The 56,295-nt window shown below is 66.8% G+C and carries 55 protein-coding genes and 1 pseudogene (2 of these 56 running past the window's edge); 34 read left to right on the forward strand and 22 right to left on the reverse strand.

What is annotated here, in order from left to right:
- Positions 1-610 carry the 3' portion of a homocysteine S-methyltransferase family protein gene (locus OVA13_RS05235; RefSeq protein WP_267792741.1) on the forward strand. Its footprint begins 485 nt before the window's first position, so only the last 610 of its 1,095 coding nucleotides appear in the window; the start codon falls outside the window, past its left edge; its stop codon occupies positions 608-610.
- Positions 607-3,294, forward strand: a complete 2,688-nt coding sequence (gene metH, locus OVA13_RS05240; protein ID WP_267792742.1) for a methionine synthase — start codon at positions 607-609, stop codon at positions 3,292-3,294. Before OVA13_RS05235 ends, metH begins: the two co-directional genes overlap by 4 nt.
- 102 nt (positions 3,295-3,396) lie before the next feature.
- On the opposite strand, the gene OVA13_RS05245 is transcribed toward metH, so the two are convergent.
- Positions 3,397-5,643 (reverse strand): TonB-dependent receptor, encoded by a 2,247-nt coding sequence (locus OVA13_RS05245; RefSeq protein WP_267792743.1) that lies wholly within the window; start codon positions 5,641-5,643, stop codon positions 3,397-3,399.
- Positions 5,644-5,829: 186 nt separating this feature from the next.
- A complete protein-coding gene (locus OVA13_RS05250; RefSeq protein ID WP_267792744.1) occupies positions 5,830-7,137 on the reverse strand; it encodes an alkaline phosphatase family protein in 1,308 nt (435 codons plus the stop codon).
- 197 nt (positions 7,138-7,334) lie between these two features.
- Here OVA13_RS05250 and OVA13_RS05255 point away from each other — a divergent pair, with 197 nt between their 5' ends.
- Positions 7,335-8,039, forward strand: coding sequence for a hypothetical protein (locus OVA13_RS05255; protein WP_267792745.1), 705 nt, complete (start codon positions 7,335-7,337; stop codon positions 8,037-8,039).
- A gap of 16 nt (positions 8,040-8,055) precedes the next feature.
- A complete protein-coding gene (locus OVA13_RS05260) occupies positions 8,056-9,255 on the forward strand; it encodes an MFS transporter (protein WP_267793451.1) in 1,200 nt (399 codons plus the stop codon).
- Between the two features lie 91 nt (positions 9,256-9,346).
- Here OVA13_RS05260 and OVA13_RS05265 read toward each other — a convergent pair whose 3' ends face one another.
- The 5 genes from OVA13_RS05265 to OVA13_RS05285 form a co-directional block, all read right to left on the reverse strand.
- Positions 9,347-10,015 (reverse strand): DUF2058 domain-containing protein, encoded by a 669-nt coding sequence (locus OVA13_RS05265; RefSeq protein WP_267792746.1) that lies wholly within the window; start codon positions 10,013-10,015, stop codon positions 9,347-9,349.
- A gap of 57 nt (positions 10,016-10,072) precedes the next feature.
- Entirely contained in the window at positions 10,073-10,315 is a 243-nt protein-coding gene (locus OVA13_RS05270) for a SlyX family protein (protein ID WP_267792747.1), read from the reverse strand.
- Positions 10,305-11,657 (reverse strand): UDP-glucose dehydrogenase family protein, encoded by a 1,353-nt coding sequence (locus OVA13_RS05275; protein WP_267792748.1) that lies wholly within the window; start codon positions 11,655-11,657, stop codon positions 10,305-10,307. The genes OVA13_RS05270 and OVA13_RS05275 overlap by 11 nt, the downstream gene beginning before the upstream one ends.
- A 43-nt stretch (positions 11,658-11,700) precedes the next feature.
- Positions 11,701-12,636, reverse strand: a complete 936-nt coding sequence (locus OVA13_RS05280) for an FKBP-type peptidyl-prolyl cis-trans isomerase (protein WP_267792749.1) — start codon at positions 12,634-12,636, stop codon at positions 11,701-11,703.
- Between the two features lie 79 nt (positions 12,637-12,715).
- Positions 12,716-13,246: a glutathione peroxidase gene (locus OVA13_RS05285; protein ID WP_267793452.1), complete on the reverse strand. Its 531-nt coding sequence runs from the start codon at positions 13,244-13,246 to the stop codon at positions 12,716-12,718.
- A gap of 166 nt (positions 13,247-13,412) precedes the next feature.
- Between OVA13_RS05285 and OVA13_RS05290 the strand changes: the two genes are divergently transcribed.
- From OVA13_RS05290 to OVA13_RS05325, 8 genes are all read left to right on the forward strand, one after another.
- Positions 13,413-13,670: a hypothetical protein gene (locus OVA13_RS05290; RefSeq protein WP_267792750.1), complete on the forward strand. Its 258-nt coding sequence runs from the start codon at positions 13,413-13,415 to the stop codon at positions 13,668-13,670.
- 3 nt (positions 13,671-13,673) lie between these two features.
- The gene (locus OVA13_RS05295; RefSeq protein ID WP_267792751.1) at positions 13,674-14,036 is read left to right on the forward strand and encodes a GntR family transcriptional regulator; all 363 of its coding nucleotides are present in this window, start codon (positions 13,674-13,676) and stop codon (positions 14,034-14,036) included.
- Positions 14,036-14,911 (forward strand): ABC transporter ATP-binding protein, encoded by an 876-nt coding sequence (locus OVA13_RS05300; protein WP_267792752.1) that lies wholly within the window; start codon positions 14,036-14,038, stop codon positions 14,909-14,911. The genes OVA13_RS05295 and OVA13_RS05300 overlap by 1 nt, the downstream gene beginning before the upstream one ends.
- Positions 14,908-15,900, forward strand: coding sequence for an ABC transporter permease (locus tag OVA13_RS05305; RefSeq protein ID WP_267792753.1), 993 nt, complete (start codon positions 14,908-14,910; stop codon positions 15,898-15,900). Before OVA13_RS05300 ends, OVA13_RS05305 begins: the two co-directional genes overlap by 4 nt.
- 62 nt (positions 15,901-15,962) lie before the next feature.
- Positions 15,963-16,622, forward strand: a complete 660-nt coding sequence (locus tag OVA13_RS05310) for a YggN family protein (protein WP_267792754.1) — start codon at positions 15,963-15,965, stop codon at positions 16,620-16,622.
- A 46-nt stretch (positions 16,623-16,668) separates the two neighbouring features.
- Complete coding sequence (locus OVA13_RS05315; protein WP_267792755.1) at positions 16,669-17,514, forward strand: DUF4097 family beta strand repeat-containing protein; 846 nt, start codon at positions 16,669-16,671, stop codon at positions 17,512-17,514.
- Positions 17,515-17,531: 17 nt separating this feature from the next.
- Positions 17,532-18,218: a DUF2884 family protein gene (locus OVA13_RS05320; RefSeq protein WP_267792756.1), complete on the forward strand. Its 687-nt coding sequence runs from the start codon at positions 17,532-17,534 to the stop codon at positions 18,216-18,218.
- Between the two features lie 66 nt (positions 18,219-18,284).
- Positions 18,285-18,707 (forward strand): hypothetical protein, encoded by a 423-nt coding sequence (locus OVA13_RS05325; protein WP_267792757.1) that lies wholly within the window; start codon positions 18,285-18,287, stop codon positions 18,705-18,707.
- An 18-nt stretch (positions 18,708-18,725) separates the two neighbouring features.
- Here OVA13_RS05325 and OVA13_RS05330 read toward each other — a convergent pair whose 3' ends face one another.
- Positions 18,726-20,159, reverse strand: coding sequence for a class II fumarate hydratase (locus OVA13_RS05330; RefSeq protein ID WP_267792758.1), 1,434 nt, complete (start codon positions 20,157-20,159; stop codon positions 18,726-18,728).
- Between the two features lie 137 nt (positions 20,160-20,296).
- On the opposite strand from OVA13_RS05330, the gene purB reads away from it, so the two are divergent.
- From purB to pilH, 13 genes are all read left to right on the forward strand, one after another.
- Complete coding sequence (gene purB / locus OVA13_RS05335) at positions 20,297-21,664, forward strand: adenylosuccinate lyase (protein WP_267792759.1); 1,368 nt, start codon at positions 20,297-20,299, stop codon at positions 21,662-21,664.
- Between the two features lie 24 nt (positions 21,665-21,688).
- The gene (locus OVA13_RS05340) at positions 21,689-22,087 is read left to right on the forward strand and encodes a VOC family protein (protein WP_267793453.1); all 399 of its coding nucleotides are present in this window, start codon (positions 21,689-21,691) and stop codon (positions 22,085-22,087) included.
- 10 nt (positions 22,088-22,097) lie between these two features.
- Positions 22,098-23,009, forward strand: coding sequence for a subclass B3 metallo-beta-lactamase (gene bla, locus OVA13_RS05345; RefSeq protein WP_267792760.1), 912 nt, complete (start codon positions 22,098-22,100; stop codon positions 23,007-23,009).
- Positions 23,006-24,187, forward strand: coding sequence for a cupin domain-containing protein (locus tag OVA13_RS05350; RefSeq protein ID WP_267792761.1), 1,182 nt, complete (start codon positions 23,006-23,008; stop codon positions 24,185-24,187). Before bla ends, OVA13_RS05350 begins: the two co-directional genes overlap by 4 nt.
- Positions 24,184-25,095, forward strand: a complete 912-nt coding sequence (locus OVA13_RS05355; RefSeq protein WP_267792762.1) for a GNAT family N-acetyltransferase — start codon at positions 24,184-24,186, stop codon at positions 25,093-25,095. Before OVA13_RS05350 ends, OVA13_RS05355 begins: the two co-directional genes overlap by 4 nt.
- A 204-nt stretch (positions 25,096-25,299) precedes the next feature.
- Entirely contained in the window at positions 25,300-28,134 is a 2,835-nt protein-coding gene (locus OVA13_RS05360) for a 2-oxoglutarate dehydrogenase E1 component (protein WP_267792763.1), read from the forward strand.
- A 49-nt stretch (positions 28,135-28,183) separates the two neighbouring features.
- Positions 28,184-29,413, forward strand: coding sequence for a dihydrolipoyllysine-residue succinyltransferase (gene sucB / locus OVA13_RS05365; RefSeq protein WP_267792764.1), 1,230 nt, complete (start codon positions 28,184-28,186; stop codon positions 29,411-29,413).
- Positions 29,414-29,516: 103 nt separating this feature from the next.
- Positions 29,517-30,953: a dihydrolipoyl dehydrogenase gene (gene lpdA / locus OVA13_RS05370; RefSeq protein WP_267792765.1), complete on the forward strand. Its 1,437-nt coding sequence runs from the start codon at positions 29,517-29,519 to the stop codon at positions 30,951-30,953.
- 122 nt (positions 30,954-31,075) lie between these two features.
- The gene (locus OVA13_RS05375) at positions 31,076-31,384 is read left to right on the forward strand and encodes a hypothetical protein (RefSeq protein ID WP_267792766.1); all 309 of its coding nucleotides are present in this window, start codon (positions 31,076-31,078) and stop codon (positions 31,382-31,384) included.
- 3 nt (positions 31,385-31,387) lie between these two features.
- Entirely contained in the window at positions 31,388-31,981 is a 594-nt protein-coding gene (locus OVA13_RS05380; protein WP_267792767.1) for an LOG family protein, read from the forward strand.
- Positions 31,982-32,230: 249 nt separating this feature from the next.
- The gene (locus OVA13_RS05385; RefSeq protein WP_267792768.1) at positions 32,231-32,524 is read left to right on the forward strand and encodes a GIY-YIG nuclease family protein; all 294 of its coding nucleotides are present in this window, start codon (positions 32,231-32,233) and stop codon (positions 32,522-32,524) included.
- 128 nt (positions 32,525-32,652) lie between these two features.
- On the forward strand, positions 32,653-33,648 hold the full coding sequence (locus OVA13_RS05390) for a YhdH/YhfP family quinone oxidoreductase (protein WP_267792769.1): 996 nt from the start codon (positions 32,653-32,655) through the stop codon (positions 33,646-33,648).
- Positions 33,649-33,752: 104 nt separating this feature from the next.
- Positions 33,753-34,145 (forward strand): twitching motility response regulator PilH, encoded by a 393-nt coding sequence (gene pilH, locus OVA13_RS05395; RefSeq protein ID WP_055942820.1) that lies wholly within the window; start codon positions 33,753-33,755, stop codon positions 34,143-34,145.
- A gap of 72 nt (positions 34,146-34,217) precedes the next feature.
- On the opposite strand, the gene cfa is transcribed toward pilH, so the two are convergent.
- The 3 genes from cfa to OVA13_RS05410 all read right to left on the reverse strand — a co-directional run bounded on the left by cfa (position 34,218) and on the right by OVA13_RS05410 (position 36,555).
- Positions 34,218-35,336 carry a cyclopropane fatty acyl phospholipid synthase gene (cfa, locus tag OVA13_RS05400; protein WP_267792770.1) on the reverse strand — a complete coding sequence of 373 codons (1,119 nt, stop codon included), beginning with the start codon at positions 35,334-35,336 and terminating at the stop codon, positions 34,218-34,220.
- Between the two features lie 4 nt (positions 35,337-35,340).
- On the reverse strand, positions 35,341-36,150 hold the full coding sequence (locus OVA13_RS05405) for a DUF3298 and DUF4163 domain-containing protein (protein ID WP_267793454.1): 810 nt from the start codon (positions 36,148-36,150) through the stop codon (positions 35,341-35,343).
- A gap of 114 nt (positions 36,151-36,264) precedes the next feature.
- On the reverse strand, positions 36,265-36,555 hold the full coding sequence (locus OVA13_RS05410) for a GNAT family N-acetyltransferase (protein WP_267792771.1): 291 nt from the start codon (positions 36,553-36,555) through the stop codon (positions 36,265-36,267).
- Positions 36,556-36,755: 200 nt separating this feature from the next.
- Between OVA13_RS05410 and OVA13_RS05415 the strand changes: the two genes are divergently transcribed.
- A complete protein-coding gene (locus OVA13_RS05415; RefSeq protein ID WP_267792772.1) occupies positions 36,756-36,959 on the forward strand; it encodes a hypothetical protein in 204 nt (67 codons plus the stop codon).
- A gap of 162 nt (positions 36,960-37,121) precedes the next feature.
- On the opposite strand, the gene OVA13_RS05420 is transcribed toward OVA13_RS05415, so the two are convergent.
- The 3 genes from OVA13_RS05420 to OVA13_RS05430 form a co-directional block, all read right to left on the reverse strand.
- Complete coding sequence (locus OVA13_RS05420) at positions 37,122-37,907, reverse strand: histone H1-like repetitive region-containing protein (protein ID WP_267792773.1); 786 nt, start codon at positions 37,905-37,907, stop codon at positions 37,122-37,124.
- Positions 37,908-37,987: 80 nt separating this feature from the next.
- A complete protein-coding gene (locus OVA13_RS05425) occupies positions 37,988-38,602 on the reverse strand; it encodes a rhomboid family intramembrane serine protease (protein WP_267792774.1) in 615 nt (204 codons plus the stop codon).
- 9 nt (positions 38,603-38,611) lie between these two features.
- The gene (locus OVA13_RS05430; protein WP_267792775.1) at positions 38,612-40,228 is read right to left on the reverse strand and encodes a POT-type proton-dependent oligopeptide transporter; all 1,617 of its coding nucleotides are present in this window, start codon (positions 40,226-40,228) and stop codon (positions 38,612-38,614) included.
- 153 nt (positions 40,229-40,381) lie between these two features.
- Here OVA13_RS05430 and OVA13_RS05435 point away from each other — a divergent pair, with 153 nt between their 5' ends.
- On the forward strand, positions 40,382-42,133 hold the full coding sequence (locus OVA13_RS05435) for a M14 family metallopeptidase (RefSeq protein WP_267792776.1): 1,752 nt from the start codon (positions 40,382-40,384) through the stop codon (positions 42,131-42,133).
- Positions 42,134-42,174: 41 nt separating this feature from the next.
- On the opposite strand, the gene OVA13_RS05440 is transcribed toward OVA13_RS05435, so the two are convergent.
- The 3 genes from OVA13_RS05440 to OVA13_RS05450 form a co-directional block, all read right to left on the reverse strand.
- The gene (locus OVA13_RS05440) at positions 42,175-42,927 is read right to left on the reverse strand and encodes a glutathione S-transferase family protein (RefSeq protein WP_267792777.1); all 753 of its coding nucleotides are present in this window, start codon (positions 42,925-42,927) and stop codon (positions 42,175-42,177) included.
- Positions 42,928-42,983: 56 nt separating this feature from the next.
- The gene (locus OVA13_RS05445) at positions 42,984-43,868 is read right to left on the reverse strand and encodes a ZIP family metal transporter (protein WP_267792778.1); all 885 of its coding nucleotides are present in this window, start codon (positions 43,866-43,868) and stop codon (positions 42,984-42,986) included.
- Positions 43,869-44,057: 189 nt separating this feature from the next.
- On the reverse strand, positions 44,058-44,660 hold the full coding sequence (locus OVA13_RS05450) for a YdeI/OmpD-associated family protein (RefSeq protein ID WP_267792779.1): 603 nt from the start codon (positions 44,658-44,660) through the stop codon (positions 44,058-44,060).
- Positions 44,661-44,800: 140 nt separating this feature from the next.
- Here OVA13_RS05450 and OVA13_RS05455 point away from each other — a divergent pair, with 140 nt between their 5' ends.
- From OVA13_RS05455 to dbpA, 4 genes and pseudogenes are all read left to right on the forward strand, one after another.
- Positions 44,801-45,805, forward strand: a complete 1,005-nt coding sequence (locus tag OVA13_RS05455) for an MliC family protein (RefSeq protein ID WP_267792780.1) — start codon at positions 44,801-44,803, stop codon at positions 45,803-45,805.
- A 262-nt stretch (positions 45,806-46,067) separates the two neighbouring features.
- Positions 46,068-46,361, forward strand: a pseudogene (locus OVA13_RS18005) (ribonuclease domain-containing protein); the annotation flags it as partial.
- Positions 46,358-46,792, forward strand: a complete 435-nt coding sequence (locus tag OVA13_RS05465) for a barstar family protein (protein WP_267792781.1) — start codon at positions 46,358-46,360, stop codon at positions 46,790-46,792. The pseudogene OVA13_RS18005 and the gene OVA13_RS05465, both read left to right, overlap by 4 nt.
- Positions 46,793-46,845: 53 nt before the next feature.
- Entirely contained in the window at positions 46,846-48,222 is a 1,377-nt protein-coding gene (dbpA, locus tag OVA13_RS05470; protein ID WP_267792782.1) for an ATP-dependent RNA helicase DbpA, read from the forward strand.
- Between the two features lie 75 nt (positions 48,223-48,297).
- Here dbpA and OVA13_RS05475 read toward each other — a convergent pair whose 3' ends face one another.
- Positions 48,298-48,507 (reverse strand): cold-shock protein, encoded by a 210-nt coding sequence (locus OVA13_RS05475; protein ID WP_267792783.1) that lies wholly within the window; start codon positions 48,505-48,507, stop codon positions 48,298-48,300.
- Between the two features lie 352 nt (positions 48,508-48,859).
- Here OVA13_RS05475 and OVA13_RS05480 point away from each other — a divergent pair, with 352 nt between their 5' ends.
- The 3 genes from OVA13_RS05480 (at position 48,860) to OVA13_RS05490 (ending at position 52,290) form a co-directional block, all read left to right on the forward strand.
- Positions 48,860-49,417, forward strand: a complete 558-nt coding sequence (locus tag OVA13_RS05480) for a YaeQ family protein (RefSeq protein WP_267792784.1) — start codon at positions 48,860-48,862, stop codon at positions 49,415-49,417.
- A gap of 4 nt (positions 49,418-49,421) precedes the next feature.
- Positions 49,422-50,603: a BaiN/RdsA family NAD(P)/FAD-dependent oxidoreductase gene (locus OVA13_RS05485; RefSeq protein WP_267792785.1), complete on the forward strand. Its 1,182-nt coding sequence runs from the start codon at positions 49,422-49,424 to the stop codon at positions 50,601-50,603.
- Positions 50,604-50,676: 73 nt separating this feature from the next.
- The gene (locus tag OVA13_RS05490) at positions 50,677-52,290 is read left to right on the forward strand and encodes a carboxylesterase/lipase family protein (protein WP_267792786.1); all 1,614 of its coding nucleotides are present in this window, start codon (positions 50,677-50,679) and stop codon (positions 52,288-52,290) included.
- Between the two features lie 102 nt (positions 52,291-52,392).
- Here OVA13_RS05490 and OVA13_RS05495 read toward each other — a convergent pair whose 3' ends face one another.
- The 4 genes from OVA13_RS05495 to OVA13_RS05510 all read right to left on the reverse strand — a co-directional run.
- Positions 52,393-53,376, reverse strand: a complete 984-nt coding sequence (locus OVA13_RS05495) for an LLM class flavin-dependent oxidoreductase (RefSeq protein WP_267792787.1) — start codon at positions 53,374-53,376, stop codon at positions 52,393-52,395.
- A 106-nt stretch (positions 53,377-53,482) separates the two neighbouring features.
- A complete protein-coding gene (locus OVA13_RS05500) occupies positions 53,483-54,733 on the reverse strand; it encodes a threonine synthase (protein ID WP_267792788.1) in 1,251 nt (416 codons plus the stop codon).
- 63 nt (positions 54,734-54,796) lie between these two features.
- A complete protein-coding gene (locus tag OVA13_RS05505) occupies positions 54,797-55,468 on the reverse strand; it encodes a glutathione S-transferase (RefSeq protein ID WP_267792789.1) in 672 nt (223 codons plus the stop codon).
- An 88-nt stretch (positions 55,469-55,556) separates the two neighbouring features.
- Positions 55,557-56,295, reverse strand: the 3' end of a protein-coding gene (locus OVA13_RS05510; protein WP_267793456.1) for a protein adenylyltransferase SelO. It continues 821 nt past the right edge of the window; the window shows 739 of its 1,560 coding nt (coding positions 822-1,560); its start codon lies off the right edge, out of view; its stop codon occupies positions 55,557-55,559.

A 56,295-nucleotide genomic window follows, 5' to 3' on the forward strand; every position in this document is an offset into this window, starting at 1 on the left:
CGCCTCCATCAGCCCGGATGTCAACGACCCCGGCTACCGCAACACCAGCTTCGACGAGCTGCGTGCGACCTACCGCGAGGCCATCGATGGGCTGATCGACGGCGGCGCGGACACGCTGATGGTGGAAACCATCTTCGACACGCTCAATGCCAAGGCCGCGCTGTATGCCATCGAGGAAGTGTTCGATGCACGTGGGGGCCGGCTGCCGGTCATGATCTCCGGCACCATCACCGACGCCTCCGGACGCACGCTGTCGGGGCAGACCGCCGAAGCCTTCTACACCTCCGTTGCGCACGGCCGCCCCTTGTCGGTGGGCCTGAACTGCGCGCTGGGCGCCAAGGACCTGCGTGAGCATGTGGAAACACTCTCCACCGTGGCGGACAGCTACGTCAGCGCACATCCCAATGCCGGCCTGCCCAATGCGTTTGGCGAATACGACGAAACACCCGAGGAGATGGCGGCCACGCTGAAAGAGTTCGCGCAGTCCGGCCTCCTGAACCTGGTCGGCGGTTGCTGCGGCACCACGCCTGCCCACATCCAGGCGATCGCCGAGGCCGTCGCAGGTCTGCCGCCGCGCCGCCTGCCACGGTCGCTGGAGCAGGCCGCATGAGCCGTGCAAGCCACCACACCCGCCTGTCGGGGCTGGAGCCGCTGGTCATCACGCCGGACCTGCTGTTCATCAACGTGGGCGAGCGCACCAACGTCACCGGCAGCGCCCAGTTCCGCAAGCTGATCAAGGAAGAGCGCTACGAAGAGGCCGTCGAAGTCGCCCGCCAGCAGGTGGCCAACGGCGCGCAGATCCTCGACGTCAACATGGATGAGGGCCTGATCGATTCCGAGAAGGCGATGACGCGCTTCCTCAACCTGATCATGTCCGAGCCGGACATCGCCCGCATCCCGGTGATGGTGGATTCGTCCAAGTGGAGCGTGATCGAGGCTGGCCTGAAATGCCTGCAAGGCAAGAGCGTGGTCAACTCGATCTCGCTGAAGGAAGGCGAGGAAGCCTTCATCGACCAGGCCCGCAAGGTGCTGCGTTACGGCGCCGCCGCGGTGGTGATGGCGTTCGACGAAGCGGGACAGGCCGACACCTGCGCGCGCAAGGTCGAGATCTGCACGCGCGCCTACCGCATCCTGACCGAGGAAGTCGGCTTCCCGCCGGAAGACATCATCTTCGACCCCAACATCTTCGCGGTCGCGACCGGCATTGAAGAGCACGACAACTACGCCGTCGACTTCATCGAGGCCACCCGCATCATCCGGCAGACCCTGCCCCACTGCCACGTGTCCGGCGGCGTGTCGAACGTGTCGTTCTCGTTCCGTGGCAATGAACCCGTGCGGCAGGCCATCCATGCCGTGTTCCTCTACCACGCCATCAAGGCCGGCATGGACATGGGCATCGTCAATGCCGGCGCCATGCCGATCTACGACGACCTGGAGGCCGACCTGCGGGAACGCGTCGAGGACGTGGTGCTCAACCGGCGCAGGGACGCCACCGAGCGCCTGCTGGAGATCGCCGACCGCTACAAGGGCAAGAAGGGCGAGGCCCAGGTGGAGAACCTGGCATGGCGCGAGAAGCCCGTCCGCGAGCGGCTGGCACATGCGCTGGTGCACGGCATCGATGCCTTCGTGGACGAAGATACCGAGGAGGCCCGCCAGCAGGCCACGCGTCCGCTGGATGTCATAGAAGGCGCGCTGATGGACGGCATGAACGTGGTCGGCGACCTGTTCGGCGCCGGCAAGATGTTCCTGCCCCAGGTGGTCAAGTCGGCGCGTGTCATGAAGAAGGCGGTCGCCTACCTGCTGCCTTACATCGAAGCCGAGAAACTGCGCACCGGCGATGTCGGCAAGTCCAACGGCAAGATCGTCATGGCCACCGTCAAGGGCGACGTGCACGACATCGGCAAGAACATCGTCGGCGTGGTGCTGGCGTGCAACAACTTCGACGTGGTGGACCTGGGCGTGATGGTGCCCACGCAGAAGATCCTCGATACCGCGAAGGCCGAGAACGCCGACCTGATCGGCCTGTCCGGGCTGATCACCCCGTCGCTGGAGGAAATGACCCACGTCGCGCGCGAGATGCAGCGGCAGGGGTTCTCCATGCCGCTGCTGATCGGCGGCGCGACCACGTCCCGCGCGCATACCGCGCTGAAGATCGATCCGCATTACGACGCACCGACCGTCTGGGTGAAGGATGCTTCGCGCGCGGTGGGCGTGGCGCAGTCGCTGATCTCGCGCGACATGCGCGAGGCCTTCGTCGCCGCCAACGATGCCGACTACGCCGAGATCCGCCAGCGCCACCGCAACCGGGGCGACGCCAAGCGCCTGGTGTCGCTGGAAAAGGCGCGCGGGCAGAAGTTCGACGGCGGCTGGGCCGGCTACGTCCCTCCCGTTCCCAACACGCCCGGCATCACTGTGCTGGACGACTACCCGCTCACCGATCTGATTGACGTGATCGACTGGACGCCGTTCTTCCAGGCCTGGGAGCTCGCGGGCAAATACCCGGCCATCCTGACCGATGCCGTGGTCGGCACGCAGGCCAGCGAGCTCTACCGCGACGCGCGGGCGATGCTGGATAGGATCGTCGCCGAGAAATGGCTGACCGCCAGGGCCGTCTTCGGGCTGTGGCCCGCCAACAGTGTCGGCGACGATGTCGAACTGCTGCACGAAGGCAGGACGGAACGCCTGCACTTCCTGCGCCAGCAGGTCGACAAGCCGGCCGACCGGCCGGACTTCTGCCTGGCCGATTTCATCGCACCGAAGGACAGCGGCAGGCAGGACTGGATCGGCGGTTTCGCCGTCACGGCCGGCATCGGCATCGATGCGCACGTGGCGCGCTTCGAGGCCGACCATGACGATTACAACGCCATCCTGCTGAAGGCGCTGGCCGACAGGCTGGCGGAAGCGCTCGCCGAGCGCCTGCACCAGCGGGTACGCAAGGAGTTCTGGGGATTCGCGGCGGACGAGGCTCTGGACAACGAGGCCCTGATCGCCGAGCAGTACCGTGGCATCCGCCCGGCCCCTGGCTATCCGGCATGCCCCGAACACAGCGAGAAGGCCACGCTGTTCCGCCTGCTGGATGCGGGCACCAACGCCGGCATGACGCTGACCGAGAGCTTCGCCATGCTGCCCACGGCGGCCGTTTCCGGTTACTACTTCAGCCATCCGCAGAGCCAGTACTTCGTCGTCGGGCGCGTCTCGAAGGAACAGGCCGCCGACTACGCCCGACGCAAGGGCGTCGAGCTGGCGCAGGCGGAGCGTTGGTTGGCGTCCAATCTCGACTACGACCCGGAGTGATCCCGCGGGCGATGCCCGGAGGCCGGCAACCTCGTCAACCCGTCACGACAAAGGCCCGCTTGCGCGGGCCTTTGTCTGTCAGGGCAACGCCGATCTCCGGAATCAGAACGACGCGCTGAGTGTCAGCATGGTCTGGCGCGGCGCCCCGCTCAACAGCGTGGCATACGTGCCGGCCGGGTCCGACACCACGAAGCCATTGGTGCCGATGGTGGAGAAGTAGTCCTTGTCCGTCAGGTTGGTGACGTGCAGCGACAGCCGCAGGTCTTCCATCGGCCCCACTTCGCCGAAGCTCCACGAACCGCCGGCATTGGCCAGCCAGAACGAGGGCACGCCGGAATCGTTCGAATACGTGTAGTAGCGTTTGCCGGTGTAGTTGGCGCCAACGCTCAGTTCGAGCGGGCCGCGTGTCCACGTCAGCGAGGTGGAGAACATCTCCTCGGGCGTGTTGACGGTCTGCTTGCCCTCGATTTCCACCAGGGTGGTGCCGTTGAGGTAGTTCGAATCGTAGGTGGATTCATTCCACGACAGCGTGTTGTACCAGCGCAGGCCTTCGATGGGCGTCCACACCAGCGTGGCCTCGGCACCCTCGCTGGTCACCGAACCGACGTTGGCGAATGCCGAGGGACAGCCCTGGATGCCGGAGCACTGCGCCACGGACAGCAGGCGATTCTCGAACTTCACGTGGTACAGCGCCAGCGACGCCTGCAGCGTCTCGCCGGAATGGCGGAAGCCCGCTTCCACCGTCTCGCTGCGCTCCGGCTGCAACTGGCCGGCGAACGCATCGAAGGCCACCTGGGTGGTGGCGAACGGCCCGGTGATACCTGCCTGGAATGCGGCCATGTTCTCCGCATAGGACGCGAAGATCTCGTTGTTCCCGCTCAACCGGTAGCTGGCACCCAGCTGCGGCAGGAAGCTGTCCTTGGCGGTCAGGTCGCCCTCGGCATAGCGGGAGACGAACGTACCGGCCGGAATACGCGATTCGATCTCCACGCGCGGGCTCTTGAAGCCGATATCCACGGAGAGCCGGTCGTCCAGCAGCCGGATGGTGTCTTTCAGATAGAACTGGCGCGTCTTCACGTCGAAGCGCTGGTAGAACTGGCGGATGTCCGGACCGCGCAGGAAGAAACTGTCGTCTATCGGGCCGTTGATGAAGTAGTAATTGCGCTGCACCGTGTGACCGTTGTCTTCCAGCCACAGGCCGCCTTCGATGCGATGGTTGCCCAGCGTCCAGTCCAGACCGGCCATCACGCCGGTGCGATCGATGCCGTATTCGGTGGTGCGCAGCGAAATGGGCACGGTGGCCGACGACGGCACGTAAGGCGTGAACCAGTGGCCCTGGCCACGGTTGGTGTGGTGGTAGACCGTCGCATGCAGGCGAACGTCCTGGGCAAGGCCGAAGTCGCCGGACAGCCCCAGCACACCGTCATCGCGCAGGCCACGCGCGTCGTAGTACGCATCGTCGAGATTGTTGACCCCTCCCGTGAAAATGCCATTGGCCGCATCCACGGCACGCTGCCAGTCTGGGCGGTAGTTGTCCCAGTCCCAGCCCAGGCGCCGCCGGGAATCCAGCGACAGGTCCTGGTAGTCGTTTTCGTCGCGTTTGGACGTGGTCGCCAGCAGGCTGATGCGATGGTCGCCGACATCGTAGACCGCCTTCAGGTTCACCTGGTCCTGCTTCTGTTCGCCATCGCCCTTCCACTTGTCCATGCGCGACGTCATGCCGGACAGGTACATGGCAAAACCCTGGTGATCGCCGGTATCCAGGCGCGCATAAGTGCGGCGCGTGGCGTCGCTGCCCACCGTCTGGGACAGCTGCACGCCGAACGCCGGCAAGGGGTCGGCCGAGAAGAACTGGATGGTGCCGCCCAGATTGCTGGTGGATGCGGTGTTGACGCCGCCGATGCCTTCGGCCAGTTCTGCACCGGCCAGATTTTCCGAGATCAATGCGCGGCTGATATGCAGGCCGTTGTTGTTGCCATAGCTCATGTCACCCAGCGGGATGCCGTCCAGCGTGAAGCCCAGCTGGTTCTGGTTGAAACCACGCAGGCTGATGCGCGCCGACCATTCATAGGCACCGAAGGCATCCGCCGACTGGAAGTTGACGCCAGGCAGGTCCGCCAGCAGCTTCAACGGACTGGTGCCCGGCGGCAGTGCGCGGATGCGTTCGGGGGAAAGGCGTTGCACCTGGCGGGTCTCGCCCAGGCCGATCACGGAAACGGTATCGAGTGTCTGCGCGCTGGCGTCGGCGCCTGCCGCGCCCGCATCCGGACTGGCGCTGTCCTGCGCGAATGCCGTCGAGGCGTACAGCGCGCCCATCACGGCCAATGCCATGGTGCTCTTCTTCAACATGTGAGTTCCCGTGGGGAAGGACCGCAGCGCCCTTGGCCACGGTCCGTCGAGGTGGAGGAATGGCGCGCCTGCATGCATACGGTCGCGGCAAGCGCGCTGGATATGGTGTTCAGTGCGCATGACGCGCAGATGGCGGCCTACTTACGGTTGCAAGACAATCACCTGCAACGCGTGGTGCGGATACGATCAGGGCAGCAGGGCGCGGCCTTCCGCCTGATCGAGCTTCAACTGCATGACGCGCGCCAGTGTCGGTGCGATGTCGCGCATGTCGATGCTGCCGAAGCTGCCCTTGCCAATCCCCTTACCCTGCAGGACGAACACCGCATCCATCTCGGGCACGTCGGGCGAATAGCCATGCATGCCGCGATAACTGCTGTCGGCCAGCAGCGGCGCGGCCGGATCACGGCCGATCTGGAAACCCGGCTTGAACAGCACCAGGTAGTCGGCACGCGCGCCGCCCAGCCTGGCGATGGCATCGGCATCCAGTACCTGGTCGATGCCGTTGGCCGAATCGCCGGCCAGTGTTGCCAGCAGTGCCCTCACCTTCTCGCGGACCACGCTATCCCCTGCATCGCGCAGCACCACCGAGGCACTGCCGGCCGCTGGCCACAGGGCTGCCTGCCAGCCACTGACCTGCTTCCTGTCGTCCACCGTGATCAGTCCTGCCTGGATGAAAGCGCCGAACAGATTGACGTCCGTGCGCAACGCGGAAAAACCGTGGTCTGACACGAGTGCGACCACGGTATCGGGATCCTGTTGCCGCAGTGAGGCCACCAGCTCGCCGATCGTGGCATCCAGGCGGCGCAAGGCATCGCGTGCCTGCGCGGAACCCGCGCCGTGACGGTGCTCTTCATGATCCAGTCCGGCGAAATAGACGGTCATGAAACCAGGCTTCCGCAATGCGAACAATCGCGCGGCGAAGCGTGCACGGCGCTCGTCCGCGTCGACGCTTTCATCGATGCCGTCGGGATACGGGCCCACGCCTGCTTCCAGCGCCGGCAGCAGGCCGGGCGTCGCCAGGGCGGCCAGCAGCTTGCGGTCGTCGGCCGTCCCGGTACGCCATATCTGTGGCAGGTTGGCGTCCACGGCCGCGCCCACGCTGACCGGCCAGTGCACGTTGGCGGTCACGCGGCCGCTCTTGCGGGCCGCGTCCCACAAGGTGTCCACCTTGAAGTCGGACGCGTACCAGTACCAACCGGTCTGGTTCTTGAACTCGGGATCGAAGGTCAGATTGCTGCCGATGCCATGCCGGGCCGGCGATACGCCGGTCAGCATCGTCGCGTGGCTGGGATAGGTCAGCGTCGGCATCACGCCGCGTACGCGTTCTGCGTAGCGGCCTTCATCGATCAGCCTGCGCAAGTGCGGCAATGGCACCGCGCGTGCGCCGGTGTCATGCAGATCGGCCGGGCGCAGGCCATCCACCGAAATCAATACGACGGGGGCCGCCCAACCGGGCAGCGCGATGCTTGCCAATGCCAGCACAAGCAGCCGCATCACCCGCCAGGACCACCGTCCGCCGCCACACATTCCGGTTCGCATGCCGATCCGTCCCGCTCGCCACCCGTCGTGGCCCGCGCATTGAAGACGGGAGTGATGAAAGCCGTATGACACCTGGCGACCCGTCGCCCCTGGCTGGCTAGAATGCACAGGCTCGCCATGCGGTTCCCGACCGCCCGCCAGGAACCGAACGGATGCACCCTGCCCTGACTGCCCCACCCAGCGCCAATGCGGCCTTCATCAAGCGCCACGCCGCTGCCGGCCGCATCGGGCTCTCCGGTGGACGCGACTGGATCAACACCCTTATCCGCAAGGCGCAGGCGCCCCTCACCGGCGATGGCCATCGCAGCCTCTGGTCGCATGCTTTCATCTTCATGGAACAACGTATCGACGGGCATTGGTGGGTGCTGGAATCGGACCTGGACCTGCGCTACCGGCAGATCCGGCTGGGCGTGCAGGAAAACCGCGCCGACCGCTATTTCGACGACGACCTCTTCCCCAATGTGGCGATCCTGGATTTCGGCCTGGATGCCACTCAGGTGAAGCAGCTGCAGATCGCGGGGTTGGACCTGTTGGCCGGCCTGTCGAGCTATTCGCTCAGCGAGCTGGTCGGCACGCTGTTCGCCATGCACAGCACGCGCCTTCGGCAACGCAACAACCTGCTGGCCAAGGAAGGCGCGCTGTACTGCTCCGCGCTGGTGCAGCACTGCTATGCCGCGGCCGGACTGGACTTCATCCCCGGCGTGCCCGGCAAAAACATCGCCCCGCATGATCTGTACGACTCGCCGCTGCCGCACCAGACGCACTCCCTGATCCGCGACCTGGGCATCTCCCGCTTGCGGCGCCTGGCACACCGCGTGGACGATGTGCTGCATGCGTCGGTCGAAGACCTGCTGTGACGACCGCGCGATGACGATGCCGCCACCCGAGGGCTCGGCCGCACCGGCGTATCCGGCGGCCCGGCTGTCCAGCTTCTACTTCAGCTACTACGCCGTGCTGGGCGCGTTCACGCCTTACTGGGGCCTCTATTTGCAGTCGCGCGGCCTGGACGCGGCGGCGATCAGCGTGCTGATGAGCCTGTGGTATGCCACGCGCATCGTGTCCCCCACGCTCTGGACCACGCTGGCTGCACGATCACCGCACCCGATCCGTTGGCTGCACCTGGGCTGCCTGTTGGCACTCGCCTGCTTCACGTTGTTCCTGCTGCCGATGGCGTTCGCGGGATTGTTCGCGGTGATGTTCGCCTACTGCTTCTTCTACAACGCGGTCATGCCGCAGTTCGAAGCGATCACGATGTCGCATCTGGGCGCACGCAGCGACCGCTACGGCCTGATCCGCGTGTGGGGATCGATCGGGTTCATCGTCGTGGTGGCCGTGTTCGGCTGGCTGATCGACCAGGATCAGCTGGGCGTCGCGGCACTGCCCTGGCTGATGCTGCCGGTGCTGGCAGGCGTGCTGTTCTCCGCGCTTGGCAACCGGTATGCGCACGAGCCCGAACACAAGGCGGTCGATCCGGAGGACGGATTCCGCGTGCGCCTGAAACAGCCCCCCGTCATCGCGTTCTTCGTGGCGGCGTTCCTGGCGCAGATCTCGTTCGGCCCGTTCTACACGTTCTTCTCGATCTACCTGTCCGAGCACGGCTATGCCACGTCCACCCAGGGCATGCTGTGGTCGGTGGGCGTGCTGGCAGAGATCGGCGTGTTCTTCCTGTCCAGCCACATCTTCCGCCGCTGGGATGCCGGACGGGTATTGATGGTGGCGCTGCTGAGCGCGTCACTGCGCTGGTGCGTGACGGCGCTGTTCCCCGACAGCCTGCCGATCATGGTGCTGGCGCAGCTGACGCATGCGCTCAACTTCGGCGCGTTCTTCGCCGCCGCCATGCAACTGCTGGTGCGCTTCTTCCCGGGCCGGATGAATGGCCACGGACAAGGCGTGTTCTACGGCCTGTCCTCGGGTGTCGGTGGCGTGGCCGGTGCGCTCATCGCCGGCCAGCTCTGGCGGTTCGGTGGCGAAACCGCCTTTCTCGCCTCTTCCGCCATCGCTCTGCTGGCCGCACTAATCGTGTGGCATTGGCTGGTGAGGCATGCGTCGAGAGCCGCTGGGGGAGCGACGTAAGGCGCGACCACAAGTCGTCGCACCGCAATGGCGTTGTTGGATCAGATGATAGTCGCGACTTACGGCGCCCCCACGGCGGCTGACGCGATGGTCACCACACCAGGTCGTCAGGCACCTGGTATTGCGGATCTGCGTAGGGGTCGTCGCCAGCGGGCGCGTTCGGGTCGACTTTCAGGGCCACGGCCGGGGCGAAGATGGCTTCGGCTTCGGCCAGCACGGCGGCGGTGACCAGCAGATAGCGCCCGTTCTGCTGCAGCACGCCCAGTTCACCGGCGTTGAGCGCCTTCAGCTGGGTGGCGTTGACGTACACGCGCTTGATCTTGCCGCCGTACTCGAAATGCCTTGCGATGTCGGCCTCGGCATCGTTCAGCGACTTGTCCTTGAGGAAGACCTCCAGTGCGGCCTTGGCCTCACGCCGGAGACGGGCTTCTTCCTGCTTGACGCGTTCGGCCTCGATGCGTTCGTCCTTCTCGCGCTGCGCACGGATCGCGTAGGCCTTGGCCAGGTCCATTTCCCCGGCGCTGCGCTTGCCCTGTGGCCTGGGAGGCTGCGAACCCTGCGGCCGCGCCCCACTTCGCGCCGGCCGCTCGCCGGGCTTGCCCTGCCCCGCTGGCGAAGACCGGGGCCCGCCGGGTTTTTGGCCGCCCGGCTTGTGCCCACCGGGTTTCTGGCCGTCGCGCTTCTGTTCCGGCTTGCGCTCGGGCTTGGGCGCAGGCTTGAAGCCCAGGCCCAGCAGTTGATCCTTGAGTGAATCGCTCATGCGTGCTTTCGTTGTGGGGGACATGCAGCGCCGCGTGGCGGGCGCATCCCAAGCGTATCAATAATGCGGCGGTGGCGGTTCGTCCGCGGGATCGTGGTCGTCGTACAGCGTGGTGCGCACCTTGCGCAGGTCTTCCAGCATGTGGCGCAGCAGTTCGGCGGTACGGCTGTTCTCGGCACGCGCGTCGGCCAGTGCCTCGCTCAGTTCACCCAGTGCGTGTTCCTGGAACGCTAGCCGGGTTTCCAGTTCGACCAGGCGCAGTTCCAGCGCACTGCCGGGCAGCGGCAATTCATTCTGCACGGACGGATCTCCCTCGGCCGATGCCGTAGTACGCCAGGCCCGCCGCCTCGACCTCGGCCGGGTCGTAGAGATTGCGGCCGTCGAAGATCACGGCATCCCCCAGCGCCTGCTGCAGGCGCGCGAAATCGGGACTGCGGAACTGTTTCCATTCGGTCACCACGACCAGCGCATCGGCGCCCTGCAGCGCATCGGCGGCGCTTTCGCACAACACCAGGTCATCGCGCTCGCCGAAGATGCGCCGCGCCTCGTGGCTGGCTTCAGGGTCATAGGCGCGCACGGTCGCGCCGGCTTCCCACAACTCGGCCAGCAGGCGTCGACTGGAGGCTTCGCGCATGTCATCGGTATTGGGTTTGAAAGCCAGGCCCCACACGGCGAAGGTCTTGCCACGCACGCCTTCGTCCTCGCCCCGGTCGAAGTGGCGCTGGATCAGTTCGAACAGATGGCCCTTCTGGTGGTCGTTGACCGCTTCCACCGCCTCCAGCAGGCGCGGCTGGTAGCCGGTCTGCTGGGCGATGCGCGCCAGCGCCTGCACGTCCTTGGGAAAACAGGAACCGCCATAGCCCGCGCCGGGGTAGATGAAATGCCAACCGATGCGCGGATCGGAACCGATCCCCTGCCGCACCTGCTCCACGTCGGCGCCCACGCGCTCGGCGATGTTGGCGATCTCGTTCATGAAGCTGATCTTGGTGGCCAGCATGGCGTTGGCCGCGTACTTGGTCAGTTCGGCCGAGCGCACATCCATCACCACGATGCGCTCGTGGTTGCGGTTGAACGGCGCATACAGGCGGCGCAGTTTCTCCACCGCCGACGGACTGGCCGCGCCGATGACGATGCGGTCCGGACGCATGCAGTCGTTGACCGCATCGCCTTCCTTCAGGAATTCGGGGTTGGACACCACGTCGAACGCGATGGCCTTGCCGCGCTGCTCCAGTTCGGCCTGGATGGCGGCCTGCACCTTGTCCGCCGTGCCCACCGGCACCGTGGACTTGTTGACCACCACCGTCGGGCGTTCGATGTGCTGGCCGATGGTGCGTGCCACCGCCAGCACGTACTGCAGGTCGGCACTGCCGTCCTCGTCGGGCGGCGTCCCCACGGCGATGAACACCAGTTCGCCGTGGCCGATGGCCTGGGCGGCATCGGTGGTGAAGCGCAGGCGCCCGGCGGCGTGGTTGGCTTTCACCATCGACGCCAGCCCGGGTTCGTAGATCGGCACCACGCCCCGGTTGAGGCCATCGACCTTGGCCTGGTCGATGTCCACGCAGACCACATCGTGGCCCACGTCGGCCAGGCAGGTACCCGTCACCAGGCCCACGTAGCCGGTACCGAAGATCGCGACACGCATCAGCGCGTTTCCGAAGTCAGGGGATTACGAATAAAGCAGAGGGTTATTGCAGGATGCCCATCAGCTCGACATCGAACGTCAGCGTCGCGTCCGGGCCGATGGTGCCGCCCGGTGCGCCCTGCGGCCCGTATGCCAGGTTGGACGGAATCCAGAAGCGGTACTTGGCACCCACCGGCATCAGCGACACGCCCTCGGTCCAGCCGGCGATCACGCCATTGAGCGGGAACTCGGCCGGCTGGCCGCGCTGGTAGGAGCTGTCGAACACCGTGCCGTTGAGCAGCTTGCCTTCGTAGTTGACGCGCACGCGGCTGGTCGGCATCGGACGCTGGCCGTTGCCTTCGCGCAGCACCATGTACTGCAGGCCAGACGGCGTGGTGATGACGCCCTTCTGCGTCTTGTTGGCGGTCAGGAACTTCGCACCATCTTCGCGGTTGCGCTGTGCATGTGCGCCCTGGCGCTTGGCCAGGTACGCCTGCATTTCGGCCTGGGCCTGCTCGACGGTCAGGAGCGGCGTGCCGCTCTTGCCGGCCACGTTGCGCACGGCCTGGGCCAGCACGGCGGTGTCCACTTCATCCTTGAACGGCATCAGCGAGGGGCCGACCACGTAGGTGCCCAGGAACACGCCCACCTTGGTCTTGTCCACCGCCGGCGGCTTGCTGCCCGGCGCCATGCCCGGTACCGGGGCACCGTCGGCCGCCGCCAGGTTCGCGCGCAGCAGCTGGTCGGTCGCGCGCGCCTCGTCTTCCGACATCAGCGGCGGCTTGCCGGCGAAGGTATTGACCAACGCGCGCTCGAAGGCCGCCACGTCGATGAACGGGCCTACCGGCTGCAGCGAATTGCCCACATCCACGCCGATGGCGTAGCTGACCTTGTCGCGGTCGCTTACCAGCGCCGTCTTGTCCTGTGCAGACACGCTGCCTCCCAGCATCGAAATCGTGATTGCCAACAACACGGCTGCGCCGCGAACCGACTGCTTCATCCTTCACTCCTGGAACCCGCGCCGCGAGAACGGCGCCAAACCGTTATTGTCGCACGCCGGACACGACCGACGGCATCCCTTACTTCACCGCGCGCGGTGCCTTCAGCTCGCGCTGGATCGCCGCGACCAGCGCCGGATCATCCGGCTTCACCTTGCTGGGGAAGTTGGCAACCACGCGCCCATCGCGCGAGATCAGGTACTTGTGGAAGTTCCATCCCGGCGCGACACCGGTGGAGGCCGTCAGCGCGCGATACAGCGGCGTGGCATCGTCACCGGTCACCTTGACCTTCTCGAACATCGGGAACTTCACCCCGTAGGTCAGCGTGCAGAACTCCTGGATGTCCTTCTCGCTGCCCGGCTCCTGTCCCCTGAAATCATTGGACGGGAAGCCCAGCACGGCGAAACCCTGCGCGGCGTACCGCTGGTTGAGCGCTTCTAGCCCTTCGTATTGCGGCGTGTAGCCACATTTACTGGCCGTATTGACGACCAGCAGCACCTGCCCCGCATAGCGTTCCTTCAGGTTGACAGGTGCTTTTCCGGCCAGCGGCCGGTAGCTGACATCCAGCAAACCGGCCGCCAGAGCCGTCGCGGCAACCGCCAGGACTGCCATAAAAGCCAGCAATTTCAAATAATTACGCATCATGACCCCACTCCACTAGTGCGAACATGACAAGTATGCCTTCAGTTGGGTGACAAAACCGGCAGACCCCATTGACGCCCTGTGTTTCGGTGTTATAGTTAAATACAACACCACTCACCCAATCAGGGGGGTCGCCATGAACCAGAAACTCACCCACACCCTGCCCAGCCTGGCCGTCGGCGGCCTGCTGCTGGGCCTGGGCCTGCTGGCCACCGCGTCCGGCAATCGTACCGCCGAGGTAGAGCCGGCCGCGCTGGTCGGCGCGCTGGAAGCGGAGACCCGCGAGATCACCGGTGAAGTAGGCCAGCCCGCACGCCAGCACAAGCGCCGCGCCCGGGCATCGCTGTCCATGCCCTACTTCTCCTTCGGCCAATCACTGCGTCCCAGGGGATAAGCCATGACGTCCATTCAATGGAGCGACGGCGCTCCCATCTACCGCCAGCTGAAGGATCGCGTCATCGCGATGATGCTGGACGGCATCCTGAAGCCGGGCGATGCACTGCCCTCGGTCCGCCAGGTCGCCGCCGAGTACCAGCTGAACCCGATCACCGTCTCCCGCGCCTACCAGGAACTGGCTGACGAAGCCCTGGTGGAAAAGCGCCGCGGTCTGGGCATGTTCGTCACCGACGAAGCGTCCAAGAAGCTGCGCGGCAGCGAGCGCGAGCGGTTCCTGACCGAGGAATGGCCGGCCGTCGCCGAGCGCATCGAGCGCCTGGGCCTGTCCTTAGAAGATCTGCTGCAATCCAAGGGGAACAAGTGATGAGCGCTGCAATCGCCAATACCGTGGTGTCGGCCCACGGCCTGCGCAAGGCTTACCGGAACAAGCTTGCGCTGGACAACACCAGTTTCGAGATCGAGGCGGGCAAGATCATCGGCCTGATCGGTCCCAACGGCGCCGGTAAGACCACCGCGCTGAAGGCCATCCTGGGGCTGACCCCGTTCGAGGGCCAACTGAAGGTGCTGGGCCTGGACCCGCGCGAACAGCGCGACCAGCTGATGAACGATGTCTGCTTCATCGCCGACGTGGCCGTGCTGCCGCGCTGGATGAAGGTGAAGGAAGCCATCGACTTCGTCGCCGGCGTGCATCCACGCTTCGACCGCGCCAAGTGCGACCGCTTCCTGGCCGGCACCCAGCTCAAGCCCAACCTGCGCGTGCGCGAAATGTCCAAGGGCATGATCGTGCAGCTGCACCTGGCGCTGGTGATGGCCATCGACGCCAAGCTGCTGGTGCTGGACGAACCCACGCTGGGCCTGGACATCCTTTACCGCAAGCAGTTCTACCAGCGCCTGCTGGAAGACTACTTCGACGAAGAGAAGACCATCATCGTCACCACCCACCAGGTGGAGGAGATCGAACACATCCTCACCGACGTGATGTTCATCCGCGACGGCAAGATCGCGCTGACCGCACAGATGGATGAAGTGGCCGAACGCTATACCGAGGTCCTGGTCACCGGCGACACCGTCGACCAGGCCCGGGCCCTGAAACCTATCGACGAGCGCGCCCTGCCGTTCGGCAAGACCGTGCTGCTGTTCGACGGCGTGCCGAAGGGACAACTGGCCGCCTTCGGCGAAACCCGCACCCCTGGCCTGGCCGACCTGTTCGTCGCCATCATGAAAGGAACCTACGCATGAACGCCGTCACTGCAACCATGGGCAAGACCTCCAAGCCGGGCGCGTTCAAGTGGCTGCTCAAGCGCGAGTTCTGGGAGAACCGCGGTGGCTTCTTCTGGGCGCCGGTGATCACCGGCGGCATCGTCACCACGCTCTACCTGTTGCTGGCGGTGATCGGCAGCATCGCGGCGCGGCGTTCGGACGGGGGCTTCAGGCTGGACGATGCGCCCGAGAAGGCCCACGAGATCCTCGGCGCCTTCGGCGACGGCGTGCTGCTGGCGGGCGTGATGCTGGCGTGCGTGGTGCTGGCCTTCGTGGTGTTCTTCTACGCCCTGGGCACGCTGTATGACGACCGCCGCGACCGCAGCGTACTGTTCTGGAAGTCGTTGCCGGTGTCCGACAGCCACATGGTGCTGTCCAAGCTGGCCTGGGCGCTGCTGCTGGCACCGCTGCTGGCGGTGGGCGTGGGCGTGCTGATCGGCGTGGCGATGTGGATCATCTCGGCGCTGACCATCACGGTCAACGGACTGCCAGCGGCCGGCGCGGTGTTCACCCACTCGCACCCGCTGCGCATCATCGGCGGTGCCATCGCGTCCCTGCCGGTGTACGTGTTCTGGGCGCTGCCGACCGTCGGCTGGCTGATGTTCTGCTCCGCCTGGGCGCGCTCCAAGCCGTTCCTGTGGGCCGTGCTGGTACCGGTACTGGGCTGCATCATCATCAGCATGATGGAGATTCTGCCCGGCCTGGACATCCGCCACGACCTGATCTGGTACACGGTGGTCTTCCGCGGCCTGCTGAGCGTGGTCCCGGGCACCTGGTTCCCCGCCATCGGCGAAGGCCCGGCCGACCCGAACGTGGAAATCAACACGCCGAACGAACTGGCCAATGCCATCGACCTGACGCGCAGCTGGAATGCCTTCGCCACGGCCGACCTGTGGATCGGCGCGGTCATCGGCGTGGCCCTGATCGCCGGTGCCATCTACCTGCGCCGCTGGCGCGAAGCCGAGTAAGCCACCATCCGCGGGCGGCGCACACCGCCGCCCGCACCCCACACGCATCCAAGGAGTTCCCCATGCGCACGTCATCCGCCCTGTTGCGTACCAGCTGCCTGCTCGGCGCCCTGCTGCTGGTCGCCTGCCAGCCCGCCCAGGACAAGGGCGCGTCAGCGCCCACCGGCATCGCCGCCAAGGCGATGGACGAGGCGCAGAAGGGACTGGGCCAGGCCAGCAAGGAACTACAGCAGGCGCGCACGGAAATCGATGCGGCCCGCGCAAAGCTGGCCACCGAGAACATCTCCCTCAACCGCAACGACAAGCAGAACCTGCCCAAGGCGGAAATCACGCCGTCGGGTGAACTGCTGATCGAAGGCAAGGCCGTGGCCACCACGCCGGAACAGAAGACGCTGGTGCTGGCCTATCGCGCGCAGTTGCTGGAAGTGGTGGGCGATGGCATGGCCATCGGCATGGAAGGCGCCAGCATCGGCATCGATGCGGCCGCGATGGCGTTGAAGGGCGTGCTGGCCGGTCAGTCCGGCGACGAGATCGGCAAGCAGGTTGGCAGCGAGGCCAAGGCCAAGCTCAAGCCGAAGGTGGAGCAGCTTTGCGCCCGCATGCCCGGCCTGTTCGCGGCCCAGCAGGCGCTGTCTGCCAAGCTGCCCGCGTTCACGCCGTACGCCACCATGGACCAGGCGGATGTCGACGACTGCATGAACAACACCGACTGGAATTTCTGACCGCAAACGCCTGCATCCGCCACCTTCCACGCGAGGACAATCCAGCATGCGCCCTACTTCCCTTGCCTCTTCCCTGCTGGCCCTGCTGGCCCTGACTGCTGCGGGTGCCGCGGCGGCACAGGAACCGCATTGCAAGCAGAGCGCGCCGCGGCAGCTGGCGCTCGACCTGGCAGGCGTGAAGGCCGTGGTCTTCGACATTGGGCCCCATGAGCTGAAGCTGGACGCTACGCCCGGTGCCAGGGCCCACGTTGCCGGCAAGGCATGCGCATCTTCCGCGGACGCGTTGGCCGGCCTGAAACTCACGCAGGAACGCGAGGGCGACAAGCTGCTGGTGCGTGCCTGGCGCGAAGGTCATTTCTCCGGCATCTCCTTCAAGGAGAACTACGCCTACCAGACGCTCACCGCCAGCGTGCCGGACTCCATTCCGGTGCAGCTGAAAGTCGGCTCGGGCGACGCCTCCGTCAGTGGCGCGCCGGTGCTCAGCATCGACGTGGGCTCCGGCGACGTCAGCGCGCATCGCATCCGGGGCCTGGTGGCCGCGTCCGTGGGCTCGGGTGACATCGAACTGCATGACGTCGGCCAGCTGAAGGTCATTTCCATCGGCTCGGGCAGCCTGGAAGCGCATGGCGTGCGTGGCGCGGTGGAGGTCGGCAGCATCGGCTCGGGTGGCTTCGAAGTGACCGGCGTGGAGGGCGACGTCCAGATCGGCTCCGTCGGGTCCGGTGGCGCCGACGTGCGCGACGTCAAGAGCAGTGTCGGCGTCGATTCGATCGGCTCGGGCGACGTCGATGCGCGCGCGGTCGGCGGCGGGCTCACTGTTCGCTCCGTGGGCAGCGGCTCGATCGGTCACAACGACGTGCGCGGCCCCATCGACACGCCGAAGAAGAAATGAATCCCAAAGGACCGACCATGAAATCCATCACCAACCGGCGTATCGCCCTGCTCCCGATCACCCTGTCCGTCCTGCTGCTGGCAGCCTGCGGGCCCGGCGGAAACGATGCCGGCCGCACCAGGTCCACCGCGCTCTGGGGCAAGAACATCACCCTGACGGCAGAGGGCGCCCCCAAAGCCGAGATCACCGCCGAGGGTGACTTCATCGTCGATGGCAAGAAGCTGCCCGTGAATGCCTCGCAGCGCGCGCTGCTGGTGGCGTATCACCGCGAACTGGGCGGCATTGCCGATGCCGGCATCGCCACCGGCAAAGAAGGCGCCAAGCTCGCCGGCAAGGCCGTGGGTGCCGCGGTCAAGGGCATCTTCAGTGGCGAACCCGACAGGATCGAACAGGAAATCGAAGCCGAAGCCAAGAAGGTGGAAGCCGAAGCCATGAAGATCTGCGACCGCCTGCCCGGCCTGTACCAGGCGCAGCAGAACCTGGCGGCCGCGCTACCGGAGTTCACCCCCTACGCCAGCATGGACAGCGGCGACGTGGAGGATTGCCGCAGCGACCAGACGGCCAGCTATGAAGCCGGCAACGAGGTGGGTAAAAGCATCGGACAGGCGATCAAGGGCGACGGAGACAACGCGTCGGAGCGCATGAATGCCGCCGACGAAGCCAACGCTGCCGCGGCAACCCCGGAAGAAGCGCCCAAGCCCTGACCCTGGCGTGCGCTGCTGCCCGGCACGCACGCCCCCCCCCAACGCGTCACAAGGACGACACCCGACATGAAGACCGCTCTGCTCGCCGCGACCCTGGTGCTGGCCATGCCTGCCGCATACGCAGTCGACGCCGTGGATCCCGGGCGCGAGCGTGCCTTCCAGGACCACATCGCCTATGTCGCGACGTTCGCCATGCCGGTGGTGATCGAGAAATGCACCGCGCTGGATGCCACTTACCTCCCGCGGGCCGCGCCGCTGTACTTCCGCTACGTCAACACGCACCAGGACCAGATCGAACGCGGACGGCTGCTCACGCTGGCCGAGTTCGCGCCTGGCGACACGCTGGCCGGGTATCGCGCGCGCACGCTTTCCCAGCGCCTTGGCCGGCTGGACAACGGCACGCCGGAACAGAAGCAGCAGGTGTGCGAAGGCGCACTAGGCATGCTTTCCGGCATGAAGATCCCCGGTGAGTGGCCGCCGCGCGAGTGATGCCGCGCGACGGCGGCCCTAACCGGCTCCGCCGCCCGGCTTCCCGTGGATGCCGCCCTTGGCCAGCACCGCGGGGTCCAGCAGCGGCTTCAGCGTTTTCTCCGGAAGCCCGGTCACTTCACGGGCCACGTCCAGCACCGGACGATTCTGCTTGTAGGCCTGCTTGGCGATGGCCGCGCCCTTTTCGTAACCGATCACCGGATTCAACGCGGTCACCAGGATCGGATTGCGGTCCAGTGCTTCCCTGACCCGTTCCTGCCGGACCTGGAGGCCGGCGATGCAGTCGTCCGCCAGCAGCCGCGACACATTGGCCAGCAACTGCATGCCGTCCAGCAGGTTGGCGGCGATCAGCGGCAGGGTGACGTTCAACTGGAAATTGCCGGTCTGGCCGGCCACCGTCACCGCCGTGTGGTGGCCCATCACCTGCGCGCAGACCATCACCGTGGCTTCCGGAATCACCGGGTTCACCTTGCCGGGCATGATCGAACTGCCGGGCTGCAGCGCGGGCAGTTCCACTTCCCCCAGGCCGGCCAGCGGGCCGGAATTCATCCAGCGCAGGTCATTGGCGATCTTGGTCAACGCCACTGCCAGCGCACTGAGCTGGCCGGAGAGTTCGACGGCATCATCCTGCGACGCCAGCCCTTCGAACTTGTTGGCGGCACTCTCGAAGCGGGTGCCCGTCAGGGTGGACAGCACCTTGGCGACACGGGCGCCGAAGCGCGGGTCGGCGTTGATGCCGGTGCCGATGGCAGTGCCACCCAGCGGCAGCCGGCGCACGCGTTTCACCGTGTCCTCGATGCGCGCCTGCGCGGAGGCCAGCTGCGCCGACCATGCCGAGAACTCCTGCCCGAACGTCAGCGGCATCGCATCCATCAGGTGGGTGCGGCCGGTCTTGACCACCTTGCCCAGTGCCTTGCCGCGCGCATCGATGGTCCTGCGCAGATGCTTGATGGCCGGCAGCAGGTCTTCCACCACCGCCAGCTGCGCGGCCACGCGGATCGCGGTGGGAATGACGTCGTTGGAGCTCTGCCCCAGGTTGACGTGGTCGTTGGGATGGACCGGCTTGCCGCCCCGCGATGCCAGCGTGGCGATTACCTCGTTGGCATTCATGTTCGATGACGTGCCCGAACCGGTCTGGTAGACGTCGATCGGGAACTGCGCATCATGCGTACCCGACGCCACGTCCTGTGCCGCCGCCTGCACCGCCCTGGCGATGCCCTTGGGCAGCAGCCCCAGGTCGGCGTTGACCTGCGCCGCGGCGCCCTTCACCAGCCCCAGCGCACGGATGAAGCCGCGCGGCATCGGCCGGCCTGAAATGGGGAAGTTCTGCACGGCGCGCTGGGTCTGCGCGCCCCACAGGGCATCCGCGGGCACCTGCAGCTCGCCCATGCTGTCGTGTTCGATACGCGTACGGCCGTTACGGGGCGTGCCCGTGGTCTTCTTGCTGGTCATCACCGTCTCCTGGGGGATTCACGGCTTGCACGCCGGCATGCGGACCGGTGGCTGGCGGGCCGACAGGATACGCCAGACCGCGCCATGGCCTTCCCGGGGTAAAATGAAACGATCCTTTTCAGCCCCTGCCCATCCCCATGTCGGATTCGTCCCTGCTTGCCCTCTCCCCGCTCGATGGCCGCTACGCCGGCAAGGTCGATGCGCTGCGCCCCATCTTTTCCGAGTACGGACTGATCAAGGCGCGCGTGAAGGTGGAAGTGGAGTGGTTGCTGGCGCTGGCCGCCGAACCGGGCATCGTGGAGCTGCCGGCCTTCTCCGCCCCCCAGCAGGCGAAGCTGCGCGCGCTGGCCGACGGCTTCAGCGTGGCGCACGCCGCGCGGGTGAAGGAGATCGAGCGCACCACCAACCATGACGTCAAGGCGGTGGAGTACTTCATCAAGGAACAGCTGAAGGACGATGCCGAGCTGGCGCCCGCGCTGGAGTTCGTCCATTTCGCGTGCACCAGCGAGGACATCAATAACCTGTCCTACGGCCTGATGCTGGAACAGGCGCGCCGCGAGGTGCTGCTGCCCACCCTGGATGGGGTCACCGCCACCCTGCGCCAGTTGGCGCATGCACAGGCCGCGCAGCCGATGCTGTCGCGCACGCATGGCCAGACCGCCTCGCCCACCACGCTGGGCAAGGAGCTGGCCAACGTCGTCGCGCGCGTCGAGCGACAGCGCAGGCAGATCGCCGCGGTCGAGCTGACCGGCAAGGTCAACGGCGCGGTGGGCAACTACAACGCCCACGTGGCCAGCTACCCGGACGTGGACTGGCCGGCTTTCGCGCAGCGCTTCGTCGAGAGCCTGGGGCTGGTGTTCAACCCCTACACCACGCAGATCGAACCGCACGACAACGTGGCGGAGATCGGCGACGCCGCGCGCCGCGCCAACATCATCCTGATCGACCTGGCACGCGACATCTGGGGCTACATCTCGCTCGGCTATTTCAAGCAGAAGCTGAAGGAAGGCGAAGTCGGTTCGTCGACGATGCCGCACAAGGTCAATCCGATCGACTTCGAGAACGCCGAGGGCAACTTCGGCATCGCCAACGCGCTGTTCGAGCATTTCAGCGCCAAGCTGCCGATCAGTCGCTGGCAGCGCGACCTGACCGATTCCACCGTGCTGCGCGCCCTGGGCACCGCGTTCGGCCACACGCAGGTGGCGCTGGACTCGCTGGCCAAGGGCCTGGGCAAGCTGACCGTCAATCCGGAGCGCCTCGATGCCGACTTGGACGCCGCGTGGGAAGTGCTGGCCGAAGCCGTGCAGACGGTGATGCGCCGCCATGGTCTTCCCAACCCCTACGAGCAGCTCAAGGCCCTGACACGCGGCCAGGGCATCACCGCCGATTCGATGCGTGCGTTCATCGAATCGCTGGACGTGCCGGCCGAGGCCAAGCAGCGGCTTCGCGACATGACGCCGGGCAGCTACACCGGGCTGGCGGAACGCTTGGCACGGGACATCTGAGACCCGGTGGGGAGGGACATGGCGATGCAACTGCTCATCAACATCGACGTCCCCGACCTGCCCGCTGCCGAGGCGCTCTACGTGCAGGCCTTCGGCCTCACCGCCGCACGTCGCTTTGGCGAGGGCGGCGTCGAACTGCTCGGTGCGCAGGCGCCCATCTACCTGCTCCTCGCCGCACCCGGAACGACCGCCGCCGCGAGCTCCCTGCGCGACTACGACCGCCACTGGACGCCGGTGCATCTGGACGTGGTGGTGGACGAACTGGAACCCGCCCTGCAACGCGCGCTGGCCGCCGGCATGCGGCAGGAAAGCGACATCCGTGAGGCGAACTGGGGCCGCATCGTGCGCCTGGCCGATCCGTTCGGCCACGGCTGGTGCCTGCTGCAGTTCGTCGGCCGCGGTTACGACGAACTCACGACCTGAAGGAAAAGACGTGCCCCACCCCACCCCCCTGCTGCTCATCGGCCTGCTGGCCGCGGCCTGTTGCACGACCGCCACTGCCTCGCCTGCACAGGCGCCGATCACCTGCGCCGCCGATGCCGGCTGGGATGACCCGGCGACGCCGCAGCGCATCCACGGCAACACGTGGTACGTGGGCACATGCGGCATCAGCGCGCTGCTGGTCACTTCGCCGGAAGGTCACATCCTGATCGACGGCGCCACGCCCAAGGGCGGCGCGCAGATCATCGACAACATCCGCGCGCTCGGCTTCAAGCCCGAGGACGTGCGGGCCATCGTGTTCTCGCACGAACATTTCGACCACGCCGGCGGCCTGGCCGAAGCACAGCGCGCCACCGGCGCCCCGGTGTATGCACGCGCGCCCGCGGTCGGCACGTTGAAGCGCGGCGCCAGCGACCGCGAAGATCCGCAGTTCCTCAGTCTCGAAGGATTCACGCCCGTCGCAGACGTAAAGCCCATCGGCGACGCTGGCGTGGTGGAAGTCGGCCCGCTCGCCCTGCAGGCGGTCGCCACGCCGGGACACACGCCCGGCGGCACCAGCTGGACGTGGCGCTCGTGCGACGGCGAAGACTGCCGGCAACTGGTCTATGCCGACAGCCTGACCGCGATTTCCGACGACGTGTACCGCTACAGCGACGATGCCGCGCATCCCGGTTACCTCGCCGCGTTCCGCGCCACCCTGGACCGCGTCGCGGCCCTGCGCTGCGACATCCTGGTCACGCCGCACCCGTCTGCCAGCCGGCTGTGGTCGCGCATCGGACCGGGTGCCACCGAACCGCTGGTCGATCCGGATGCCTGCCGCGCCTACGCACGCAAGGCCAGCGAACGACTGGACAAGCGGCTTGCCGACGAAGCCGCGCCCCCTGCCCCGAAGGCCACGCCATGATCGAAGTCCGCGCCACCGCCAAGCATGTCCTCGGCATGCCGGCGGCCATGTTCCTGAAGGAGTACTGGCAGAAGAAGCCGCTGCTGATCCGCCAGGCGTTCCCCGGCTACGTGTCGCCGATCCAGCCCGAGGACCTCGCCGGCCTGGCCTGCGAGGAAGCCGCGCTGTCGCGCATCGTGATGCATGACCGCGCCAACGACCGCTGGACGCTGCGCAGCGGGCCGTTCCAGGAAGACGAGTTCCCCGGCATGCCTGACCACGACTGGACCCTGCTGGTGCAGGACGTGGACAAGTGGGACACCGATGTGCGCGAACTGCTGGAGGCGTTCGACTTCCTGCCGCGCTGGCGCCTTGACGACATCATGGTCAGCTTCGCCGCCACCGGCGGTTCGGTCGGCGCGCACGTGGACCAGTACGACGTCTTCCTGCTGCAGGCACAGGGCGAACGCCACTGGCAGATCGACGCCGGCCCCAACCCGCCAACCGCCTTCCGCGACGACGCCGAACTCAAGCTGCTGCGCGAATTCACCCCTACCCACGACTGGGTGCTGGAACCGGGCGACATGCTGTACCTGCCGCCCGGCGTGCCCCACCACGGCGTGGCCGTGAATCCTTGCCTGACGTTCTCGGTCGGCATGCGTGCGCCGTCTTCGGCCGAACTGATCAGCGACTACCTGGACACGCTGGTGGCCGAGGCCGATGAGGGCGTGCGCTACCACGACGAGGACCTGTCGCCGCCCAAGGACCCGAACGAGATCGATGCCGATGCGATGAAGCGCGTGGTGGAAGCGCTCAATGCCCTGCGCATGAACGATCCCGACAAGCTGGGCGACTGGTTCGGCCGCTTCATCACCACCTATCGCGCGGCCGGCGAGGTGATGCCCGCGCCGGGGCAGCGTTCGCGCATCGAGATCGAATGGGATCTGCAGCAGGGTGCGCTGCTGCAACGCCATCCGTTCTCGCGCCTCGCATGGCGTCGCCGCGACCGGCTGGCCACGCTGTTCTGCAACGGCGTCGACCACGTACTGCCCGTGCGTGACGCGCAGGCGCTGGCGGCGCTCGACGCGCTGGACGGCACGGTCTACGCCGCACTCAGCCAGGAGGGCCGCGACGCGGTGATGGCGTTGATGGCCCAGGGCCACTACCAGCTGTTGCTGGAGACGGAGGACGGGGAATGAGCGGAACGCCGGGCTTTCGCGTCGCTTCGGTGGACTACCAGGCCGCGCTGGACGACCTGCGCAGGGTGCGCGAAACCGTCTTCGTGCAGGAGCAGCAGGTCCCCGTCGACCTGGAATGGGACGCGCTGGACCCGCTCTGCCACCACGTGGTGGCCTACGACGACGAAGGCCGCGCCATCGGGACCGGCCGCCTGACCCCCGAGCGCAAGATCGGCCGCATGGCCGTGCTGGCGGACTGGCGGGGGCGCGGCGTGGGTGAAGCGCTCCTGGCGGCGCTCGTCGCGGAGGCGCGCCAGCGCCAGTGGTCGCAGGTATCGCTGCATGCCCAGGTCAGCGCCGAAGCCTTCTATGCGCGCCAGGGCTTCCTGCCGCAGGGCGACCGTTTCCAGGAAGCGGGGATCGAACACCAGTCCATGCACCGGCGGCTGGGTGCCGCGATGGCCATCGAGCAGGCCAGGGAGGCGACCGCCATCGTCAGCGCCCTGGCCACGCAGGCCCACCGCTCGCTCTGCATCTACAGCCGCGACCTGGATCCGGGCCTGTTCGACGCCCCGCCCGTGCTCGATGCCCTGCGCCGGCTCGCCATCCGACAGCGCGGCGGCGAGATCCGCGTGCTGGTGCAGGATGCCGCCACGCCGCAACGCAACCTGGCCCCCTTGATAGGGCTCGCACAGCGGTTGCCCAGCGTGTTCGCGTTCCGCCAGACCCGCGACCCGGTCGACCGTGGCTATCCGTCCGCATACGTGGTCAACGACGACGGCGGTTACTACTTCCGCCCGCTTGGCCACCGTTTCGATGGCGAGGCCGGGCTGGAACACGGCGGCCGCGCTCGCCAGCTGCGGGAGGAATTCGGCCATGTGTGGGAGCGCTCGCGCGCTGTCACCGAGTACCGCGCCCTGGGCCTCTGAGGGCACGCGCTTGCGGCTTCCGGCGTGTGCAGGGCATCACGCATGCGGGGCCCCGATGCCCGCCAGCGTGAGTCTTTAGTCCAATCCGCTTACGCCCCGCTCCCGGCATGGGGGTATAATTTCCCGGTTTTCGCCGATGCCTGCGGGTCAATGCAGCACATCGGGCGGGAATACCCCCCGACTACCCACAGTACGCCTCGCATCGTGGACAATCTCCTGAAGCAGTTTGCGCAATCCTCGCAGCTCAATGGAGGCAATGCCTCCTATGTCGAAGACCTGTACGAGCAGTACCTGGTCGCTCCCGATAGCGTTGGCCCCAAATGGAAGGCCTACTTCGACGGCTTCAAGGGCCGCGAAGCGGGCGACGTGCCCCACTCGGTCATCATCGAGCAGGTCGCCGGCGCGGCACGCAAGGCCGCCAACAACGGCTACGCCGCCGCCCCGTCCGCCGGTGGCGACGAGCGCGAGCGCAACGTCGGCCGGCTGATCACCGCCTACCGGTCCCGCGGCCACCTGGGCGCCCGCCTGGACCCGCTGGGCCTGACCCCGCCGGTCACCACCCCGGACCTGGAACTGGGGTTCCACAACCTGTCCGAGAAGGATCTGGACAGCGAATTCAGCACCGGCAACGTCGCCGGCCAGTCGCGCATGAAGCTGCGCGACCTGCTGGCCCAGCTGAAGGCCACCTACACCGGCTCCATCGGCGCCGAGTTCATGCACATCTCGGAAGTCGACCAGCGCCAGTGGCTGTACCAGCGGCTTGAAGCGGCCGGTGGCAAGTACGGCCTGTCGGCGGATGCGCAGCGCCGCACGCTGGAGCGCCTGACCGCCGCCGAAGGCCTCGAGCGCTACCTGCACACCAAGTACGTCGGCCAGAAGCGTTTCTCGCTGGAGGGCGGCGACTCGCTGATCCCGATGCTGGACGTGATGATCCGCCGCGCCGGCGAAGGCCAGGTGAAGGACATCGTGGTCGGCATGGCCCACCGCGGCCGCCTCAACGTGCTGGTCAACACGCTGGGCAAGAGCCCGCGCAAGCTGTTCGACGAATTCGAAGGCAAGTTCGAGCACGACAACTCGCTGGCCCACGCCGGTGACGTGAAGTACCACATGGGCTTCTCCGCCGACATCGCCACCCCCGGCGGTCCGGTGCACCTGGCGCTGGCCTTCAACCCATCGCACCTGGAAATCGTCGACCCGGTCGTGGTCGGCAGCGTGCGTTCGCGCCAGGAACGCCGTGGCGACGCCGCGCGCCAGGCGGTCCTTCCGATCATCATGCACGGCGACGCCGCTTTCGCCGGCCAGGGCGTGGTGATGGAACTGTTCCAGATGTCGCAGGCGCGCGGTTTCGCGGTCGGCGGCACGCTGCACATCGTCATCAACAACCAGATCGGCTTCACCACCAGCGCGCGCGACGACGCGCGGTCCACCCTGTACTGCACCGACGTGGCCAAGATGATCGGCGCACCGGTGCTGCATGTGAACGGCGACGACCCGGAAGCCGTGGTGTTCTGCGCCAACCTGGCCTACGACTTCCGCCAGCAGTTCAAGAAGGACGTGGTGATCGACCTGGTGTGCTACCGCCGCCACGGCCACAACGAAGCCGACGAACCGGCGGCCACCCAGCCGCTGATGTACCAGACCATCCGCAAGCATCCCACCACCCGCGAGCTGTATGCGGGCAAGCTGGAAGCCGCAGGCGTGATCGCGGCCGGCGGCGGCAAGGCGCTGGCCGACGACTACCGCAACAAGCTGGACTCCGGCGAATACACCACCGAACTGGCCAAGCAGAAGAGCGACGAACTGGCCATCGACTGGTCCAGGTACGTCACCGGCAAGCTCAGCGACCCGGTCGACACCAAGGTCAAGCGCAAGTCGCTTGACTCGCTGGCGAAGATCATCACCACCATCCCCGCCGGCGTGGCGCTGCACCCGCGCGTGGCCAAGATCTACGAAGACCGCGTGAAGATGGCCGCCGGCGAACTGCCGGGCGACTGGGGCTTCGCCGAGAACCTCGCCTACGCCACGCTGCTGGCAGAAGGCCACGGCCTGCGCCTGGTCGGCCAGGACGCCGGTCGCGGCACGTTCTTCCACCGTCACGCGATCCTCCACGAGCAGAAGACCGACAGCTACTACCTGCCGCTGCGCCAGCTGGTGGAACAGCCCGAGCAGGCCACCGTCATCGACTCGCTGCTGAGCGAGGAAGCGGTGATGGCGTTCGAATACGGCTTCTCCACCACCGATCCCAACACGCTGTGCATCTGGGAAGCGCAGTTCGGCGACTTCGCCAACGGCGCGCAGGTGGTGATCGACCAGTTCATCGCCGCCGGTGAAGCCAAGTGGGGCCGCATCAGTGGCCTGACCCTGCTGCTGCCGCACGGTTACGAAGGCCAGGGGCCGGAGCACAGCTCCGCCCGCCTGGAGCGCTTCCTGCAACTGTGCGCGCTGGAGAACATGCTGGTCTGCGTGCCGACCACGCCGGCCCAGGCGTACCACATGCTGCGCCGGCAGATGCGCATGACCACCCGCAAGCCGCTGGTGGTGATGACGCCGAAGTCGCTGCTGCGCCACAAGCTGGCCGTGTCCACGCTGGACGAGCTGGCCAACGGCGAGTTCCAGCACCTGATCCCCGATGCCTCCGCGGATCCGAAGAAGGTCAAGCGCGTGGTCGCGTGCTCCGGCAAAGTCTATTACGACCTGCTGGAAGATGCGCAGAAGCGCGGCCAGGACGACGTCGCCATCCTCCGCATCGAGCAGCTGTATCCGTTCCCGCGCGAACTGCTGGCCGCCGAGCTGAAGCGCTTCGGCAAGGCCACCGAAGTGGTGTGGTGCCAGGAAGAGCCGCAGAACCAGGGCGCGTGGTACCAGATCCGCCACCACCTCAACGCCTGCCTCTCCGACAAGCAGAGCCTGCACTACGCCGGCCGCCCGCGTTCGCCCTCTCCCGCCGCCGGCCATTTCGCCGAACACGTGGAAGAGCAGCTGAAGCTGGTCGCCGATGCACTGGTCAACAAGCTCGGCGACCAGAACGTCGCCGAATAAGCTTTCCTTCTTCTCTTTATCGAATAACAACACCAGGACGCCCTAGCCAATGGCCACCGAAGTCAAAGTTCCGGTTCTTCCCGAATCCGTTTCCGATGCCACCATCGCCGCCTGGCACAAGAAGGTGGGCGACGCGGTCAAGCGCGACGAGAACCTCATGGACCTGGAGACCGACAAGGTCGTGCTGGAAGTGCCCTCGCCCGTCGATGGCGTGCTGAAGGAAATCAAGTTCAAGGAAGGCGACACCGTGACCAGCCAGCAGTTGCTGGCCATCATCGAGGAAGGTGCGGTGGCCGCCGCCGCGCCCGCCGCTGCCGAAGAGAAGAAGCCTGCCGCCGGTGCGCAGGAAGTGCAGCCGAAGGCCGAGGCCGCCAAGGCCGACGCGGCGGCCCCGTCCAGCACCAAGCCGGCCCCGGCCGCCGCCGGCACCGACGGCCTGCCGCCGGGTGCGCGCTTCACCGCCGTCACCCAGGGCATCGACCCGGCCAACGTCGAAGGCACCGGCCGCAAGGGCGCGGTGACCAAGGAAGACCTGATCAATTACGCCAGCGGCAAGACCGCCGGCGTCAGTGGCGGCGCGCGTCCGGAAGAACGCGTGCCGATGACCCGCATCCGCACGCGCATCGCCGAGCGCCTGATGCAGTCCAAGAACTCGATCGCCATGCTCACCTCGTTCAACGAGGTCAACCTGGCCAAGGTCATGGAGATGCGCAAGGAACTGCAGGACGACTTCGTGAAGGCCAACGGCATCAAGCTGGGCTTCATGAGCTTCTTCGCCAAGGCGGCCGCCAACGCGCTGCAGCGCCACCCGGTCGTCAACGCCTCGGTGGACGGCAACGACATCATCTACCACGGCTACGCCGACATCTCGATCGCCGTCTCCACCGAGAAGGGCCTGGTGACGCCGGTGCTGCGCAATGTCGAGCGCATGGGCTTCGGCGACATCGAGAAGGGCATCGCCGAGTACGCCAAGAAGGCGCGCGACGGCAAGCTGGGCTTGGAAGACCTGCAGGGTGGCACCTTCACCATCACCAACGGCGGCACCTTCGGCTCGCTGATGTCCACGCCGATCGTCAACCCGCCGCAGAGTGCCATCCTGGGCATGCATGCCATCAAGGACCGCGCCATCGTCGAGAACGGCCAGGTCATAGCCGCGCCGATGATGTACATCGCGCTGAGCTACGACCACCGCATCATCGACGGCAAGGACGCGGTGCTGTTCCTGGTGGACATCAAGAACCAGCTGGAAAACCCGCACCGCATGCTGCTGGGCATGTGAGAGCCGTGATGGGTGATTTGGGGCAGGTGATTCGCAACAGCGGTTCACCGCCCCGCCCTTTCGAATCACGAATCACTTATCACTAATCACGTGAGCGAATGAAATGAGCGAACAATTCGACGTCGTCGTCATCGGTGCCGGCCCGGCCGGCTACCACGCCGCCATCCGCGCCGCGCAGCTGGGCATGAAGGTCGCGTGCATCGACGCCGCGCTGGGCAAGGACGGCAAGCCCGCGCTGGGCGGCACCTGCCTGCGCGTGGGCTGCGTACCCTCCAAGGCGCTGCTGGATTCCTCGCGCCAGTTCTGGAACATGGGCCACCTGTTTGGCGACCACGGCATCAGCTTCAAGGACGCGAAGATCGACGTCGAAGCGATGGTCGGCCGCAAGGACAAGATCGTGAAGCAGTTCACCGGCGGCATCGCGATGCTGTTCAAGGCGAACAAGATCACCCCGTACTACGGCTTCGGCCAGCTGCAGCCCGGCAACGTGGTCAAGGTCAAGCAACACGACGGCAGCGAAGTGGAGCTCAAGGGCACCAACGTCATCATCGCCGCCGGTTCGGATTCCATCGAACTGCCGTTCGCCAAGTTCGACAACGAATACATCGTCGACAACGTCGGTGCGCTGGACTTCACCGAAGTCCCGAAGCGCCTGGCCGTGATCGGCGCCGGCGTCATCGGCCTGGAGCTGGGCAGCGTGTGGAAGCGCCTGGGCGCCGAGGTTGTGATCCTGGAAGCCCTACCCGACTTCCTGGCCGCCGCTGATGCGGAAGTCGCCAAGACGGCCGCCAAGGAGTTCAAGAAGCAAGGCCTGGACATCCGCCTGGGCGCCAAGGTCAGCAAGACCGAAGTCACCGGCAAGGGCAAGAAGAAGGAAGTCGTGGTCACCTACGCCGATGCCGAAGGCGAGAAGACCCTGACGGTCGACAAGCTACTGGTCGCGGTGGGCCGCAAGGCGGCCAGCAAGGGCCTGCTGGCCGACGGTACCGGCGTGAAGCTCAACGAGCGCGGCCAGATCGAAGTGGACGACCACTGCCACACCGGCGTGGACGGCGTGTGGGCCGTCGGCGACTGCGTGCGCGGCCCGATGCTGGCGCACAAGGGCTTCGAGGAAGGCATCGCGGTGGCCGAACTGATCGCCGGCCTGCCCGGCCACGTCAACCTCGATACCGTGCCTTGGGTCATCTACACCGAGCCGGAAATCGCGTGGGTCGGCAAGACCGAGAAGCAGCTCAAGGACGAAGGCATCCCGTACAAGGCGGGCAGCTTCCCGTTCGCGGCGATCGCACGCGCGGTTGCCATGGGCGAGCCTGCCGGCTTCGTGAAGGTACTTGCGCATGCCGAGACCGACCGCATCCTGGGCCTGCACCTGGTCGGCGTGGGCGTATCGGAACTGGTGCACGAAGGCGTCATCACGATGGAGTTCAACGGCTCCGCCGACGACCTGGCCCGCATCTGCCACGCGCACCCCACGCTGTCCGAAGCGATCCATGACGCGGCCATGGCGGTGGACAAGCGCGCCATCCACAAGGCCAACTGATCCTGATGCTCCGCACCAACGGCCCGGTACTCCGGGCCGTTCTGCTTCAGGGATTCCACTGCCGACGGAAAACCATGTTCTCCTTGCTGCTCCTGATTCCCCTGACGACATCGGCCACCCCCATGACATCACCCGACGGGCACGATGATCCGCACGCAAGGTGCGCGCTGGTGAACGTGGGCATGAACCTTCGCGAAGCGCTGGCGATCATGCGACGCCTGCCTGACAGCACGCTCAGTGGCCACAGTGCCGCCGGCCCGGCCGGTGATCCACCCGCAGGCAGCTTCGCGATCGACTTCTGGCAGACCACCGATGCACAGGGCATCCGCCGCACGTCCGCATTGCGTTACAGCGGTGGCACCATCGAAAGCGCGGACTGCGGCCGCGTCGACGTCGCGCCCGCCGTCCCCTCGCCATTGAAGGAAGACTGACCCATGCGTTCCCTCTGCGTCTATTGCGGCTCCAACGCCGGCAACAAGCCCGCCTACACCGAACGCGCCATCGCCTTGGGCGACCGCATCGCAAAGGAAGGCCTGCAGCTGGTCTACGGCGGCGGCAACGTCGGCCTGATGGGCATCGTCGCCGATGCGGTGCTCGCTGCCGGCGGTGAAGTCATCGGCGTGATCCCCGAACAGCTGGTGGGCTGGGAAGTCGCGCACAAGGGCGTCACGCGGCTGGAAGTCGTCGCCAACATGCATGAGCGCAAGAAGCGCATGTTCGACCTGGCCGACGCCTTCGTCGCCCTGCCCGGCGGCTTCGGCACGCTGGACGAGATGTTCGAGATGCTGACCTGGCGCCAGCTGGGCATCGGCAACAAGCCCTGCGCCTTTCTTGATGTCGAGGGTTTCTACACCCCGCTGATGGGCATGATCGACCGCATGGTGGAGGAACGCTTCCTGCACCCCGACCAGCGCAACGACCTGTGGCACGGCGACGACATCGACGCGATGATCGGCTGGATGCGCGCCTACAGTCCCGCGCACGCCGACAAGTGGATGGACGAGAAGCGAAGGAAGTCGCTGCGCTGATGATGGCTGCGGCGCGTCGCCGGCCGGAAACTCTAGTCGCTGGGTCCCGGCTTTCGCCGGGATGACGGAGTACGCTGCTTGCGATCCGCGAGCCTTGGCGGGAGGGTCTGTCGAAGAGCGCAGGATGTTCTCTCTCGACTTTTCCCGTCATCCCGGCGAAAGCCGGGACCCAGCGACTTGCGCTTGCCCAGGCCTTGTAACAGAGCCAACATCCAGCTCAAAGGAAAGCGACACACCACGGAGCACACGATGCGGGAACGGATTCCCTGTGTTTACATCCTTGCGAGCAAACGCAACGGCACGCTGTATATAGGCGTCACTTCGGACCTGCCGTCTCGCATATGGCAGCACAAGAATGACCAGGTCGTCGGATTTACACAGCGCTATCACGTGCATATGTTGATCTGGTACGAAGTCCACCCCACCATGGAATCCGCCATCAGCCGCGAAAAGGCGCTGAAGGAGTGGAAGCGCGCATGGAAGATCAAATTGATCGAGGATCGGAATCCATACTGGCGTGATCTGGAAGACGAGCTTGCATGAGCCCTCTATCGCCGCCCCATGCCAATGTTCCGACCAAAGTTGCAGGACTTCGCCTTTGCTTTTCCATGATCTGACCGCAAGAATCACAGCCACTGGGTCCCGGCCTTCGCCGGGATGACGAGCAAATCATGACCCTCCCTGATTTTTTCAGCGCCTTCCGCATCCACAACGACGCCAGCGGATACCGCAGCGGCATCGAGTCGCTCTCGCTGGACGACCTGAATCCCGGCGAGGTGGTCATCAAGACCGCGTACTCGTCGGTCAACTACAAGGACGCGCTGGCCGGTACCGGCGAGGGCAAGATCCTGCGGCGCTTCCCGCTGGTGGGCGGCATCGACGTGGCGGGCCACGTGGTCGCTTCCACCGACCCGGGCTTCCGGGAAGGCGATGCCGTACTGGTCACCGGCTGCGGGCTGAGTGAGACGCGCGACGGCGGTTATGCCGAATACGCGCGCCTGCAGGCCGAATGGGTCATTCCCCTGCCCGGCGGCCTGTCCCTGCGCGAGAGCATGATCCTGGGTACCGCCGGCTTCACCGCCGCGCTTGCGCTGTACCGCATGCTCGACAACCGCCAGACGCCCGGGCTCGGGCCGTTGGCGGTCACCGGTGCCACCGGCGGCGTGGGGTCGCTGGCCGTGGATATCTTCAGCCGTGCCGGGTTCGAGGTGCATGCCATCAGCGGCAAGCCGGAGCACGCCGCCTACCTGACCGCCATCGGGGCCAACCGGGTGCTCGGCCGGGACGCCCTGTCGACCACCCGCCCCATGGAGACGGCGCATTTCGGTGGCGGCCTGGACAACGTCGGCGGCCCGATGCTGGCCAGCCTGCTGGCGCAGACCACGCCTTACGGCAACGTCGCCACCGCGGGCCTGGCCGCCAGCCACGACCTGCCGACCACGGTGATGCCCTTCATCATCCGGGGCGTATCGCTGCTGGGCGTCGCCTCGGCCGGTACAGCCCGGGACATCCGCGATGCCGTCTGGCAACACCTGGCCAGCGACTGGAAGCCGGCCCACCTGGACACCATCTGCACCCGCGAAACCACCCTGGACGGGCTGCCGGAGGTGTTCCGGACCATGCTGGCCGGACAGTCGTTCGGGCGTACGGTCGTGCGAATGGGATGAACGGCAGCGGGCGCGCGACAGGCGCGCGAACTGGGCGCCCGGGCCCATTTCTGTTGACGCAATCTCCCACTACAATCGACGGCGGGGACAACTTGGGGAACTCCATGGCAAAGATTCTGATCGTCGACGATTCACCGTCGCAGCTGCTGGGCATCCAGCGTATCGTCGAAAAACTCGGGCACGAGTCCATCACCGCGGAAGATGGCGCTGCCGGCGTGGAAGTCGCCAAGCGCGAGCTGCCCGACATGGTGCTGATGGATGTGGTGATGCCCAACCTCAACGGGTTCCAGGCCACCCGGACGCTGAGCCGCGAGGCCACCACCAAGCACATCCCGGTCATCCTGGTCACCACCAAGGACCAGGACACCGACCGCATGTGGGGCCTGCGCCAGGGCGCAAAGGCCTACCTGACCAAGCCGTTCTCGGAAGACGAACTGGCCGAAGTCATCGAGCGCATCTTCAACGCACGCGAGCTGCCGTCCGCGCCATCGGCGTGACGTGTTGACGCGGTGCGGGTGACGAAAGAGCAGGCTCATCGCCTGCTCTTTTGCGTTGCGGGCCAGGCATCCTCAGCGCGGCGCGAGGTAGCCGCCCCGAACCCCCTGCGGCGACAGCACCAGTTGCCAGAGTTGCGAGCGCCGCGTACGGAACGTGGCCATCGATCCCGCCAGGTAGAACCGCCACATGCGTCTGAAGCGCTCGCCATAGCGCGCGCCCAGCGCTGGCCACGCCGCTTCCACTTTGTCGCGCCACGCCTGCAGCGTGCGGTCGTAGTCCGCACCGAAGTTGTGCCAGTCCTCGACCACGAACCTGCCCTCCACGGCCTGCGCGATCTGCGCGGCCGACGGCAGCATCGAATTGGGAAAGATGTAGCGCGCGATCCACGGATCGGTGCGGTGCACGGAGTGGTTGGTGCCGATGGTGTGCAGCAGGAACAGGCCCTGCGGTGGCAGGCAGCGGCGGACCACGTCGAAGTAGGCGGTGTAGTTCTTGACGCCGACATGTTCGAACATGCCCAGCGAGAACACGGCATCGAAAGGCTCGTCCAGCTCGCGGTAATCCTGCAGGCGGATCTCGATGGGCAATCCGGCGCACAGGTCGCGGGCGTAGTCCGCCTGCTGTTGCGAGATGGTCACGCCCACCCCGCTCACGCCATGGCGTTCCACCGCGAACTTCAGCGCTTCGCCCCAGCCACAGCCGATGTCCAGCACGCGCATGCCGGGACGCAATTGCAGCTTGCGGCACACCAGGTCGAGCTTGGCTTCCTGTGCGTCATCCAGGTTGGAGGCTTCTCGCCAGTAGGCGCAGCTGTAGACGAGGCGCCGGCCCAGCATGGCGTGATAGAGATCGTTGCCCAGGTCGTAGTGACGGCGGCCGACTTCACCGCTGCGTCGCGGCGACTGCAGGTTCAGCAGGCGCGCGCGCAGGGCGTCGAAGATTTCCCCTGCCCGGTGTACGCGCTGGTCCAGCCGGGCCTCGAGAATGCGGGACAACGTACCGTCGAGGGCGGCCGCGTCCCACTCGCCGTCCATGTAGCTTTCGCCCATTCCCAGCGAACCCCGTGCCAGCGCCCGGGCCGCGAAGCGTGGATCATGGACGTGGATGTCCCAGGGACGGTCGCCGCCGATCCGCACGTCCGCTTCGGCCAGCAGGCCGGCGATCCTGCGTTCGAAGCGGCCGTGTGGCATGGCGTCAGCGGGCGAACAATCCCGCGTACTCCGGCGCGACGTGCGGCAACAACACGGCGGCGGGCACGTCGACGGTCTGGGTGCCGTCGGCATAAGGGCCCACCTGGTAAGGCGGGAAGACGAAGCGCAGCGCGGTGATCCTGCCTGCCGTATCCAGTACCGGCACGAACTCGGAGAAGTTGGTGGCTTCCGGTTCGGTGCCGTCGTCGATCATGCGCGCGGAACTCTTGATCAGCTCCGCACGGTCGGCCGGAGGAAGTTCGTCCTCGTCCACGCGCAGGACCACCGCGGTGTGCAGCTGTTCGCGCGCGTAGTCGCTGATGGCCTTCCAGCCGGCCTCCCCCGGCACCAGGGCGGCGGCGGTCAGCCGCTTCTGCTGCTCGGGCAGCCAGACGAAACGCGCGATCAGCGGCTGGCCGTGTGCCCCGCCGGTATAGCGGCTGCCATCCGCGGCGATGGCCACGATCTGCGGCGTGTTGACGACCTGTTCGAACGTCAGCGAAAGCTCGTACGGTGCCGTCGGCTTGTCGTTGCCGAAAGCCTCGACCGCTTCCATCAGTTCGGCGCGCGCGGCCGCGGAATAGTCGCCGAGCGCCTTCGCCAGGCCGGGGTACTGGTTGGCCGATGGCGGATAGCTGATGCCGATGACGTAGCGGTCGGTGGTCTCGATGACATCCTTCAGCGCGGTCGGTGCGACGGCAGGAACATCCGTCGGGGTGGTGGCGGCGGGAGCGCCACTGGCCGCAGGAGTGCTTGCCGGCTCCTCGCGCTTGCAGCCGGCCACGGCCGACACCAGCAGCGCCGCGCAAAGCAGGCCCCGGAACAGCGGGGAATGGGTGGAATGTAGCGTCACGTTCGGGCTCCTTCCGCGTGTGAGGGTGCAGATTCTATGCCGCGCCGCAGCAGCGCTCCAGCGCTGCAGCCGGTACTACGCGACCAGATCGGCGTACTCGGGGTGGCGCTGCACGTAGGCGGCCGAATACGAACATGCGGGCACCACGCGCCATCCCTGTCCCCGTGCATGGTCAAACGCAGCGCGGACCAGGGCGGCGGCCACGCCCCGCCCGCCGATGGCCTGCGGCACGCCGGTATGGTCGATCACCATCTGCTGGCCGCGGAGCGAATACAGCAATTCCGCCTCGTGCCCGTCCACCGTGGTGGAAAAGCGCAGCGCGGCGGGGTCGTGATGGATGTCCAAAGCGGGGGCTTCCGAGGTCATGGCAGGTCCGTGGTGGGGGGCTCATGGCCATTGTGACCCACTGCCCATCAAAACCTTGCGGCAATACTGGACGCTGCGCGTCACATTCATCCTTGTGAAGGGGGTCGCCCCCTCCATCAATGTGACGGATCTCTCAAATAAAAAGTTGGCACGAATGCTGCGTCTACCCGCCCATAGACCGCAGCCTCCGGAGTTTCGCCATGAGCCTGATCGACCAACTGCCCGACGTCTCCAACGCGAGTGATTTCACCCTGCTGGAAGGCCTGTACCAGCTGACCGTCACCGGTCACACGCAGGACTGGGAATTCGAGCGCCTCAACAACGCCGTGTACGAGCGACTGATGTCCACGTATTCGAGCAACGAGAGCAATGGCGTGCACGCCGTGCACAGCCTGATGGATTGACGCTTCACCTCACTCATCGCTAGTCGCCACCGGGTGCTCCGGCGCGGCGCAGGGGTCCGTCTTCGGACGTGACTGCCGCGCCGGAGTCCCGTCCCTCGCCTGCCACCGCGCCGCGCGGGCCGCTCCACTTCACACCGATCACTCCATGTTCCGTGTCGGGACCTACTCGCCGCGGTGGTCGCGCTTGCCCTGGTTGCGACGATCCTGCGTGCCGGAACTGCCCTGGATCGCCTTCAGGCGGCTTTCGGCCGCATGCAGCTCATTGGCGCGCACCGCCGCCTCCGCCGACACGAAGCCCGAGGCCTGCGACGTGGGCTGACCCTCGTGGTCGAGCTGCTGCCACGGCGCTGGCTGGCGATCGTGTTCCTGCTTCTGCTCAAGCAGCATGCGTGCCTGTTCCAGCGCCTGTTCCGGCGTGATGGGGCTCGGTGCCTTGCGCTTGCGTGGCGGCTTCGCCGGCGCGTTCGCACGCGGGGCGGGAGCAGCGGCGCCCTGTTTCAACGCCTTTTCGGCGGTACCCCCGCCGGCTGTTTTCCTGGCCCGCGGAGTCGGGGCGGCCGTTTTACGGACAGGCTTGGGCACGGCCTTCGTGGCAACTTTCTCTGAAGCGATCTTCCTTGCGGGAGCGTTCCTGGCTACCGTCTTTTTGGCCGCCACCTTTTCGACGACACGCTTCTTGGCGACCGCCTTCTTGGCTACCTGCTTCGTCGCGGTGGCCTTCTTCGCCACGGTCTTCTTCGTTGCGGACTTGCTGCCAGGGGATTTCCGCGCGGCGGACTTGCTGGCGGGTTTGCGTGCGGCAGGCGCTGCCTTCTTCGCGGTTGTCTTGCGCGCCGGTGCCTTCTTCGCCACACGCTTGGCGGACGAAGTACGTGCCGCCGCCTTCTTGCCTGCAGCCTTCTTCGCCGTTGCCTTCGTGCCGGTCCTGCTTGTCTTGGCCTGTGCCATGCCTTGCTCCACGGGTTGGACGTGGCATCGGGATAGCACGCGTCACCTTCAGGCCAGGTGAGCGCAGGCGCAATGCGCGCTTAACCGAAGGACGGATTCGCCAACTGGGTCAGGAAGTGATTGATCACGCGCGTGTCCATCGCCACCAGGAACAACACCCCGTATGCCGCACCCGCCAGATGCGCACCGTGGTTGATGTTGTCGCCACCACGATGGTCCATCCAGATGCTGTAGGCGATGTAGAGCACCGCGAACACGATGGCCGGCATCGGTACGAAGAACACGCCGATCCGCGCCCACGGCGCCAGCATGATGAAGGCGAACAGCACGGCGGATACCGCACCGGACGCCCCCAGGCTGCGGTAGTTGGGGTCCTTCTGGTGCTTCAGGTAGGTCGGCAGGATCGACACCACCAGCGCCGAGAAATAGAACAGCGGGAATACCCACGGGCCTTTCTGCTCGGCCATCCAGGCTTCGATCTGCTGGCCGAAGAAGAACAGCGTGACCATGTTGAACAGCAGGTGCCAGAAGTCGGCATGGATGAAGCCGTAGGTCACCAGCCGGTCGTACTGGCGGTGGCGGTCGATCGCCGGCGGCCACAGGATCAGGCGGCCGGCCAGCGACGGTTTGCGGAACGCCACGAACGTCACCACGCAGGTGACGGCGATCAGCAGGTAGGTGAACGGTGACGACATCAGGCGTCCTCAGGCTACGCGGTAGTTGTCCTGCATCGGATAGATGCGTGCATACAGGGCGAAGGCCAGCGCCGCCACGAACGCGAACCCGGCGAAGAAGAACATCAGGAAGGCGTTCTCCGTCCAGCCCTGCGACTGGATCCAGCCGATCACCGCCGGGTCGCGCACGCTGGCATTGGTCAGCAGCACCCACAGCCCGCCGAACGTGCTGGTCAGGTACCAGAACGCCATGATCACGCCCTTCATCGCCATCGGCGCCTGGCTGTAGGCGAACTCCAGCGCCGTCGCGGATACCAGCACCTCGCCGAAGGTCAGCAGCAGGTACGGCAGCGTCTGCCACGCCAGCGACACCTGCTCACCGTCGTCCATCTGCAACTGAAGCATGCCGGCGACGATCCACGACAGGGCCGAGATCGCGATGCCCCAGCCCATCCGGCGCAACGCCGTGACGTTGAAGCCCATGCGGCGCAGCGCCGGGTACAGCACCAGGTTGTTGAACGGGATCAGCAGCATGACCATCAGCGGATTCAGCGCCTGCATCTGGGTGGCGTCCTTCACCAGCCAGCTGGGCCACCACCACAGGTCGTGCGGGATCACCATCGCCTTGCCCTGGATGACCCAGGTGGATGCTTTCTGGTCGAACAGCGACCAGAACGGCGTGACCAGCGCGAAGACGATCAGGATGCGCAGCACCGAACGCACGCCTTCGATGGCGGCATCCGGGTGCGCGCCACGTGCGCGCTCCAGCTGCAGCGACGTGCCGAAACCGATGCCCGCGATCACCGCGCCCAATGCCAGGCAGGCGGTGATGACGAAGCCCCAGGCTTCCGGCCACAAGGCGACCCCGGCGAACTTCAGCGCCCACAGCACCAGCATCACTGCAGCGCCGACAATGCCGACGGCCGCAACCACCGTGCCGGCGCCCACGCCCTTGCCCAGCAATGCGCTGCGCACGATGTTGAGGAACGAATCCGGGTCGGTCCCGCGCGACGGCGGCACGTTGACGTACTGCTTGCGCCCGGCCCAGAAGATCACCGTGGCGATGAACATCAGGATGCCGGGGATGCCGAACGCCCACGCCGGGCCCCAGCTGCGCAGTACCAGCGGCATCAGCAGCGAGGCGAAGAACGAACCGAAGTTGATGATCCAGTAGAACGCGTCGAAGACGACCTTGGCCTTGCTCTTGTTGGTCTGGTCGAACTGGTCACCGCAGAACGTCACCACCAGTGGCTTGATGCCGCCCGAGCCGAGTGCGATGAGGAACAGGCCGGTATAGAAACCGGTGGCGTTGCTTTCGAACAATGCCAGGCACGCATGGCCGGCGCAGTAGATCAGCGAGAACCACAGGACGGTGTTGTACTTGCCGAAGTAGCGGTCCGACAGCCAGCCGCCGAGCAGCGGGAAGAAGTAGACACCGATGACGAAGCTGTGGAACAGGTCCTTGGCAGCGCCCTCCCTCGATGCCTGGTCCGGCAGGTAGGCCAGCAGCACCGAGCTGATCAGGAACGGCACCAGGATGTTGCGCATCCCGTAGAAACTGAACCGTTCGCACGCCTCGTTGCCGATGATGTAGGGGATCTGGCGGGGCATGCGGCCCTGGCTTGCGGCGTCTGCTGTCGTGCTCATCCGAACTTCCGGTACAAAGTTGTCGAAGGGTACCGTATCCGCCCCGGCAGGGTCGAACCGCCGGTTCATGCACAGCCGCGCGCGCGCCAAGGGCTGGGCCTGACCGCGATGCCGGGGCATCATGCGCACCTTGCCCCTGTTCAGGACATGCCGATGCTGCGACCGCTGTGCGCCCTGCTGATTGCCTTCGCCCCGCTGGCCCATGCCCAGGCGCCGCTGACCACGGTGTCCGAACGCTCCGGCTTCATCGAGACCGGCCGTTACGACGAAGTGCCTGCGCTGTGCGAGGCGTTCGCGCGGCAGTATCCCAAGGCCGTGCGCTGCACCACCTTCGGCACCACGCCGGAAGGCCGCCCGATGAAGGCGCTGGTGGTGTCCACCAGCGGTGCGCTGACGCCGGACCTGGCGCAGCGCCGCGGCCTGCCGGTGGTGCTGGTGCAGGGTGGCATCCATGCCGGCGAGATCGATGGCAAGGACGCGGGTTTCCTGGCGCTGCGCGAGGTGCTGGAAGGCAAGGCCGCGGCCGGTGCGCTGGACAAGCTGGTATGGGTGTTCGTGCCGGTGTTCAACGTGGACGGCCACGAGCGCTTCGCCGCCTGGAACCGACCCAACCAGCGCGGCCCGAAGGAAATGGGCTGGCGCACCACCGCACAGAATTTCAACCTCAACCGCGACTACGTGAAGGCCGACGCACCCGAGATGCGGGCGATGCTGCAGCTCGTCCAACGCTGGGACCCGCTGGTCACGGTGGACCTGCACGCCACCAACGGCGCGCAGTTCGAGCACGACATCTCCATCCAGGTCGAACCTGTCCACGGCGGTGATGCCGGCCTGCGCAATGCCGGGCTGGCGCTGCGCACGTCGGTGATCGATGCCCTGGCACGGCAGGGATCACTGCCCCTGCCCTACTACCCGTCGTTCGTCGTCAGTGACGACCCGACTTCCGGCTTCGAGGATGGCGTGCCGCCGCCGCGCTTCTCGCATGGCTATTTCCTGCTGCGCAACCGCATCGCGATGCTGGTGGAAACGCACTCGTGGAAGGAGTACCCGGTGCGGGTCGGGATCACCCGCAACACCGTGGTATCGGTGCTGGAACAGGTCGCGGCGCAGGGCAAGGACTGGTTGGCCGCCGCGCGGCAGGCGGACGTGTCGGCGGCACGGATTGCCGGCCAACCCGAACCGTTGACGTACGCGGCCGCGCCCACGGCACGCACCGTGGACTTCCGCGGCTACGCCTACACACGCACGAAATCCGAGGTGTCCGGCGCACTGATGACGCGCTATGACGAGACCACGCCGCAGGTCTGGAAGGTGCCGTTGAAAGACGACATCCGGCCTGCGCTGGTGGTCAACGCGCCCCGCGGCGGCTACCTGGTACCCGCCGCCCATGCGGCGTGGGTAGCCGAACGGCTCAAGCTGCATGGCATCGACTACCGCATCCTCGGCAAGCCATGGCAGGGCCAGGCGGATGCCTTCCGTGCCGGAAAGAGCAGTTTCGCGACGACGTCCGTTGAAAGCCACCAGCGCCTGACCGTGGAAGGCGAATGGAAGAAGGAAACGCGCAGCGCGCCGGTGGGCTCGCTGTTCGTCCCCATCGCGCAGGCCCGGTCGCGGCTGGTGATGGCGCTGCTGGAGCCGCTGGCGCCGGATTCACTGCTTGCCTGGGGCGAATTCAACAATGCCTTCGAGCGCAAGGAGTACATGGAGGACTACGTGGCCGAAGCCGTCGCCCGCGACATGCTGCGTGATCCGGCGGTCAAGGCCGCATTCGAGCAACGGTTGAAGGAAGACAAGGCGTTCGCCGGCGACCCGGGCGCCCGGCTGGAGTTCTTCCATCGCCGGCATCCGTCATGGGACGAGCGCTACCAGCTTTACCCGGTGTTGCGTCTCGACACCGCGCCTTGATCTGCGGGTAGCGCTGTTGCAGGCGCGACAAGCGAAGGTCGTCACCCCAGCCGCATCACGCCATAGCGCGGTGCGGCGTTGCCACAGCTGGTTTCGGTCAGCGGGGCACCCATGTCCGCCAGGACCTCGCGCTGCTGCGCCAACGGCGTGCGGATCGTGCGGTTCTCGTACTCGGCCAGCTTCTGGAAAGCTGCCAACTGCAGCACGCGCGAGACGAATGCCGCTGTCTTCGGCCAACGCGCGTCGTCGATCTGATAGCGCACGAACGCCGCGTTGCGGAAGAAGCTGGCGATGCTGATGTCGGCGATGGACAGATCGCCGAAGAGCCAGCCTTCGACGGGCACCAGCGACTCGAGGTAGTCCAGCGCCACCGGAAGTTCCTCCTCGCGCGCCTTGCGCACCACCTCGTCGTTGCTGCCCTCGTTGAACAGGAACCTGCGCACGCCCTGCTGGAAGAACATGCGCCAGATGATCACGTCGCCCAAGTACGAGTCGGCGTACTCCTCCAGCCAGCGCGCCTTCGCGCGCATCACCGGATCGGCGGGATACAGCGACGGCTGCGGAAAGCGGTCCTGCAGGTACTCGCAGATCACCGTGGAGTCGTTCAGCACGAAGTCGCCGTCCCTCAGCACCGGCACGCGGCGCAGCGGGCTGAGCCGGCTGAATTCCTCGTCGCCCACGAACGGCGCGATCGGGTCGATGCGGTAGTCGATGCCTTTCAGCTCCAGGCACACCAGCACCTTGCGTACGTAGGGCGAGATGTAGTTGCCGATGATGACCAGGGGTTCGCTCATGCCATGCCTGCGGTGCGCCGGGTGAAGCGGCAGCGTGCGGGCGGCAACCGCGCGGGTCAACCCAGGGCGGTGTCGAGCGCCATCATCAGGCAGAAGCCGATCGCCAGCCCCAGCGAGGCCGTGGCACCGTGGCCATGGCGGTTGGATTCGGGGATCACGCTGTGCGCCACTGCGATCAACATGGCGCCGGCGGCGAACGCCAGCCCCCACGGCAACAGCAACGACGAAATCCCCACGGCCCACGCACTGAGGATCGCCGCCAGCGGCTCCACGACCCCGGACAGGGCGGCGATGCAGACTGCTTTCGCGCGGGACATGCCCGCACCGGCCAGGATCAACGCCACCACCAGGCCTTCCGGAACATCCTGCAGCGCGATGCCCATCGCCAGGCCTTCGGCGCCGCGCAGCCCGCCCCCGGCGGCCACGCCGACGGCCATCCCTTCGGGCACGTTGTGGAGCAGGATGGCCAGCACGAACAGCACGACGCGCGTAGGTACCAATTGGCGCTGCGCGTCCAGCGGATCGTCGACCAGCGAGCGGTCCAGGACCAGCAAGCCCGCCGCTCCCAGCATCACGCCCGCACTGACCAGCCCCGCCGCGCCCCACGCGGAGTAACCGGCGCGCCCGGCCGCCTCCAGGCCGGGCAGCACCAGCGAGAACGCGGTGGCCGCCAGCATCACGCCGCCACCGAAACCGAGCAGGCCATCGGAGAGCCGTTGCGGAATCGAACGCACCACCAGGACGGGCAAGGCACCCACCGCGGTCGCCAGCGCGCACAGCGCGCCGCCACGCAACGCCGTTCCCATGCCGGGCGAAAGCCCTTCGACAGGGGATTGCATCACCACCCAGGCACTGGCCATGACGACCGCCGTCACCACCGCCAGGTACGGCCAGGCGGCAGTGGTCTGCGTATAGGCCAGCGGTTGCAGGACACGGTTCATGCGAAGGTGCTCCCGTCGTGGGTGGCAGCGGGCTTGCGCGAATCCAAGGGACTGCGCCATCCGGAACGGGACGGCTTCGTCCGGATACTACGCCGCCGCCTTCGGGCGGACCAATCGCAAAGCTGAATCAGGCCGATTCAAGGCGGCAATGCAAGGACATGGCGTCCGTACCGCTCTGCTCGGCAGGCCTCAACGCTTCTGGTACTTCCAGTGCCGCGGCTTGCCTTCCGCCATCCATGCCACGGCCTGCTCGATTCTCCTGGCGCGCGTCTCGGCACGCTTGGCGTCGGTGATCCATTCCGCGTACTCGCGCTGCTGGCTGGGGCTGAATGCCTGATATGCCGCCAAGGCCGCGGGCGTGCGCTTCAATGCCGCCCCGAGATCGTCGGGCAGCTCCGCCCGCGGGCGAGGTGTTCCGACCTTGCCGGTGCGTGGTGTTTTCGCCCCTGCTTCATTCAAGGCCATCGCCGTGCGCACCTGTGCGATCAATGCGCGCTTGGGCGGCAGGTCCTTCAACAGGGCCAGCCTGCCCAGGCTGCCCATCCCGTCACGCGCCTGCGTGCCCATCACCTCGGCATGCTTCCAGAAACCGAACGACGCATGCTGCTTGAACGCCGCCATCTGGCACAGGATGCCGCCCCCATACTGGAACGACGGCATGCCCCATTTCAGTGTCTCCTCCACCGACGGGCAGGCCTCGTGCACCCACGCACGCAGGCGCGCGAGGATGGGCTGCGCGAACGGTGCGGCGCGGGCAATGTAGTCATCGACGCGGGGATCGGTCTTGGGCATGCAGGGTCTCCACACTGTCGTTGCCCGCACTCTACGCCTGGCCGGGCGTCGCGGGTCACGCCGTACTTCTCCCTGCACGTGTTGACGATCCATTACGACAGGCGCGGCTATGCTGGCCGTGACACTACCGGGAGAAGGACATGACCCGCCCCTTGCTGACCCTCGGCTGCCTGCTGGCACTGGCGGCCTGCCAGCCGGACACACCTGGCGACGGCGAATCGGCTGCTGCCGTCCCGCCAGCGGCATCCACCGCCATCCGCGGCAGCGCGACCTACCTGGAACGGATGGCGCCGCTGCCTGGCGCGACGCTTACCGTGCAGTTGATCGACAACCAGCTGGCGGACACGCCTGCGGCGGTCATTGCCACGGCCGAGTTCAAGGATCCCGACGGCCCGCCCTTTGCCTTCGTGCTGCCCTACGATGCGGCCAAGCTGCGCGGGAACGGCCAGTATGGCCTGCATGCGGGACTGCGCGATGCACAGGGCAAGCTGTGGTTCGTGACCGACACGCGGGTGCCGGTCACGCCGGGCTCGGCGCAGCCGGTGGAGTTCCGGATGGTCCGCACCGGCACGCCGGCCGATGCCGCCTCCCCGACCTACTGGCAGTGCGGCGACCAGCGCATCAGCGCCCGTTTCGACAACGCGGTCGGCACGGTGGTGATCGACATCGACGGCACGGCATTGACCTTGCCACAGGCCCAATCCGGCTCCGGTGCCCGCTATGCCGACCAGGCCGGCAACGAGCTGTGGAACAAGGGCCGCGACGCCACCCTGACCCTGGCCGGCAAACCGCAGGTCCAGTGCACGCAGACCGAATCCGGTTCGCCCTGGGAGGCGGCCAAGGCGCGTGGCATCGGTTTCCGTGCCATCGGCACCGAGCCCGGCTGGCTGGTCGAAGTGGGCACGGGCGAAGCGCCGTCGCTGCACGCCGAACTCGACTACGGCGAACGCAAGCTGCATGTCGAACGCATGCAGGCGACCCCGGAAGGCTTCACCGGCACCACCAGCGACAAGCTTTCGATCACGCTGGCCACGCGGCGCGAGGCCTGCAGTGACGGCATGAGTGATGCCACCTACCCCGCCACCGCCGTGCTGACCGTGGGCGACAAGACCTACCGCGGCTGTGGCCGCTTCCTGAGCGAATGATTCCGACATGAGCCGACGTTCCCGCGCCCGCCGCCAGTCCAGCCTGCGCCTCCCCCTCTTCGCCCTGGTGGTGCTTGCCCTGATCGGCGCCGGCGCCTGGTGGTGGTCGCAACGCGACGCGACGCCATCGGCCGCCCCCGTCGCCGAAACGCAGGAAGACACGGGTGATCCAGCACGTGTGAATGAAGTGCTGCCCTTGCCGCCCGTCGAGCAGACTCGCCCGACCGAACCGGCGAATGCCGCCACCGCGGCGCAGGATCCGTTGCCGGCCTTCCTGCCGGCCGAAGCCCGCCATACCTTGAAGCTGATCCAGCACGGTGGCCCGTTCCCGCATCGCCAGGATGGTTCGGTGTTCGGCAACCGCGAAGGCCACCTGCCCCGCCAACCCAATGGCTACTATCGCGAGTACACGGTGGACACGCCGGGGCTGGACCATCGCGGCGCCCGCCGCATCGTCACCGGCGGGCAACCGCCGCGCGAGTACTACTACACCGACGACCACTACGAAAGCTTCCGCCGCTTCGAAACCGGCCCATCGGGAACCCCCACGCCATGAGTGAATCCGGTTTCGACCCCGGCCTGACCGACGCCAGCCATGCTGGCGTATTTTTCGTCACCGACGAAGATCTCGATGCGCTGGCCGCGGCCAGCCGCGATGCCGGCCTGCTGGCCCGGCGCATCGACCTTTCCGGGTGCGACGGCAAGTCGGCCCTGCTGCTGCGCATGGCGACGATCCTGGATTTCCCCGACAGCTCCGGCCGCAACTGGGATGCGTTGTCCGACAGCCTGCGCGACCTTGAATGGCTGCCAGCGCCCGGCTACGTGCTGCTGTTCGAACAGGCGCACGATCTGCGCGAGCGCAACGAAGCCGATTTCGACACCCTGCTCGACATCCTGGACGAGGCTTCGCAGGCGTGGGCATCGGATGACACGCCTTTCTGGGCCTTCATCGCGCTGCCCGAGGAAGATTTCCCAGACCTGCAGTAAGGGCGAGCACACGTGGAGCCGGCGGGGGCGGCGTCGATCTGCGAGAATGGCGCATGCTTGATTTCACCCACCTCCCGCTGGGCCCCGGCCTGCAGCAGGGCGTCGACGCGCTCGGCTACACCCGCCCGACCCCGATCCAGGCGCAGAGCCTGCCCGCCATCCTCGCCGGTCGCGACGTCATCGCGCAGGCGCCCACCGGCAGCGGCAAGACCGCCGCGTTTGGCCTGGGCCTGCTGCACCGCCTCGACGTGGGCACCGGACGCACGCAGGCCCTGGTGCTGTGCCCCACCCGTGAACTGGCCGACCAGGTCGCCCAGCAGCTGCGCAAGCTGGCACTCGGCATTCCGAACCTGAAGGTACTGACGCTGTGCGGTGGCATGCCGCTGGAACCGCAGCTGCGCTCGCTGGAAGCACACGACCCCCATGTGGTGGTCGGCACGCCGGGCCGCATCCAGGAACTGCTGCGCAAGAAGGCCCTGCACCTGGCCGGCGTGCGCACGCTGGTGCTGGACGAAGCCGACCGCATGCTCGACATGGGTTTCGAGGAACCCATCCGCGAGATCATCGGCAGGACGCCGCGGGAACGGCAGAGCCTGCTGTTCTCCGCCACGTTCACCGACGCCATCCGCGAGATCGCCCGCAACACCCTGCGCGACCCGCTGGAGGTCAACGTCGACGCACCGCAGGAACAGGCGGTCATCGAGCAGCGTTTCGTGCGCGTGGACCCCGAACGCAAGCAGACCGCGTTGGCCGGCCTGCTGGCCCAGCGCGGCGTGGATTCGTGCGTGGTCTTCTGCAACATGCGCAAGGACGTGGACGAAGTGGCCGGCTCGCTGCAGCACTTCGGGTTCTCCGCGCTTGCCCTGCACGGCGACATGGAGCAGCGCGACCGCGACGAGGTGCTGGTGCGTTTCACCAACCGCAGCTGCAACGTGCTGGTCGCCAGCGACGTGGCGGCACGTGGTCTGGACATCGAGGACCTGGCGCTGGTCGTCAACTACGACATGCCCAGCGACGCCGATACCTACGTGCACCGCATCGGACGCACCGGGCGTGCCGGGCGCGAGGGCCTGGCCATCAGCCTGTGCACGCCACGCGAACTGCCGCGGGCCACGGTGATCGAAGAACGCATCGGCGCGCCGCTGGTGTGGGATCGCAGCATCCCGGCCGCGCCCCGGGCACATGCTGCGCCGCCTGCCTCCATGACCACCCTGCGCATCGACGCGGGCAAGACGGACAAGCTGCGTCCCGGCGATGTGCTGGGCGCGCTGACCGGCGACGCCGGCCTTCCGGCCGCGGCCATCGGCAAGATCAACGTCTTCGCCACCCGCACCTATGTCGCGGTGAAGAACGACAAGGCCGCGGCCGCCCTGTCACGGCTCAATGCCGGCAAGATCAAGGGCCGCAGCTTCCGCGTCCGCAAGCTCTGATGCTTTTGCGGAGACAATAAAAAACGCCGGCGCTTGCGCACCGGCGTTCTGGCGAACTCGAAGTTCAGCGCTGGATTACAGCGGCTGCACCTGGTCGGCCTGCATACCCTTCTGGCCCTGGACAGCCACGAACGTAACGCTCTGGCCTTCCTTCAGGGTCTTGAAGCCGTTGCCCTGGATCGCGCGGAAATGCACGAACAGGTCAGGGCCGCTCTGCGGGGTGATGAAGCCGAAGCCCTTGGCATCGTTGAACCACTTGACGGTACCGGTCTGACGGTCAGACATCTTTACTAACTCCTGGAACTAGGTTTGAAGAAAAAATCGCGGCACCGGACTATTCCGGACCGAGACTGAGTTGCAGGCGTTGGTAAAGCGGGAAGATGTAGCAGATGTATCTACCGCATCAGGCTCACGATTCACGGTGACCCTGGCAAGCACAGTGACGGCACTCTACCCGGCTTTTCAGGCAAAAGCGAATTTTTTTGCACAATGCCCGCTGACCGGGGCCAAATCCAGCCAGATCAAGGGCTTTGACCGACCTTTCGGGCCCCGCTGGGCCGCCGGACGCCCTGAAACCGGAGCTGGCGCCGGCCAGCCCGTATGATGACGCCCCATTCCCCCCTGGCCCTCCCCGTCCATGGCCCTCAAAGCCACCGTCATCAAAGCCGAACTGCAGATCACCGACATGGACCGCCATTACTACGGCGCCCATGGCCTGACCCTGGCGCAGCACCCTTCCGAGACCGACGAACGACTGATGGTGAGGCTGCTGGCGTTCGCCCTGCATGCCGACGACCGCCTGGAGTTCGGCAAGGGGCTGAGCAACGAGGAAGAGCCCGACCTGTGGCGCAAGGACTACACCGGCCTGATCGAGCAGTGGATCGACCTGGGGCAGCCGGACGAGTCCCGCATCCGCAAGGCCTGCGGACGCGCACGCGAGGTGGTGGTGGTCAACTACGGCGGCCGTGCGGCCGACCTCTGGTGGGAAAAGAACGCCAGCACCCTGTCCCGCCACCAGAACCTGACCGTGCTGGACATCGCGCCGGATGCAGTCGAGGCACTGACCGCGCTGATGCAGCGCGGCATGCGTTTCCACGTGATGATCCAGGACGGCGAGATGCAGTGGATGACCGATGACCGCAATGTCAGCGTCATCCCCACCATCCGCCAGGCGGGTCTCGCGCGGGCCGCCTGACCCGATGGCGCATACCCACGACGTACTGGTCGTCGGCGGCGGCGCCGCCGGCCTGATGTGCGCCCTGACGGCCGGCCAACGCGGGCGGCGCGTGATGGTGGTGGAACACGCCAACAAGGTGGGCAAGAAGATCCTGATGTCCGGTGGCGGACGCTGCAACTTCACCAATACGGGCACCACGCCGGCCAATTTCCTGTCGGCCAACCCGCACTTCTGCAAGTCCGCGCTGGCGCGCTACACGCCGGCGGATTTCATCGGAATGGTGGACCGGCACCGCATCGCCTGGCACGAGAAGGAACTCGGACAGCTGTTCTGCGACGTCTCGTCCAAGCTGATCGTGAAGATGCTGGTGGACGAGTGCACCGCTGCCGGCGTCCGCATCGAAACCGATTGCAGCGTCGAGCGGGTACACCACGGCGACGACGGTTTCCGCCTGCACACCCGGCATGGCGTGTTCGCCGCACCGTCGCTGGTGGTGGCCACCGGCGGGCTGTCGATCCCCAGCATGGGGGCGACCGGCTTCGGTTATGAACTTGCGCGCCGGTTCGGCCATGACGTGCTGCCTACCCGCGCCGGGCTGGTGCCACTGACACTGAGCGGCAAGCACCAGGAGCGCCTGCAGGACCTCAGCGGCGTCGCGCTGCCGGTGGAAGCCCGCTGTGGCCGCCAGTCGTTCCGCAACTTCATGCTGTTGACCCATCGCGGCGTCAGTGGCCCCGCCATCCTGCAGATCTCCTCCTACTGGCAACCGGGCGACGACCTGCGCCTGGACCTGCTGCCCGGGCAGGACGCGCTGGCGTGGCTGAAGGACCAGCAGAAGCAGCGCCCGGAGGCGGAACTCAAGACGGTGCTGTCGGAAGCGCTGCCGCGCCGGTTCGCCCAGCGCCTGTGCGAGGTCTGGCTGCCGAACCGGCCGATGAAGCAGTACAACGAGCCGCAGCTGCGCGAAGCCGCGGACGTGCTGGCGCGCTGGCCGCTGGTCGCCAGCGGCACCGAGGGTTACCGCACGGCAGAGGTCACGCTGGGCGGCGTGGACACCGACGGTGTTTCCAGCAGCACGATGATGTCGACGAAGCTGCCCGGGCTGTTCTTCGTCGGCGAGGTGCTGGATGTCACCGGCTGGTTGGGGGGCTACAACTTCCAGTGGGCCTGGGCCTCGGGCCACGCAGCCGGGCTGGCGGTCTGACGCACTGCGGCGTTCGTTGCCCGGATGCGTTTGCTAGGCTGCTGGAAACCGGTGTCATCCATGAGTTTTCCGCATGCCAGAACCCCGTCCTCCCTTCCGGTCCCGACGCCGGTTCCTGCAGCAGGCGGCGGGCGTGGGCGCTGTCGCGGCATTCGCGCCACGCCCTTCCCTCGCGTTCGCCCCTGCGGCCTCCGTCGCCACCACCCGCAGTGGCCGCATCGCGGGATATCTCGACCGGGGCGTGCATGCCTTCCGCGGCATTCCCTACGGGAGTGATACGTCGACGCGCCGTTTCCAGCGTGCGCTGGAGGAAACACCGTGGACAGGGCTGCGGCAGGCGACCCGCTTCGGCGCTTCGGCGCCCCAGCGCGGCGATGCGGATGGTCATCCGGTCAGCGAGGACTGCCTGTTCCTCAACGTGTACACGCCTGCCCTGCGCGATGGCCGCAGGCGACCCGTGCTGTTCTACATCCACGGCGGCGGCTACAACAACGGTTCCGGATCGCATCCGCTGTATGACGGCGTGAACCTGTGCCGGCGTGGCGACGTGGTGGTGGTGACGGTCAACCACCGGCTCAATGCGTTCGGTTACCTCTTCCTGGGCGAGCTGGACGGTGATGCGCTGGCCGAATCCGGCAACGTGGGCCAGCTGGACCTGATCCAGGCGCTGCACTGGGTGCGGCAGCATGCCGACGAGTTCGGCGGTGACGCGGGCAACATCACCGTGTTCGGGCAATCCGGCGGCGGCGCCAAGATCGCCACGCTGATGGCGATGCCGGAAGCAGCCGGCCTGTTCCACAAGGCGATGACGATGAGCGGCCAGCAGGTCACGGCCGCCGGCCCGCGCGCCGCCACCCAGCGGGCGGAGCTGTTCCTGCAGACGCTCGGGCTTTCGGCGACGCAGACTGACCAGCTGCGCACCCTGCCGATGCAGAAGCTGCTGGACGCCACCACGGTGCGCGATTTTTCGCGCGCGGAGAACACGGGTCTGTACTTCGGCCCCGTGCTGGACTCGCGCACGCTGCATCGCCATCCCTTCCATCCGGATGCGCCCGCGCAGTCGGCCGGCATCCCGATGATCATCGGCAACACGCGCGACGAAACCCGCGCCTTCCTAAGCAACGATCCCAGCAACTTCACGCTCACGTGGGAACAACTGCCGGCCAGGATCCGCGAACAGCAGTACGTGGATCTCTCACCGGAGGTGGTCATCGCCGAGTACCGCCGGCTCTATCCCCACTACACGCCGACGGAAGTCTTCTTTGCCGCGACCACGGCCGGCCGTTCGTGGCGCGGTGCCGTCATCGAAGCCGAAGAGCGTGCTAAACAGGGCTCACCCGCGTGGGTCTATCAGCTGGACTGGCGCTCACCCGCGGAGGACGGTCGGCTACGGGCCTTCCACACGCTCGACATTCCATTGGTGTTCGACAACGTGGCGGCCGAAGGGGCGAAGACAGGCACCGATGCACGTGCGCACGCGATGGCCGCGCGCATGAGCGAAGCGCTGATCGCGCTGGCACGCCGGGGCGACCCCAACCATGCCGGTATTCCCCCCTGGTCGCCGTACACGCTGCCGCAGCGGCAGACCATGGTGTTCGACGACGACAGCCGGCTGCAGGACGACCCGCGCGGCGGCGAGCGCAGGCTCTATGAGCGCGTACCGTTCATCCAGCGCGGCACGATGTAGGGCGACTCTGACCTCCCGATTGCTCCGTGGCGAGACCGGGGCTGCAAAGCATCTGCCAGCCATCCGCTGCCGACGGCCCGCAACGATGGGCCGCGGCCCACGCTACGGCTGCATGACCCCGGCGGCGATCTCGAACGAACGCAGCCGTGCGCCGTGATCGAAGATGTTGGCCGTCAGCATGATTTCGTCGGGGCGGTGGCGCTGGATGAAATCGCCGATGCCCTTGCGCACCGTGTCGGCATCGCCCACCACCGAACACGCCAGCGCCTGCAGCACACCCGCTTTTTCGTGCGGCTGCCAGTAACTCTCGATGTCGTCGATGGGGGGCGGCACCAGGCCTGCCTTGCCGCGCCTGAGGTTGACGAAGGCCTGCTGCTGGGTGGTGAAGAGCCGCCGTGCCTCGGCATCGCTCTCCGCCGCGACCACGTTCAGGGCCAGGACCGCGTAGGGCGTGGCCAGGCGTTTCGACGGGCGGAAGTCGCGGTGGTAGACCAGCAACGCCTGGTCCATCGCGTCCGGCGCGAAGTGCGACGCGAAGGCGAACGGCAAACCGAGCGCCGCCGCCAGCTGCGCGCTGAACAGGCTCGAGCCCAGCAGCCAGACCGGCACTGCCAGTCCCGCGCCGGGGACGGCACGCACGGCCTGCCCTTCCTGCACGGGTTCGAAGTAGCGCAGCAGTTCCTGCACGTCCTGCGGGAACTGTTCGGCGCTGTCGAAATAGCGGCGCAATGCACGGGCCGTCGCCTGGTCGGTGCCGGGCGCGCGGCCCAGCCCCAAGTCGATGCGTCCCGGGTACAGCGATGCCAGCGTGCCGAACTGCTCCGCCACCTGCAGCGGCGAATGGTTGGGCAGCATGATGCCGCCCGAGCCCACGCGGATCGTCGACGTCGCGCCGGCCACATGACCGATGAGCACCGCCGTCGCCGCACTGGCAATGCCGGGCATGTTGTGGTGTTCCGCCAGCCAGTAGCGCTGGTAACCCCACGCCTCGGCATGCTGCGCCAGGTCGCGCATGTTGGCGAAGGCCTGGGTGGTGTCGCTGCCTTCACAGACGGGCGCGAGGTCAAGCAGGGAATACGGGATCACGGCAATTCCATCGGGATGCATGCATCTTCAATGGGGACGCGCGGGAGAGGATTCCAGCCCCGCACATCGGGATACACCTTCCCACCGCCGTGGCGATGCCGCGCCTTCACATCAGGTGGCGCAACTGCGGCAGGTACTTCTCCGCCGAACCGGTATTCACCACGACGACGCGTTCCCCCTGCGCGATCAGGCCGCGGTCCAGCAACTGCGGCAGCGCGGCCAGGCACGCGGCGCCTTCCGGGCCGATCCATTCCGGTTTCCCACGCCACAAGCGTGCGAACTCCGCGGCGATGTCGTCTTCCGCCACCGCCACCGCCGCGCCTCCACTGGCGCGGATGATCTGCAGCACGCGGAAATGGCCGACGCCGCCGGGCACGTTCAGCCCCGTTGCAAGCGCCTGCCCTGCTTCGACCACCGTGGTGTCGTCGGCGCCGCTGTCGAATGCGCGCACCAGCGGCGCGGTCGCCGCGCTCTGCACGCAGAACATCTTCGGCCGCCGCGCATCGATCACCCCCAGCGCCTGCAGTTCATCCCAGGCCTTCCACATGCCCAGCACGCCGGTGCCGCCGCCGGTCGGATACACCACCGCGTCAGGCAACGACCAGAGGCGCTCGCCAGGCGCGGGCTCCGCCAGTTCCAGGCCCAGCGACTTCTTGCCCTCGATACGCCAGCCCGGCTCCTGGAACGTCGCCACCGAGAACCAGCCGCGTGGAACGTACTGCTCCTTCAACAGCGCACCGGACTCGCGGATGGTCGGCCCCTTCAACACCAGTTCCACCTGCCCGGGAAAACGATGCGCCGCCGCGGCCACGCTGCCCATGATCGGCAGCGGCGTGTCATCGGGCATCGCCACCACCACCGACAGATCGCCGGCCAGCGCGTACCGCACCAGCGAATCACCGGCATTGCCCTGCGTGGGAACGGCCAGCTTGCGCAATCCCAGCCGCCTCGCCTGCGCGACCACCATCGCCATGCCGCGATCCTTGAAACTCTGCGTGGGATTGGCGCCGAACCCGGCGTGTGCCCTGCCCTCGTCCTTCAGCTGCAGGACGATGCCCGACTGTCGTGCCGATGGATGATGGTTGAAGTCCAGCAGCGGCGTGCCCCCTTCACCCAGCGCGACCACATGCGCGGCGTCGCGCGGGTCGCGGATGTCGAGCGCCATCAGTCCGCCGAAGCGCCACATGTCGCGCCGGCGCGGATCGTACCAGGCGGCATCCGGCTGCTCGGCCGCCAGCCGCTCGAGATCCAGCACCATTTCCACCGGCCGGCCATCAACAGGATCGAGGTTCATCGGCACGTCGGCGGAATACTCCACGCCTGAAGCCAGACCACGCAAACAACGCACGTACGACATCGTTTTTCCTTCGCTTCGATGGGATTGACGCTCGGCACCCCACGCCGTGGCGGGCGGACGCGCTCAGCTCAACAGATCGAACGGCCCGCCCTGCTCCAGCGCACGCTGGTACGCCGGCCGCGCATGGATCTGCTGAAGGAAGCCGGCGAGTTTCGGATATGCCGCCAGGCCCGCGCGCGCGGCGGCCGCTTCGACGGGAAAGCTCATCTGGATATCGGCCGCGCTGAACTGGTCGCCGGCAAACCAGGCATGCCGCGACAGCTCGCCCTCCATGTAGTCAAGGTGCAGCTTCACCTGCGGCGACACGAAGCCGGACAGCGCCTTGTCGGCGATCCCGCGGGCCACCGGGCGCGCGAAGAACGGCATCGGCGCCTTCTTCAGGCGCGAGAACACCAGGCTCAACAGCATCGGCGGCATCGCGGAGCCTTCGGCGTAATGCAGCCAGTAGCGGTAGCGCAGGTGCTCGGGCGTACCCGGCGAAGGCGCGAACCGGCGCGCGGCGTCGTAGCGCTCCACCAGCGTTTCGATGATCGCCCCGGACTCAGCCAGCGTGTCCTTGCCGTCCACCACCACCGGTGACTTCCCCAGCGGGTGCACCCGGCGCAATTCGGGCGGCGCGAGCAGGGTGGCGGCATCGCGCTGGTAGCGGACCACCGTGTAGTCGAGCCCCAGCTCCTCCAGCAGCCACAGCACGCGCTGCGAGCGCGAATTGTTGAGATGGTGCACGGTGATCATGCGGCGGGCTCCAAGGGGGGAAGGCGCATCTTAGCGTCGTCGCCCCGTTGCTGGCGCCGTGCTCGTAAACGCTGCAGGATTGTTCCGCTCAAGAGCTGCAGGACAGCATCGAGCACCCCGCACGCTGGCGCGCCCAGTCGGGGCGCCGCTGCGCGAAGCGTTCGCGGCCAGGCTGGTCGTCGTAGGGCCGGCGCATCACGTCCAGCAGCTCGGCGATCCCGGTAGGGTCGCCTGCCTCGGCGGCGTCGATCACCTGCTGGGCCAGGTAGTTGCGCAGCACATAGCGGGGGTTGGCCAAGCGCATCACCTGCCGGCGCTCGTCCGCGGACAGCGGATCAGCGCTGCGCCGCGCGGCATACCGGGTCAGCCACGCGCGCAACGCCGGCTGCACCGCATCGCGCTTGGCCGTGTCGTAGAACGCCTCTTCGAACGCCGCCATGCCTGCATCGTCGACGTCCGCCTCGATCAGCGCGCGGAAGAACAGCGTCATGTCGATCTCGCCGGCCTGCATCAGCACCTGCAGGTCCTGCATCAGCACCACGTCATCGTCGCCGCACCGGGCCAGCCCCAGCTTGCGCGCGATGTTCTCGCGGTCACAGCGGGCGTACGTGTCGGCATAACGCTGCAGGCCTTCCTGCAGGGCGTCGACGCCTTCGAACAGCGGCGCCAGCGCCTGCGCCAGGCGACTCAGGTTCCACCACGCCACCCTGGGCTGCCAGCCGAAACGGTAGCGTCGCCCCTGTGCATCGGTGGTGTTGGGCGTCCAGTCGGGGTCGTAGTCGTCGATCCAGCCATAGGGACCGTAGTCGATGGTCAGGCCCAGCACG

It is taken from the genome of Pseudoxanthomonas sp. SL93, assembly GCF_026625825.1.
GTDB lineage: Bacteria > Pseudomonadota > Gammaproteobacteria > Xanthomonadales > Xanthomonadaceae > Pseudoxanthomonas_A.

Excerpts from the sequence above, each read along its gene's own strand:
- metH (WP_267792742.1), top strand. The coding sequence starts at position 607 with ATGAGCCGTGCAAGCCACCACACCCGCCTGTCGGGGCTGGAGCCGCTG.
- OVA13_RS05245 (WP_267792743.1), bottom strand. The coding sequence starts at position 5,643 with ATGTTGAAGAAGAGCACCATGGCATTGGCCGTGATGGGCGCGCTGTAC.
- OVA13_RS05250 (WP_267792744.1), bottom strand. The coding sequence starts at position 7,137 with ATGCGGCTGCTTGTGCTGGCATTGGCAAGCATCGCGCTGCCCGGTTGG.
- OVA13_RS05255 (WP_267792745.1), top strand. The coding sequence starts at position 7,335 with ATGCACCCTGCCCTGACTGCCCCACCCAGCGCCAATGCGGCCTTCATC.
- OVA13_RS05260 (WP_267793451.1), top strand. The coding sequence starts at position 8,056 with ATGCCGCCACCCGAGGGCTCGGCCGCACCGGCGTATCCGGCGGCCCGG.
- OVA13_RS05265 (WP_267792746.1), bottom strand. The coding sequence starts at position 10,015 with ATGAGCGATTCACTCAAGGATCAACTGCTGGGCCTGGGCTTCAAGCCT.
- OVA13_RS05275 (WP_267792748.1), bottom strand. The coding sequence starts at position 11,657 with ATGCGTGTCGCGATCTTCGGTACCGGCTACGTGGGCCTGGTGACGGGT.
- OVA13_RS05280 (WP_267792749.1), bottom strand. The coding sequence starts at position 12,636 with ATGAAGCAGTCGGTTCGCGGCGCAGCCGTGTTGTTGGCAATCACGATT.
- OVA13_RS05285 (WP_267793452.1), bottom strand. The coding sequence starts at position 13,246 with ATGGCAGTCCTGGCGGTTGCCGCGACGGCTCTGGCGGCCGGTTTGCTG.
- OVA13_RS05290 (WP_267792750.1), top strand. The coding sequence starts at position 13,413 with ATGAACCAGAAACTCACCCACACCCTGCCCAGCCTGGCCGTCGGCGGC.
- OVA13_RS05295 (WP_267792751.1), top strand. The coding sequence starts at position 13,674 with ATGACGTCCATTCAATGGAGCGACGGCGCTCCCATCTACCGCCAGCTG.
- OVA13_RS05300 (WP_267792752.1), top strand. The coding sequence starts at position 14,036 with ATGAGCGCTGCAATCGCCAATACCGTGGTGTCGGCCCACGGCCTGCGC.
- OVA13_RS05305 (WP_267792753.1), top strand. The coding sequence starts at position 14,908 with ATGAACGCCGTCACTGCAACCATGGGCAAGACCTCCAAGCCGGGCGCG.
- OVA13_RS05310 (WP_267792754.1), top strand. The coding sequence starts at position 15,963 with ATGCGCACGTCATCCGCCCTGTTGCGTACCAGCTGCCTGCTCGGCGCC.
- OVA13_RS05315 (WP_267792755.1), top strand. The coding sequence starts at position 16,669 with ATGCGCCCTACTTCCCTTGCCTCTTCCCTGCTGGCCCTGCTGGCCCTG.
- OVA13_RS05320 (WP_267792756.1), top strand. The coding sequence starts at position 17,532 with ATGAAATCCATCACCAACCGGCGTATCGCCCTGCTCCCGATCACCCTG.
- OVA13_RS05325 (WP_267792757.1), top strand. The coding sequence starts at position 18,285 with ATGAAGACCGCTCTGCTCGCCGCGACCCTGGTGCTGGCCATGCCTGCC.
- OVA13_RS05330 (WP_267792758.1), bottom strand. The coding sequence starts at position 20,159 with ATGACCAGCAAGAAGACCACGGGCACGCCCCGTAACGGCCGTACGCGT.
- purB (WP_267792759.1), top strand. The coding sequence starts at position 20,297 with ATGTCGGATTCGTCCCTGCTTGCCCTCTCCCCGCTCGATGGCCGCTAC.
- OVA13_RS05340 (WP_267793453.1), top strand. The coding sequence starts at position 21,689 with ATGCAACTGCTCATCAACATCGACGTCCCCGACCTGCCCGCTGCCGAG.
- OVA13_RS05350 (WP_267792761.1), top strand. The coding sequence starts at position 23,006 with ATGATCGAAGTCCGCGCCACCGCCAAGCATGTCCTCGGCATGCCGGCG.
- OVA13_RS05355 (WP_267792762.1), top strand. The coding sequence starts at position 24,184 with ATGAGCGGAACGCCGGGCTTTCGCGTCGCTTCGGTGGACTACCAGGCC.
- sucB (WP_267792764.1), top strand. The coding sequence starts at position 28,184 with ATGGCCACCGAAGTCAAAGTTCCGGTTCTTCCCGAATCCGTTTCCGAT.
- lpdA (WP_267792765.1), top strand. The coding sequence starts at position 29,517 with ATGAGCGAACAATTCGACGTCGTCGTCATCGGTGCCGGCCCGGCCGGC.
- OVA13_RS05375 (WP_267792766.1), top strand. The coding sequence starts at position 31,076 with ATGACATCACCCGACGGGCACGATGATCCGCACGCAAGGTGCGCGCTG.
- OVA13_RS05380 (WP_267792767.1), top strand. The coding sequence starts at position 31,388 with ATGCGTTCCCTCTGCGTCTATTGCGGCTCCAACGCCGGCAACAAGCCC.
- OVA13_RS05385 (WP_267792768.1), top strand. The coding sequence starts at position 32,231 with ATGCGGGAACGGATTCCCTGTGTTTACATCCTTGCGAGCAAACGCAAC.
- OVA13_RS05390 (WP_267792769.1), top strand. The coding sequence starts at position 32,653 with ATGACCCTCCCTGATTTTTTCAGCGCCTTCCGCATCCACAACGACGCC.
- pilH (WP_055942820.1), top strand. The coding sequence starts at position 33,753 with ATGGCAAAGATTCTGATCGTCGACGATTCACCGTCGCAGCTGCTGGGC.
- cfa (WP_267792770.1), bottom strand. The coding sequence starts at position 35,336 with ATGCCACACGGCCGCTTCGAACGCAGGATCGCCGGCCTGCTGGCCGAA.
- OVA13_RS05410 (WP_267792771.1), bottom strand. The coding sequence starts at position 36,555 with ATGACCTCGGAAGCCCCCGCTTTGGACATCCATCACGACCCCGCCGCG.
- OVA13_RS05415 (WP_267792772.1), top strand. The coding sequence starts at position 36,756 with ATGAGCCTGATCGACCAACTGCCCGACGTCTCCAACGCGAGTGATTTC.
- OVA13_RS05420 (WP_267792773.1), bottom strand. The coding sequence starts at position 37,907 with ATGGCACAGGCCAAGACAAGCAGGACCGGCACGAAGGCAACGGCGAAG.
- OVA13_RS05425 (WP_267792774.1), bottom strand. The coding sequence starts at position 38,602 with ATGTCGTCACCGTTCACCTACCTGCTGATCGCCGTCACCTGCGTGGTG.
- OVA13_RS05430 (WP_267792775.1), bottom strand. The coding sequence starts at position 40,228 with ATGAGCACGACAGCAGACGCCGCAAGCCAGGGCCGCATGCCCCGCCAG.
- OVA13_RS05435 (WP_267792776.1), top strand. The coding sequence starts at position 40,382 with ATGCTGCGACCGCTGTGCGCCCTGCTGATTGCCTTCGCCCCGCTGGCC.
- OVA13_RS05440 (WP_267792777.1), bottom strand. The coding sequence starts at position 42,927 with ATGAGCGAACCCCTGGTCATCATCGGCAACTACATCTCGCCCTACGTA.
- OVA13_RS05445 (WP_267792778.1), bottom strand. The coding sequence starts at position 43,868 with ATGAACCGTGTCCTGCAACCGCTGGCCTATACGCAGACCACTGCCGCC.
- OVA13_RS05450 (WP_267792779.1), bottom strand. The coding sequence starts at position 44,660 with ATGCCCAAGACCGATCCCCGCGTCGATGACTACATTGCCCGCGCCGCA.
- OVA13_RS05455 (WP_267792780.1), top strand. The coding sequence starts at position 44,801 with ATGACCCGCCCCTTGCTGACCCTCGGCTGCCTGCTGGCACTGGCGGCC.
- OVA13_RS05465 (WP_267792781.1), top strand. The coding sequence starts at position 46,358 with ATGAGTGAATCCGGTTTCGACCCCGGCCTGACCGACGCCAGCCATGCT.
- dbpA (WP_267792782.1), top strand. The coding sequence starts at position 46,846 with ATGCTTGATTTCACCCACCTCCCGCTGGGCCCCGGCCTGCAGCAGGGC.
- OVA13_RS05475 (WP_267792783.1), bottom strand. The coding sequence starts at position 48,507 with ATGTCTGACCGTCAGACCGGTACCGTCAAGTGGTTCAACGATGCCAAG.
- OVA13_RS05480 (WP_267792784.1), top strand. The coding sequence starts at position 48,860 with ATGGCCCTCAAAGCCACCGTCATCAAAGCCGAACTGCAGATCACCGAC.
- OVA13_RS05485 (WP_267792785.1), top strand. The coding sequence starts at position 49,422 with ATGGCGCATACCCACGACGTACTGGTCGTCGGCGGCGGCGCCGCCGGC.
- OVA13_RS05490 (WP_267792786.1), top strand. The coding sequence starts at position 50,677 with ATGCCAGAACCCCGTCCTCCCTTCCGGTCCCGACGCCGGTTCCTGCAG.
- OVA13_RS05500 (WP_267792788.1), bottom strand. The coding sequence starts at position 54,733 with ATGTCGTACGTGCGTTGTTTGCGTGGTCTGGCTTCAGGCGTGGAGTAT.
- OVA13_RS05505 (WP_267792789.1), bottom strand. The coding sequence starts at position 55,468 with ATGATCACCGTGCACCATCTCAACAATTCGCGCTCGCAGCGCGTGCTG.